Origin of the sequence: uncultured Jannaschia sp. (assembly GCF_947494055.1) — a bacterium.
GTDB lineage: Bacteria > Pseudomonadota > Alphaproteobacteria > Rhodobacterales > Rhodobacteraceae > Jannaschia.
This window is the reverse complement of the sequence record NZ_CANLTR010000025.1, coordinates 1-50245: the sequence shown is the minus strand read 5'-3', so window position 1 is coordinate 50245 and position 50245 is coordinate 1. Positions and strand designations below refer to the sequence as shown.

Genomic DNA, 50245 nt, shown 5'->3' with positions numbered 1-50245 from the left:
AATCGTCATCCTGTCCCGCCCGCCTCAGTGTACACTTTCAGTGCAAGAGCGGGCGACAACTCTCCTGACAGAGGGGGCACCCAGACCGAGACGATAAACGCGGCCGCAAAAAAGTAGCCTCGGTTCCAGACTAGGCCGACATGAAGCGCGGAGACGCGGCCGAAGCTTGCGGTCAGGACAGTCGTCGCGGTGAAGGGCGAGGTCACGCCGGCCAGTGCCCAGCCCGCCGTGATCGCCACGACCACCGTCGCGGGCGCGACGCCCAGATGGTCTGCGGGCGGGATCAGCGGCACGAGAAGCGTCGCCGCCAGGATCGGGTTCATTCCGATCTGGCCTGCGGCTGGCAGGACCCAGACCAGCGCCAGCAGCAGAAGCGGCGTGGGCACCCCCGAAAGATCGATCCGACCCGTTTCAAGGATCGGGATCATGAGCGCGGCGCCGACGGTGCCGATATAGCCGGCCATCATCAACAGCACGATCTCGCCCGCCGCGGCGGGGAGTTCGGCGAAGACGTGGTCACGCGCCCAGGCGCCGACCGCGCGCGTACCTTCGTCGTCCGCGCTCGCCCCGCCGCGAGCCTGCAGCCACGCCCAGAGGACCGCGATGGCCGGAACGACGAGCAGGACGATGCCGACGACGCGGATGCCCGTCGCCAGATGCAGCGTCGCGACGCTCGCGACGAGGACGGCAAGCAGCGTCAGCAGGGGCGACATCGACCGCCAGCTGCCCTCCGGCGGCGCCGAAACGGGGCGCGGTCCGGGGAGCTTGGGCCTGAACGCCGTGTCGAGCGCCCAGCCCGTCCCCGCCATCAGAAGGCCCGTCACCAGCCCGGGAACCGAGATCGCCCCCCAGCTCGTGCCCGGGATCAGGGCTGTCGTGATCGCGACCGCGAAGGACATCGGCGACCATGGCAGCACCGAGGTGAAGCCGCGCTGGATGGCCAGCAGCATGCGGCGGGACCGGTGGCGACGGAGGACGGGGTCGGGCTCGGTGTCGGTGCTGTGCGTGGCAAGTGCGCCGAGCAACGCGATCGCCCCGTAGTTCAGGACGAGCGCGAAGACCTGTCCGCCGAAGGTGAGGGCGATGTAACGCCGCCCCGGCGGTTGCCCCGCCAGAAAGCGACCGGCCCGTCGGATCGCAGGGGCGCGTTCGGCCACGCTGCGCAGCCCGGCGAGGGCGCAGAAGAAGAGCAGTCCGACCAGCCGGCCCAGAACACGGCGCGACCGGCGATCCTCGTTGCGGTACAGGGCGACGTAGCGCGTCTTTCTCTCGACCAGCGTCGCGACATTCGCGCCGCCGTGGCTGCGTTGGAAGATCATGAGATCGGCCTCCCAGTTTCCGAACTGCTCCCGGTTTGCGGCTTCCTCAGGCCGCCGGTGGATCGAGCGGTGCTCCAGGAACACCGCCGCACGTGGCTTGCGGCCCAGGCGGACGCGCCGCTTCCTGCGCCGGTACGGCAGAAAGCGCGCGAGCCCTCGTTCCCGTCCTTCGGAATATACCCAAGCGTAGATCGTCTCGTGGCAGACATACGCGCCGCTGCCGTCGCGTCGGAGCCGCCCGGCGATCTGCTCCGGACTCCAGCCCGCGCGCAGCCGGTCGGTGATCGAAGCGAGAAGCAGCAGCTCCCTTGCGAGCTTCCGCCGCCGGTATCTGCGCCGCGCCGCCATCGTCTGCGCCACCGAACTGTAGTAGCCGTCCAGATACGGGTTCTCTGCGTCGGCGAACCTGTTCCGCTTGAGCTCGCGGAAGATCGTCGAACGATGGCGTCCGAGCTCATCCGCAATTTCCATCACCGGCACCCGTGCGTTTCTCAGCCGCTCGATCCGCCGTCGTTCCTCGATCCCGAACTCCGGATGCGCCATCCTGTTTCCCCCCAGTCCATCAAAAGAATGGGAGACATGTCGCAAGCCAAGATAGAATAGGCCCGGCTACACTATAAATGTCTAGAAGAACAATTATGTACTGTGTCCAGTTTTCGTTGGAAAGCGGGGCACTGCCGTATGCTCGGAGACCCGGCGCATTGTCTGATGCGGCGGTTCCTCAGGCGACGCGGCGAAACGCTCGGTTCGTGTCCGGAAGAAGGCGCATCCGCGAATAGGGCCGGGCGGCGGCACCGTAGGCTCGGACGGTATCGTCGTGCGTGGTGATCGCGCCAAGCGACGGCGCGCGGATGAGCAGGTCATCGAGCGCCGTAGCGTCGAGGCTTCCGAGGGCCACGGGTCCCGGAAAGAAGCTTTCGGATGCAAGGCCGTTCGAGAAGATGACCTGGTGGTGCTCGAAGAGCAGGTGCCAATAAGTCACCTGCCGACAGCCCATACGGCGTCGGGCTTTGCCGCCCCGAAGTTCCGCGAGATGGGTGGCGCGCACGAAGAGCTCTTCCCCGTCGAGCGCGAGGAGCAGGCCGTGCTGCGGCGAGACGACGAGGCGCCGGTCGTTACCGAATGCGCCTGCGGCGATCTCGATCGGCCGGAGCCGGGGGGCAGCGGCGAGTTCGACCGGGCCGAGGCGCCGCATGGCGGACCATAGAAGCGGTTGCGGTCCGTTGTCGCGGGTAACGACCAGATCCCCCGGCCGAAGCCGCTCAATCGCCACCTCGCCCGCTGGGGTCAGGATCGCGGTGCCTTCGCCGAAGCAGACGACGCCGGTGTTCTCGGCGCTGAACGACCGTCCGTCGGCATTCGCCCCGTGGAACGTCAGGCTGTCGTCGGGCTGGAACCGGGTATTATCGGAATAGTCGACGCTACGCCCGGTCCGGCCGGTGGCGTTCGACTGGTTGAGGACGCCGTCGTCGGCATGGTCGGCCTGCAATTCCCAGATGTTGTCGTAATAGCCGGACAGGTCGATGCGGTCGTTGTTGGTCGCGTCGCCGTCCCGGAGCGTGCCGGAATTGCCGAAATTGAAGTCGGTGATCGTATCGTGCCCGTCGCCGGGGCGGTGGACGAAGAGGTCGTCGCCCTCGCCCCCGGTCAGGAGATCGTCGCCGGTTCCGCCCCGAAGCGTGTCGTCGCCTGCCCCGCCCTCCAGCGCGTCGTTGCCGGTGCCGCCGTCGAGAGTATCCTGACCAGCGCCCCCAAGCAGGGTGTCGTTTCCGCCGCCGCCCCAGAGATTGTCGTCGCCGCCGCGGCCGTCGATGCGGTCGTCCCCACCGTAGCCTAGGAGGTCGTTGTTGCCCCCGTCACCGGAGATCGTGTCGGCAAACGCGCTTCCGTAGGCGTGCTCGAACCCTTCGAACGTGGTGCTTCCGTCGGAATGGACGGCCGTCCCCCGCGCCAGATCCATGTCGACGCCGGAGGTCAGCCGGCCGGCATCGAGGATGTCGCCGTAGCTGCCGTCGCGCGTGCTCGCGCCTCCGCTGGCCGTATCGGCGCCAACGCTCAGCCAGACATAATCGTCGCTGTGATCGCTTCCGATGATCGTGTCGCCGCCGGTCCCGCCATCCGCGATGTTCCAGTCCGACGTGCTCGCCGTGAAATCGATCAGGTCGTGCCCGGCGCCGCCGGAGACGTCGCCGCCGGCGCCGTCGCCGATCCAACCGTCCAAGGCGTCGCTGCGGAAGACGTCGTCGCCGTCGCCCAGATCGACATAGGCGTAGCCCGAGGAGTTCTCGACAACGTCATTCCCGGCCCCGGCATCGACCGTGTCGACGCCCGCACCGGCCTGGATGCTGTCGTTCCCGTCGCCGCCCGAAATGCTGTCGTCGTCCGTGCCGGCGTCGATCGTGTCGTCTCCGGTGCCCCCTGTTATCGTGTCCCGTCCGCTACCGCCGACGATCATATCCGCACCCGCGCCGCCGTCGAGGCTGTCGTCGTCGGCGCCCCCGTCGATGACGTCGTCGCCCCATCCGCCGAGGATCGTGTCGTGACCCGCATCGCCGTGAATGGTGTCGGCACCGTCATCGGTCTCGAAGGACCCCGAGGCGCCGGCGTTTACGTAATCGTTGCCCGCCCCGGCATGGATGCTGTCGCTGCCGAGCCAGCCCTTGATCGTGTCGTTGCCGTCGCCGCCGCGGATGGTGTCGTTGCCGGTCCCCCCGTCGAGGCGGTCATGGCCGATGCCGCCGTCGAGGCTGTCGTCGCCGGTCCATCCGATGAGCGTATCGTCGCCCTCGCCGCCCGTGATGGCGTCGTTTCCGACATCGCCGTCGAGACGGTCGTTACCAGCGCCGCCCTCGATCCGGTCGTCGCCCGCGCCGCCCAGGATCGTGTCGTTGCCGGTGCCGCCGATGAGCGTGTCCGCGCCGTCCCCGCCATCGACGGAATCGTCTCCGTCGCCGGCATCGACCCAGTCTGCGCCACCATCGGCCCAGATCGAGTCGTTGCCGCTCCCTCCGAAGACGGTATCGTCCCCGCCCTCGGCCCGGATCGAGTCGCGGCCGGTACCCCCGTCGATGAAGCTCGCACCGTCGCCGCCGTAGATGCGGTCGTTGCCGGCCTCCCCGTAAAGGCGGGTATCGCCGATCCGGCGCTCGCCGATGTGATCGTCGATGAAGTCGTCCCCGTCGCCGCCATAGACGGTGTCATCGCCCGGACCATAGACAAGCGTATCGTTTCCGGACCCGCCAGTGACCAGATCGGTGCCGGATCCCGTGTCGACGAAGATCGGACCGGTCGAGGCCGAGCCATCGAACGTGTCGGCCTGCGCCGTCAGCAGGAGGCGCTCGAACTCCGAGAAGCTGACGCTGTCGAACCCCGAGGTGACGGTTCCCGCTTCGAAGCCGGAATAGGTCACCGTCACGGCGGTGGTGAGCGCCGAGAAATCGAGAAGATCGTCGTCGGTGCCGGTTTCGCCGCCAGTCACCATGTTGGTGCCGAAGGCGTTCTCGAAGACGATCGTGTCCGAGCCGGCCCCGCCCAGCACCGTGTCGGCCCCCGTTCCGCCCGAAAGCCGATCGTCGCCGTCGCCACCCTGAACGTAGTCGTTACCGGCCCCGCCCGACACCGTATCGTTACCCGCATCGCCACCGATGTCGTCGTTGCCGGCGCCGCCGTCGATGCTGTCGTTGCCCGCATCGCCGAAGACGTTGTCGTCACCCGTGCCGCCGAGAAGCGTATCGCCCCCCGTCCCGCCCCAGAGCGTGTCGTTACCGCCCCGCCCCTCGGCATGGACGCCGATGGAATCGTCGCCCGCGGTAAGGAAATCGGCGTGTTCGCTCAGGATCACCCGCTCGATGCCCGAGAAGGTGATCGTGTCGGCGCCGGTCATCGCATGGCCCTGACCGCTGCCGTCGTAATCCACCGTCACCGGGGCGGATAACGCGGAAAAATCGAGCGTATCAGTGCCGCCGCCACCGATGACGGTGTCGTTTCCGTCGCCCGACCTGAACAGGAACCGGTCGTCGCCTGTTCCCCCGTCGAGGAGATCGTCACCGGTGCCGCCGGTGATGCGGTCTGCGCCTGCCTCGCCGTGCAGGGTATCCTGACCGGACCCGCCGTCGATCGTGTCGTTTCCGTTTCCGGCCAGCACGCTGTCGTCGCCGGCGCCAAGCCGCAGGTCGTCGCCGTATCCGCCGCCGTGCCAGGTGCCGCTGTCGTCCTGATCGTAGAGATTGCTGTGGATGTCGGAATATTGCGGTGCGTTGGCCGCGGTGACTTCCGTCGTGGCGCTCCACAGGTAGCTCTTGCCGGGCTGCACGTAATCGCTGGCGAGATAGCCGATGCGGACGCCGCCGATCTCGATGTCCCAGACGGTGATCGTCTGCCCCGCCCCGTCCTTCAGCGTGTAGGCGACCTCGATATAGGCCTTCCCGCTGTACTTCAGGGTTCCGTCGGCCGCGTAGACATCGAGATGCTGCGTGCCGTCGATGCCGACCTCGTTGGCACCGGTGACGCCGTTATCCCCGTCGAAAGCGAGGTCGTCATCCTCGAAGACGTATCTGTAGCCGTTGCGATCGACGGAATAGTCGGGCGTCAGTTGAACCTTGCCGTCCGGTGAGAACGTGTACTGGTCCTTGTCGGCACCGTAGAAGGTATGTGGCACGGCAAACTCCGTTCAACGCTGGGCGACCGGTTAATGCTTGCGGCTCAACGGCCGGTGAATGACGGACATCGCGCGACCGGGCTTTTCTCTGCGATTTTAGAGGAATCGTCGGGTCCGGACGGCGCGTGGCTCCTCCGAGGCGTCGCCGTGACGGCATGCGCCGTCGGGTGGTCGTCCTGGTCGACGCCCCGCTGGAGCTCGCTTGAGGCGGTCGAAGTCTGCTCGGCTCCAATCGCTGCTTGCGCACGGTGGCCGCCCCGGTTCGCGTGGGCCATGCGTTCGATCACCGGAAATGAGTCGGCGTAATCGCGCCCGATCCGGTCGAAACCTCCATGCTCCAGACCGACAGAGTGAAGACCTCCGCCGATGCTCATAATGCGAGCGGCCGAGTCATGGATTTAGAAGGTTCCGACGGCGAAGCCGCGGCTTTCAATCCCGGCGGGGGCAGCCATGCTTGCGGCGTCGAGAGCCTGAAGGTCTGGTTTGCCGGGCCTCCCGCCTCGCTGAATGGGTCGATGATGCTTTCTCAGAGATGGTCACGTCGTCGGAACCGCCGAATACGGAGAATCTTGGCCGGCGTCTCACCGTAAGCGTAAGACCTCTGTTAATATTTGCTAAAAGCGTCATTCTCCTGGACGACGAAATTCATGTCCCGTTCATCCGCATGACCGAAGCCTGCCGCGACATTACCGAGGCAACCGTCATGCGCGATCAGCTGTTTGTGAACCTTCTCGGCACCGCCCCCCCGTTCGTTCTGACGGCATTGCTGGTCTGCATGGTGATGGCCGGGACGCTTGTCATGCTGTTCCGGCATGTCGAGACCGCGGCGGGCCCGGCCCGGATCGGCTGGACGGCGTTGACGGCGCTCGTCGCGGGCGTCGGTGTCTGGACGACGCATTTCGTGGCGATGCTCGGCTACCGGCCCGATCTGGCCCTCGTCTACGACGAGCCGACGACCTTTCTGTCGGCCGTGGCGGGCGTGGCATTCGTCGGCGGGCCCATCGCGGGGAGCTTCTTCGTCGACGTTCGATGGCGCGGCTTCATGGGCGGGATCGCGGGGCTCGGCGTGGGCGCCATGCACTTCACCGGCATGTCGGCGCTCCAGGGTTGCCTCGTGGCCTAGACCCTGTCTCCTCTGCCTTCGGCCTCGCCTCCGGGACGGCGCTCTTTGCCGTCGCGATGGGAAACCGCGCTGCAAGGTTCACGGCGCCGCTGCGCGCGGCCGCCATCGTGTTGGGCGTCTGCACACTGCATTTCATGGCCCTGGCCGGTGTGACGCTCGAGGTTCTTCGACCCGATCTCGAGGCCATCGACGGGACCATGCTGTCGGCCCTGATCGCAGTGACCTCCCTCGGACTGTCCTGCGCCGGTCTCGCCACCGCCGTCAGCGCCCGTCGGCTGCAACTGGAGCGGCAACGGGCGGCGACCGACGAGGCACGCCGGAACGCGGCCTTCGCTACCGCGCTGCGGCACATGTCGAACGGTCTTGTCATGGTGGATGCGGAGAGCCGGATCAGCGCGATCAACGAACGCGCGCGGACCATACTGGGGCTGGACAAGGCGACCGCGCCGGAAGGCGCGTCCCTGCGAGATTTCCTCGGCGGCATCGGTGCGCGTCAAGGCTGGGGCGCGGATCGCCTGCAGAGACTGGCCCGCGGGCATCTGGACCGGCTTGCGGCGGAGGGAAACTCCCGGACCGAGGAGGAGCTCGAAGACGGACGGATCGTCGCCGTGACCTGCCAGCGGACGCCGGACGGCGGTTTCATCCTGACCTTCGACGACCTGACCGAATATCGCACCGCCGAGGCGGAGATCGCGCATCTCGCCTTCCATGACCCCCTGACCGGCCTCGCGAACCGTCGCGGCTTCCGCGAACACATGCAGGCCGTCGTCGGGCATGGTCGCCACACCGCCCTGCTCGTGGTCGACCTCGACCGGTTCAAGCCCGTCAACGACACCCTGGGCCATCCCGTCGGGGATGCGTTGCTCGTCGCCGTGGGCGAGCGCCTGACCCGGGCCGTCGGGGAGAACGGATCGGTGTACCGTCTCGGCGGCGACGAACTGGCCGTCGTCCTGGGCGACGTCGACGAGCCCGGCGCCCTGGCGATCGCCGCGTCCCTCGTTTCCTCGATCGGCGAGACCTTCGATGTCGAAGGCCACACGATCTCGATCGGATGCAGCATCGGCATGACCTGGCTCGACGCCGGCGAGCGTCCGACCGAGGGCTTGCAGCGGGCGGAACTGGCACTTTACCGCGCGAAGGAGCGCGGCCGGGGCCGGGTCGAGGTCTACGAGACCGGTATGCTCGAACAGGCACAGGAGCGCCGGCAGATGGAGCTCGACCTGAAGCATGCGCTCGAGTCCGAGGGCTTCGAGCTGCACTACCAGCCGCTCTTCCAGCTGTCGGACCAGCGTCTTCTCGGGTTCGAGGCGCTGATCCGGTGGAAGCACCCGCAACTCGGGCTGGTCTCTCCGGCCGAGTTCATTCCGCTCGCGGAGGAGACGGGCATGATCCTCGGGATCGGCGCCTGGGTTCTCGACCGCGCGTGTCATCAGCTCCGCCGCTGGCCAGCCAATATCCATGTCGCGATCAACGTCTCCGCCGTCCAGATGCGGTCGCCCGACCTCGTGGACGAGGTGGTCGCAGCGCTAAAGCGGCATGACGTAGCGGCGGAGCGGCTCGAGATCGAACTGACGGAGACGGCCATGGTCGAGGATGGCGATGCGATCGCGGAGACGCTCCGCAGGCTGCGCAAGCTCGGGGTCCGCATCGCGATGGACGATTTCGGGACGGGGTACTCCTCGCTCGCGCATATGCGCAACTTCGAGCTCGACCGCATCAAGATCGACCGCAGCTTCATCGATACCAGCGACGACGACATCGGCGCGCGGGCCGTCATTCGCGCCGTCACCAGCATGGCGCACGACCTCTCGATCCTGACGATCGGCGAGGGTGTCGAGACGCCGGAACAGCTCGCGCGCCTGACCGAGCTCGGCTGCGACGTCGCACAGGGCTTCCTTCTGGGGCGACCCCTGGTACAGGACGCAGCCAACAACCTGGTGACGGGCCAGCAGATCGAGGACGACGCCGCGGCCGATCGGGCCGTCCTGGCGCTCGTCCGGAAGGATGCGGCCTGAAGCCCTGCAGATGAAGGTCGCCGGCAAAGCCGAGCCACTGCACATCAAGTCTGCGGACAAGTGACGAAGCGTCCTCGGAAGCAGAGTATTCAAGGGTCCGCGGTTCGTTTCTCTTCGATAGAACGGTTCAAGAACCGGTCCCACCCGTCTTCCGCCGTGGCTACGGACCTCGCGATCGACTGCGAGCAGTCGATCTGTCCGCCCGGTGACTTTCTGTTTGATTAGAGCGATGCCTCTGAACACCTGTTGGACAGCCTGCACGTTCAAGCGAGGTCGGTACAGAGGGGCGGTGCATCGCGCCGTCCGGGGGAGGACAATGATGGCTCCGTTGAGGCATCCGTCCGCGACTGTTCCCTTGGCGCCAACCTCGGCTGATCTGACGGTCGAACAGGCGCGGCTCAACCGCGGGCTGCACCGAGCCGAGATGGTGCGTGACCTCTAGGAAAAGGCCCGGCTTACTTGGAAAGAAGTGTGGCTTGAACCCGCCTGCCCAATCGGGAGAAATTCAAGAACCATTTGTCTGTACTCGATTGCGCGCGAGTTTGTGAAGGACGTCCAATAGTTCAGCCAGGTTCGGTTCCTGCTGGCCTTCGTTCCGGCGCGTCGTGCCGACGGCGCCGGAGAGATAGGGAACGTCGATGTGGAACGTCGACAGCGTGCCGCGCTTCAACTCACGGTCGATCACGCCACGCGAGATGAACCAGAGCATGTCCGATGCGGCGAGGATCTGGGAGGCCATCGCGAGCGAAACGGTCTCGATTCGGATGTCGGGCTCGGTGATCCCGAGGGACAGGAGATACTCGTCCACCGCACGTCGAATGATCGCGCCCTTCGGCGGGATCACGAGACTCGAACGGGCGATGGCGTCGCGTGGCGAGATCTCCAGAAGGGGGTGGTTGGCTCGAGCGGCGAGCACGATGTCCTCGTCGTAGAGCCAGTCGAAGCTCAGGCCCGGCATTTCGGAACTCGCGGGCATTCGACCGACCATCAGATCGATTGCGCCGGCGCGCAGGCGGTCGAGCAGGTAGGCATGGGGTCCGGTCTCGGTGCGGATGACGATGTTCGGTCGCAGCTTCGAATAGTCGAGCGCAGCCTCGGGAAAGAACCGCCCTGCCACGGTCGGCAGCACCCCGACCGAGACCCGCTCCGTCCTCCGTGGAAGGGAGATCGCGTCGGCCCCGGCGTCGAGGTGTTGCAGCGCCTGCAGAGCGTGTCTTCGAAAGCGCTCCCCTATCGGTGACAGGGTGGTCCTTCGACCGGACCGTTCGAGCAGCGTGCCGTCCAGCATCGTCTGAAGCTCGCTCAAGGTCTTGGACAAGGCAGGCTGCGACACACCGATCCTGTCCGCCGCCGCGGTGACGGAGCCGGTATCGGCCACTGTGAGAAAGGCTCGCAGATGGCGCAGCTTGATCCCGTGATGCATAACCATAGGGTTATATGGATCGGCGCGTTTCGGCATTCCTGTCAACGGTTCCCTGCGGCATGCTCGTGATATGTCGGCCGGTCTTTCGGGGGATAAGGACGTCGGCATCGCGTAGTCGATGAGAATGGATATGCGGAAACTGGTATGTTCTGCCGCGGTTTGCGCGACGGCGGGGATGGCGCATGCGGCGACGGTGCCGACCGTGGCGGATGTGAGCTATGGTCCTTACGAACCGGCTGAACGTCAGACGCTCGACTTCTACGTTCCGGACGGGGTCGACGCGCCCCCGATCGTGATGTGGATCCATGGCGGGGCCTGGTACGCCGGCGACAAGTCGAGCCCGACCGGCGTTCAGGAGTTCCTCGACGCCGGCATTGCGGTGGCGTCGATGAACTATCGCCTGACCACGTACGACGGGCCGCCATCGGCTGATACGGCGAACGGCACGACGTGGCCCGGACAGCTCGAAGACATCACCAAGGCGTTCGCCTTCGTGCGTGATAGTGGCGCGACGTACGGCTACGACGGCAGCCGGGTCGCATCGTTCGGCGCGTCGGCCGGAGCGCACCTGTCTGCCTGGGCCGGCTTGGCGCTGGCCGACGATCCGGACACGCGTCTTGCAGCCACGGTTACGTGGTATCCGCCGGCCGATCTGATCGAGATGGACGCGGACGACGACGCGTCCTCGCCTGATTTGGACTTCATCGAGCATCTGGCCTGCGACTCGCCGGAATCGCTGCTCGTCGGTGCTTGCCTCGGCGAAACGGACGGCATGGGCGATCTCGTCAACCGGGGCCTCGCTGACGCCGCCAGCCCGGCGGTTTTCGCGTCCTTCTTGCCGGAAGATACCGTTCTTCCCGCCTTCCTGATCATGCATGGCGACGGAGACCCTCTGGTCTCCTACCTGCAGTCGGTTCGCCTCTTCGATGCGATCGACGCGCAGGGCGGATCGCCTGACCTGCAGCTTCGGATCGTCGAAGGTCTCGGACACGGTGGTCCCGGTTGGGAGGAGCAGGTTCCCTACGTCGTCGATTTCATGGACGCCGCGTTCGCCGTTCAACCCGCGCCGGTTCCGGTGCCGGCTGCCTTACCCATGATGCTTGCTGGTCTGGGTATGCTGACCGCATTCGGTTGTCGGCGGAAAGCATCGACTCCGCGTCTCACCTGAAAGCGCCAACTCTCGCAGCAAGCTGACCCCGGTCCGGGGGTCAGCTCCGTCATATTCGGTGTATCGTTCCGGCGCAGTCGGCATCTGGGGGGCCAGTCCACGTGAGAACGCAAGTCGCAGTGATCGGAGGCGGTCCCGCCGGCCTCCTGCTGTCGCGCCTGCTGATGCGAGCCGGGATCGACGCGGTGGTTCTGGAACGGCGTTCGCGCGAACGCGTGCTGTCGCGCATCCGGGCGGGCGTGCTCGAAGCGGGCACCGCGGACACGCTGCGGCGCGCGGGCGTGGGGGAGCGCATGGACCGCGAGGGGCAGGTCCATTCGGGGTGCTACCTCAGCGCGGGCGAGTCGCTGATCCGCATTCCGTTCGGCGAATTATGCGGACGGAACGTCACGGTCTACGGCCAGACGGAGGTGACACGCGACCTCTACGCCGCGCAGGAGGCGGACGGCGCGGTCATCCTGCACGACGTCGAGGATGTCGCGCTGCACGATCTGGACGGCGACGCGCCCTTCGTGTCCTTCCGCCACGAGGGCGGAGAGCACCGTCTCGCCTGCGATTACGTGGCCGGATGCGACGGCTTCCACGGCCCCTCGCGGCAGGCGATCCCGGCGGAGATCCGGCGCGAGTTCGAGCGGGTCTATCCCTTCGGCTGGCTCGGCATCCTGTCGGAGACGCCGCCGGTGACGGACGAGCTGATCTACGCCAACCACGAACGCGGCTTCGCGCTCTGTTCGCTGCGCAACCCGATGCTGTCGCGCTATTACGTGCAGGTCGGCCTCGACGAGAAGATCGAGGACTGGTCCGACGACCGGTTCTGGGACGAACTCAGGGCCCGCCTCCCGCAAGGGACGGCCGATGGCCTCGTAACCGGTCCCTCCATCGAGAAATCGATCGCCCCGCTTCGCTCCTTCGTCAGCGAGCCGATGTCCTGGGGTCGGCTCTTCCTGTGCGGGGATGCCGCGCATATCGTGCCGCCGACGGGGGCCAAGGGTCTCAACCTCGCCGTGGGGGACGTGCACTACCTGTCGGAGGCGTTGATCGCGTTCTATCGCGACCGGGATCGCGGCAAGCTGGCGAGCTACAGCGAGACCGCCCTCGCCCGCGTGTGGAAAGCCGTACGCTTCTCCTGGCAGATGACGACGCTGCTCCACCGGTTCCCCGACAACACCGGCTTCGACCGGCGCATGCAGGAGGCGGAGCTGGGGCAGCTCGAGGCGTCCGAGACCGCCCGCCGCCTCGTCGCCGAGAACTACACCGGCGCGCCGTACTGACGCCCGCCGGACAAACGCGCCAATATGGGAGGACGCGCATGACCATCACCCTTCGAGCCGGATTGCTCGGCACTGCGATCGGCCTTTGCACCGCCGCCGGGGCCTGGGCCCAGGACGTGACCTTGCGGCTGCACCAGTTCCTGCCGGAACAGGCCGCCGTTCCGCGCGACGTGCTGATCCCCTGGATGGAGCGGGTCACCGAGGCCTCGGACGGGCGGATCGCCTTCGAGCACTATCCCGCCATGCAACTCGGCGGCCGCCCGCCCGAGCTGTTCGACCAGGCGGCCGACGGCGTGGCCGACGTGGTGTGGACCCTGCCCGGCTACACGCCCGGCCGCTTCCCGCGCTCCGAGGTGTTCGAGCTGCCGTTCATGGTGAGCGATGCCGAAGCCGCCTCCGCCGCGCTGTGGGGGATGTACGAGGACGGTGCGTTCGGCGACGAGTTCGACCGCGTGAAGGTGCTCGGCCTCTGGGTCCACGGGCCGGGCGTGATCCATACGTCCGAGCCGGTGGTCGAGGTGACCGACATGCAGGGCCTCGACCTGCGGACGCCGACGCGCGTGACCGGCCAGCTCATCACCGAGCTGGGCGGAAACGCGGTCGGGATGCCGGTACCGCAGGTGGCCGAGTCCCTCACCCGCGGCGTGATCGACGGCGCCATCATCCCCTGGGAGGTGACGGGCGCGATCCGCTCCTCGGAGCTGGTCTCGAACCACACGGAGTTCCCAGAGGAGGCGCTCTATGTCGCGACGTTCCTCCTGGCGATGAACCAGTCGGTCTATGACGGGCTGCCCGATGACCTGAAGGCGGTCCTCGACGAGCAGACCGGCGCGGCCTTCTCGGCGCAGGCCGGGGCCGCGACGCAGGAGGCGGATGCGGGTCCGCGGCAGGCGGCCGTGGAAATGGGCAACAACATCGTCACCCTGACGACCGCGCAGGCACAGGAATGGAAGGATGCAGCGCAGCCGGTCATCGACGCCTGGATCGCGGAGGCCGACACGGCCGGGCTCGACGGACAGGCCCTGGTGGACGGAGCCCGATCCGCCGTCGATGCCGCTTCGGACTGACACGCGCGGGTCCCGCATCGAAGGGTGCGGGCCCTCGCTCTGGGAGGTGAGATGATCGGAACGTTCATCGAGCGACTGGCGGTGCTCACCGCGCTGATCGGCGGCGCGGTACTGGCGGCGCTGATCGCGATGACCTGCATCAGCATCGCGGGACGCGCGTCGGGCCCGTTCGTCGGAACCGGCCCCGTGCCGGGGGATTTCGAGCTGATCGAGCTCGGCACGGCCTTCGTGGTCTTCGCATTCCTGCCGCTGGCGCATCTGCGTGGCGCGCATGCCGTGGTCGACCTCGCCACGTCGCACCTTCCGGACCGCCTCCGCACGGGGCTCGCGGCGTTCTGGGACGCCGCGCTGACCCTCGCCCTCGCGCTCATCCTCTGGCGGCTCGTGCTCGGGCTGGAGGAACGCCTCGACTACAACGACCAGTCCTACATGCTGCGCATTCCGCTTTGGTGGGCCTACGCGGCCTGCGTTCCGCCCGCCGCGATCGCGGTGCTGACGGGTGCGCTCGTCACCTGGCGGGGCCTGCGCGGCACACGGCGGACATCCGATGCGCCGGAGGCAGGAACATGAGCACCGTCGAGATCGGCCTCTGGTCGATCCCCGTCCTTCTTCTGATGATCTTCCTGCGGGCGCCGATCGGGCTCGCCATGCTGATCTGCGGTCTGGGCGGAAGCTGGCTGGTCACCGGATCGCCCGGCATGGCCCTGTCACGCCTCAAGACCGAGGTGTTCGGGGCTTACTCGAACTATTTCCTGTCGATCGTGCCGATGTTCCTCCTGATGGGCTACCTCGCGGGGATCGGGGGCATGAGCCGGTCGCTCTTCAAGGCGGCCGAGGCGTTCCTCGGGCACCGCAAGGGCGGCACGGCGATGGCCGCCATCGGCGCCTGCGCGGGCTTCGGGGCGATCTGCGGCTCCTCCCTCGCGACGGCGGCGACCATGGGTCAGGTCGCCTTGCCCGAGCTTCGGCGGGCGGGCTATTCGGGCGGTCTGTCCACCGCGACGCTCGCGGCCGGCGGCACGCTCGGCGTCCTGATCCCACCCTCCATCGTACTGGTGATCTATGCCTCGCTGACCGAGCAGAACATCGCCAAGCTGTTTCTCGCGGCCTTCGTGCCGGGCGTGCTGGCGGCCATCACCTACGGGCTCGTCATCGCGTTCTACGTCCGCGTCCATCCCGGCTCCGCGGGCACCGCGCCGCGCCTGCCGTGGAGCGCCCGGATGCGCGCGCTGGCCGAGGTCTGGCCCACGGCGCTGATCTTCCTCGCCGTGGTGGGCAGCATCTACGTGGGCGTCTTCACCCCCACGGAGGGCGCGGCGGTCGGCGCGCTTGGCACGGGGCTGGTGGCGCTCGGTTCGGGCAAGCTCGGCTGGGGCGCGGCGCGGGAGGCCGTCGTCGCCACGGCCGCCAGCACCGCGATGATCTTCTTCATCGTGCTGGGCGCGGGCTTCTTCAACGGCTTTTTAGCCCTTGCACGCGTGCCGCAGACCTTGTCCGCCTTCGTGGTGGAGCAGGGCTTCGGACCGTGGCTCGTGCTGGCGATCATCCTGCTGGTCTACCTCGTGCTCGGCTGCGTGATGGACAGCCTGTCGATGATCCTGCTGACGGTCCCGATCTTCTACCCGGTGATGACCACCCTCGATTTCGGTTTGACCACCGAGGAGATGGCGATCTGGTTCGGCATCCTGGTCCTCATCATCGTGGAGGTCGGACTGATTACGCCGCCCGTCGGCCTGAACTTGTTCATCATCAACGCGATGGACCCGGAAACGCCCATCGGTCAGACCTATCGGGCCGTGACGTGGTTCGTCGTGAGCGATATCCTGAGGGTGATCCTAATCGCGGCGTTCCCGGCCATCTCCCTGTTCCTGATCGCGTGACGGCCGTGCACAATGGCGAAGCAATCGCTGCCAGACCACCGGAGGAGACATCTATGACCGACAGGCGAAGCACGGGCGAGGCGGTGCGGCGCGCCGTGCTGGGCGACGCGCATGTGGACCGCTCGACCGCCGAGGGCGACGGGTTCGACGCCCCGTTCCGCGAGCTCATCACCGAGGCCGCGTGGGGCACCGTCTGGGCGTCGGACCGCCTGACCCGCCGCGAACGCTCGATGCTGACGCTGGCGCTTCTGGCAGGGCTCGGCAATATCGAGGAGTTCGCCATGCATGCCGAGGCGACCCGGCGCACCGGCGCGAGCCGCGAGGACATCGCCGAGGTGCTGCAGCATGTCGCGATCTATGCCGGCGTGCCCCGCGCGAACGCTGCGCTGAAGGCGGCCCGCGAGGTGTTTGCGAAGGAGGATGCCGCATGCGCACGATGATCAAGCGGCCGGGGGCGCAGGGCGCCCTGGTGCAGCGGGACCTCTCGATCCACCCGCCGGCCCATGCGCCCGGCTACAAGACCTCCGTCCTGCGCAGCCCGCGGCTGGCTCCGATCTCCTTCGATGCCTCGCCCACCGAGGCGACGGGACCGATCTTCGGGCCGGACGTCGTGGGACCGGGCGACGACGACCTGCTGACCAATTACGCCGCGCCGGGGGAGAGCGCGATCGGCCCGCGCATCGTCGTCATGGGCCGTCTGCTCGACGGGTCGGGACGGCCGGTGCCGCGGGCGCTGATCGAGGTGTGGCAGGCCAATGCGGGCGGTCGCTACCGTCACAAGCGCGACGGCTACCTCGCCCCGCTCGACCCCAATTTCGGCGGGTGCGGGCGGTGCATGACCGACGACGACGGCTGGTACAGCTTCCGCACGGTGCAGCCGGGCGCCTATCCCTGGCCCAACCGGGCCAATGACTGGCGGCCCGCGCATATCCACATCAGCGTCTTCGGCGAGGCTTTCGCACAGCGCCTGATCACGCAGATGTATTTCGAGGGCGATCCCCTGATCCCGCATTGCCCGATCCTGCACACGGTTCCCGATGCCGCCGCGGTCGACCGTCTGGTGGCGCGCTTCGACAAGAGCGCCACGATCCCGATGGACGCCTGCACATGGCGCTTCGACATCGTGCTGCGGGGACGGCGCCAGACGCCGTTCGAGAACCGGATGGAGGGCCTCTAGATGCAAGGAAGATCCCATCCCTGGGCCAATGCGCTTGGCTGGCTGCCCGAGACCGCCAGCCAGACCGGTGGCCCTTATGTCCATATCGGCTGCGTGCCGAGCTTCGCCGGCCTCGAAGGCATGTATGGCGGCCGCGACCTCGGCGCTTCGTGCCGGCGGGACGGTCATGTCGGGGAAGCCATCACCGTCGAGGGGCGCGTCTTCGATGGCACCGGTGCCCCGCTGCGCGACGCGCTCCTCGAGCTGTGGCAGGCGGATGCGAACGGACGGTTCGCCGGGGAGGACGGGTCGGATCCCGCGTTCGACGGCTGGAGCCGGCAGCCGACCGACGGCGAGACCGGGCTCTACCGCTTCGAGACCGTGAGGCCCGGGCGCGTGGTCTGGCCGGACGGGCGGATGCAGGCGCCGCATATCGGCCTCTGGATCGTCGCGCGCGGCATCAACGTGGGACTCTATACCCGCGTCTATTTCGAGGGTGATCCGGCCAACGAGGAGGATCCGCTGTTGGCACGGGTCGAGCACGGGGAGCGCCGCGCCACCCTGATGGCGCGGGGGGGGGAGGACGACGTCTGGCGCTTCGACATCCACCTGCAGGGTCCGAAGGAAACGGTTTTCTTCGATGTCTGACACCGTATCGACGCCCGCAATCATCTGCGTCGCCATCACCGGCTCCGTGCCGCGCAAATCCGACAATCCGGCCGTTCCGATCACCGTGGCCGAGCAGGTCGAAAGCACGCAGGCCGCCTTCGAGGCGGGCGCCGCGATCGCCCACTGCCATGTACGCAACGACGACGAGACGCCCTCTTCGGACCCCGACCGGTTCGCGGCCCTTAAGGAGGGGATCGAGCGGCATTGCCCCGGCATGATCGTCCAGCTCTCGACCGGGGGCCGGTCCGGCGCGGGGCAGGCCCGGGGCGGCTGCATCCCGCTGCGGCCCGACATGTGCAGCCTCTCGGTGGGCTCGAACAACTTCCCGACGCGGGTCTACGAGAACCCGCCGGACCTCGTGGACTGGCTGGCCTCCCAGATGGCGGCCCACAACGTCGTGCCCGAGGTCGAGTGCTTCGACCTGAGCCATCTCTACCAGGCCCATGCGATGTGGACGGACGGGCGTCTGCCGACCGCGCCGGACGGTCGCGATCCCGAGCGCCGCCCCTACGTCCAGTTCGTCATGGGCGTCCGGAACGCGATGCCCGTGGACCGCCACGCCTTCGAGGCCATGCTCGCGACCAAGCGATACCTCTTCGGCGAAGCGCCATGGTGCGCGGCCGGGATCGGCGCCGGACAGGCGAAGCTCAACGACTGGGCGGCCGAGGCCGGCGGCCACCTCCGAACCGGGCTGGAGGACAATGTGCGGATGGACCGCACGACGCTGGCGGCCTCCAACGCCGCCCTCGTGGAACGGGCCGTGGAGATCGCCGCCCGTCACGATCGCCGTCCTGCCGACCCGGCCGAAGCCCGCGCGATCCTGGGATTGCGGTCGCGATGAGTGATGTTCGCGATGGGTGATGTTCGCGATGGGTTGCGCCCGCCGGGGATACGGGTGCCTCGTCCGGGGCGCCAGTCATCGCGGTTCGACGGGAAGACCTGCATTCTCGAGCGCGGTCTCGTCGCCGATCGCTGCGTCGTGAAGGCCTCGAAGGCAGACGATACGGGTAATCTCGTGTTCCGCGAGGTCTGAGATGGTGCAGTTCGCCAGACCCCGCGACGTCGTCTTGCACTACGATCACGCCATGGGCGTGGCCGGGAATCGACCGATCGTCTTCGCCAACTCGCTCGGCACCGACCTGCGCATATGGGATGACGTCCGTCGCAAACTGGACCCGAGCGTTCCGACCCTCGCGATGGATAAACGCGGCCACGGCCTCTCGCAGACAGGGCCGATCGACATCGCGACCCTCGCATCCGACCTGGCCGACCTCATGGACCATCTCGGTCTGGAGGCGGCGTTGATCTGCGGTGTCTCGGTCGGCGGCATGATTGCGCAGGCTTTGGCGGCGATACGGCCCGATCTCGTCGCGGGGCTCATGCTGTGCAACACCGGCGCGAGGATCGGCAGTGAAGAGACGTGGGCTCCCCGTATCACGGCCGTTCGGGCGGACGGGATCGAGGCGATTGCGGATGCCGTCGTGGCGCGCTGGTTTTCGCCGTCATGGGCGGCCGCCCATCCGGTCGAACGCGCGGGCTGGCGCCAGATGCTCGCGCGAACGCCCGCCGAGGGCTATGCCCGCACGTGCGAGGCGATCTGCGTCGCCGATCTGTCAAGGACGACATCCATGTTGCACGTGCCGACGCTGTGCGTTGCCGGGTCCGCGGACGAGGCGACGCCGCCGGCAGTCGTCGAAGGGCTGGCGCGAATGATCGCCGGGTCGAGGTTCGTCTGCCTCACGGACGTGGGACATCTGCCCTGCATCGAGGCGCCGGGGCACCTGACGGCGCTGCTGACGGAATTTCACGGATCACTGTCGTGACCGGAATCTTCGACCATCCCTGGCTCGGCGGCCTGTTCGGCGACGACGAGATGGCGGATCTCTGGTCCCCCGACGCGCAGATGCGGCACATGCTGGCCTTCGAGGCCGCCTGGACCCGCGCGTTGGGCCGGGTCGGCCGGATCGATCCGGACGTGGCAGATACGACAGCCCGCGCCATCCTCGCCACGTCGCCGGACATCGCGTCGCTGCGGGAGGGAACCGCGCGCGACGGGCTGCCCGTCCCTGCCCTCGTCGAGCGGTTGCGGCAGGGCGCGTTCGATCCCGTAATGATCCACACCGGATCGACGTCGCAGGACGTCCTAGATACGGCGCTCGTCCTGACCCTGCGGGCGACCTCGAACCTGCTCGATACACGCCTCCATGCCCTGTCGGCGACCTTGTCCCGGTTGGTGGAGACATTCGGCGAGGACCGGCTCATGGGACGTACGCGGATGCAGGCCGCGCTACCGATCACCGTGGCCGACAGGATTCGGAGCTGGATGCTGCCTCTCGAAGACCATCGCGCCCGGATTTCGAGGCTTCGGCCGATCGTCGAGCGGGCCCAGATCGGCGGAGCGGTCGGCGACCGATCCGAACTCGGCACCGACGCGGAGGCCATCGTGGCCTCTGTCGCGGCAGAGCTGCATCTCGCGGCTGTGCCGGTCTCCTGGCATGCCATGCGGGACGGCATCGCCGAGTATGCCGGTTGCCTGTCGCTGATCTCGGGCACGCTGGGCAAGATGGGGCAGGACATCTGCCTCATGGCCCAGCAGGGTGTCGACGAGATCGTCCTGACCGGCGGGGGCGGCTCCTCGGCAATGAAGCACAAGCAGAACCCCATACTGGCCGAACTGCTCGTGACGCTGGCGCGGTTCAATGCCGTGCAAGTCTCGGCCATGCATCAGGCTCTGATCCACGAACAGGAGCGGTCGGGCGCGGCTTGGGCGCTGGAATGGATGGTCCTGCCGCAGATGGCACGCACGACGGGCCGCTCCCTGACGGCTGCCGATGCCTTGTGCCGGCGGATCGACCGTATCGGACGTTCCGCGCCCAGCCCTGCCTGAGCGATCGGTGCCATTTGTCCGACCGGCCGCAGATGCGGGCAGGCCCGACCGAGATCGACGACTTTTCCGAGTAGTGTAATTTGCCTCCGCAGGTCGGGTACGCGGCTCCTATGAACTCTGAGCCTTGCGGGTTCTCATCGCCCGTTCTCGCATTTGCTTGGCCGCGCCAACGCCTGCGTCGCGCCGCATTCGGGATCGTGCCGCGCTCCGTCCCTACGGCGACTGACGCACGAACTCGCGGTAGAGCTTGGGATCGGGGCGGCGCGTCACGATGGTTCCGGCGCCCGGACGAGCCCCCTAAGACGCTGCCGAACGCAACGCACGATGCCGAGCCTATGCATCTTACTCAATGCCCTGCAGCTGCGGCACCAATCGTCCGGTCAGGTCGCGCTCTTGGATAGGATCAGCGTGCGCCGCGATTATCGGCTCGACGCGATCATGAACGTGCATGTCTTTACCTGCCGGGACACTGCGAGGAAACGATAGCGAAACCGTTTGGTGCGGTTCATCGGTCGAAGCCAAGCCAAAGTAATCCGGGTTCTGGCGTCTAAGCAATATCTGATCGACGTCTGACGATCCGCAGGAACTGTCCGGGGCAGTCCGGTGGGGCGATGAGGATGCTGCGTAGGGTTACTGCCGCGCCGCTGCGATGCTGGAACGACGCGTCGGCCTCGCACCTGCCGTCGCGGCGGGCTGCCGACATCTCGCTCCACGGACGGCCTGCCGCCAGATCGGCTGGCGTGAACAAACGCTCGATCGACTGGCCCATGATCTCGTGTTCGGCCCAGCCCAGTACGGAAGCCGCGCTCTCCGGCCACTGAAGCACGATACCATCACCGTCATAGGCGAAGGTCGCCCAGCCGGGCAGTTCGCCAAGCAGGTGTCGAAGGCCCGCCCGCTGGAGGCGTCCCTGTGTCTCCAGCCGCTCCATCTCGCCGAGGTTGCTGAACAGGACGCCGATGCCGCCGGTCGGGACGGGAAGCGGAAAGGCCCGGGCATGGATGCGCCGGCCCTTGTGAACGACCGAGGCCCATTCGAAGGACACCTCCTCGCCGTGATGCATGGCGCGGCGAAGCTGCGTTTCGGCGTGGGTCCCCTTGATCGACGGAAAGGCGTCCGACCAGACGCGACCGATGAGCTCTTCCCGCGATTGGCCAAGGAACAACTCTGCGACCCGGTTTATCGTGACATACCGCCATTCCGGATCGAGCGAGATGTAGCCTTCCGAAATGCTGTCGAGGATCAGAAGCAGTTTGCGGCGTTGAGCGGAATCGTCCTGATGCTGCGGCTGTCCGCAGAGCTTTGCGTAGTCCTCCATGCTCAGGATCGTCAGCTTGTCGCGCCCGTGATGCGTGACGATGACCGGTGATTGCGCGGCAAGCTCGCGGAGGCGGCCGAAGTTGCGGGTGGCTTCTGCCGCCGTCAGACGCTGCTTGGGATGGTCATCCATACCTGCCTGTCCAGTTTCCGATCGCGAATATGTACGGAATTGTACGAAGAAAAAATCCGTGTAAAATGTTCCGGTGCGAGGGTTCGTTTTGCGAATTATACATAAAATCCCGTCCGGCACGAGATGCGATGCTCGGGTTTCTAGAGGGAAGGTTCGATGGATCAAGATCGGGATGCTCTCGTCCCCGTGGGCGTGCCTGGGCTGGACGACGTCCTTCGTGGCGGGCTTCCGCCCCGTGGGCTTTACTTCGTCGGTGGGGCGCCGGGCACCGGGAAGACGACCCTCGGACTGCAATTCCTGTTGGAAGGACAGCGCCGTGGCGAGCGGACGCTGTTCGTCACGATGTTGGAGAATCGGTCCGATCTCGAGCGAATTGCCGCGTCGCATGGTTTCGATCTGGACGGGATCGCGATCGAGGAGATCTCGGCCGTGAACCTCGCGCCCGGCCTCGGGGACCGGCAGACGGTTATCGACACGTCCGATGCGGAACTCTCCGAGGCCGGGCACAAGCTCGAGACGCTGCTCTCGAAATCGGGTGCCGAACGGGTCGTCATCGACTCGCTCTTCGAGATGCGCCTGTTGGCGCAGGATCCGTTGAGCTATCGCCGGGAACTGCTGCTGTTGCGCGATACGGTCGCGCGTCTCGGCGCCACGGCGCTCGCCCTGGACTATTCCGACGAGACGCTGGGGGACCGCCAGCTCGAAGGGATCGTGAATGGCACGATCTTCCTCGAGTTGGAGAACCCCGCCTACGGGGCGACCATGCGGCAGGTCCACGTGGGAAAGATGCGCGGTCAGGTCTTCACCGAGGGGAATCACAGCCTCACGATCCGGACGGGCGGGTTGTCCGTGTTTCCGCGCGTCATCCCGCGGGACGCCGAGGACATCCTGTCGGACGAGGAGATCCTCTGCGGAATCGACGGGATCGACGAGATGCTGGGCGGCGGTCTGCTTCTTGGAACGACATGCCTGATCGCTGGTCATTCCGGGACGGGAAAGTCGACCCTGTGCACGGCCTATACCAACGCCGCGGCCCAGGACGACCGCGTCGCGGCGATGTTCCTGTTCGAGGAACGGCCGGCGATCTTCCGTCGCAGGTCCGAGGATCTCGGGTTCCAGCTGGAGCAGCAGCAGGCCGACGGCAAGCTGATCCTCCGCCATTTCGGGCCGGCTGAGATGTCGCCGGGCGAGTTCATCCAGACGGTCGTCGACACGGTCGAGGAGAAGGGGGCGGAGATCGTCGTCATCGACTCCCTGAGCGGGTTCCTCGGCGCCCATCCGAACGGGGCCGACCTCATCGCGCAATTGCATACGCTCCTGACTTACCTCTCGCGTCGCAACGTGTTGACCTTTCTTACGGTAACACAGCATGGCCTCCTGAAAGGGAACAACCACAGCGACCTCGACATCAGCTATTTTGCGGACGTCGCCCTGTTGCTGCGGAACGACGAGGCCGGTGACGACCTGCGGCGGACGGTCACCTGCCTGAAGAAACGGCAGGGGGACCATGAGAAGCGGGTCCGGGAACTGATCATAGGGGATCGGAGCGTCGATGTCGTGCCTTCGCGGAAGGCTTCGCGCCCCTACCTCGCCGTGGTGTAGGGCATGATCGCCGTCGAGGAGCGACCGTCGGCGACGGCGCCCCGTGCCGAAGGGTCGAACGTCCTTATCTATGCGCCGCTCGGTCGGGACGCCGATATTCTGGCCGGAATCGCGCGGGAGGCAGGGGCCAATCCCGTCGTAGTCGCCGGGGTCGACGGGCTTGCCGCGGAGATATCGAAGGATTGCGTCTCGCTGATCGTAACGGAAGAAGCGCTCGATCGGGCCATGGGCGAGGCCCTGTTGCGGCATCTCGAAGGCCAGCCCTCGTGGTCGGCGCTGCCGATCCTGGCGCTCGTCGCCAATGCGGGGCGAACGCCGCCGGGGCTGCGGCTTCCGGAACGGGCGCTGGAACGCACTGAGCTCATCGTCCTGCAGCGGCCCACCCGAACCCAGACCCTCCGGACCGCGCTCGTCACGCTGATCGGGTCACGGAGGCGGCAACTCAAGGTTCGCGACCAGATCGAAGATCTGGGCCATAAGGAGCGGCACCAGAGCTTTCTGCTCTCCGAGCTCGACCACCGGGTAAAGAATCTGCTTGCGAAAATCCTGAGCATCCTGAGCCTGACCCGGCGCGAGGCGAACGATCTGGAGACGTTCGCGAACGCGTTCGAGGCGCGGACCCGTGCTCTGGCCGAGGCGCATCAGATGCTTAACGGGCATGCCGAGCATCCTGGGACCCTGCGGGCTCTGGTCGAGAACGTGATGGCGCCCTACCGGACCCTCGCCGGCTCGAACCTGCGGATTGACGGGCCCGAGCTGCACCTGTGGTCGAAGGCCGGGTTGGCCCTGGCCATGGCGTTGCACGAACTCGCGACGAACGCCTCCAAATACGGCGCGCTGTCCCGCGACGAGGGCGTCGTCACGATCCGGTGGCATCTCGCGGACGGAACGCTGACGTTCGAATGGGAGGAACGGGGCGGGCCGCCCGTGGGGACGCCGACGCGAAACAGCTTCGGGACGCGACTCCTGCGCTCCTACACCTCGATGGAGATCGGAGGGGCCGCGGAGCTGGAGTTCCGCGCCGAGGGACTTCGTTGGGTCCTCAAGGCGCCAGTCGCGCAAAGCTAGGTCCTTTGATTGCGCAGCTGCCTCGTCATGGTCGGGAGCCCTCCCCCACTTCAGCTTGCTTCACCGAACGAACGGATGCCAGTCGCGGTCGTTTTCATCGCGGACACACTGCACCCTGTTTGAGTCCTGGATTCGAACCACCAATACGATCCAACTTTGACAGCGAAGTAGTTATCGTCGTGAATGCCGCGGATGCTGAGGACTTGCTAGAATTTGCAAGATGCTCTTCGTCGGATCGATGCTCTCAAAGCGTCCGTCTGTGTACCATAGCGTCATTGAATGAGGCGTTCGGCGTTCAGTCGCCACCCGCCGGGGACGGATTGCGCCGCGCCCTGGTGAGAAGCCTCTCGGCGTTTCGCACGACAGGGCGCTCGATCATCTTGCCGTCGAGCAAGGCAACGCCCCCGCCTGCCCGCTCGAAACTCTCGAGCAGCCGTTCGGCCCACGCGACATCGGCGGCACTGGGGGTGAACGCATCGTGGATGGCCGGAAGCTGGGTGGGATGGATCGCCATCTTGGCGGTGAACCCAAGGGCCTGCGCCCGCGCCGCCTCCGCCCCGCATTCCTCCAGGTTCGACACGTCCGGGAACGGCATGTCGAGCGCAGGCAGCTTGGCTTCCGCCGCGGCATAGGCCACTGCGAGCCGGGCCTGAAGCAGCGCTTCCCACCCGGGCGGAACCCCCAGTTCACCCGCGAGATCGAGCCCGCCGAACATGATGGCGCAGACGCGCGGGCATGCGGCGGCAATCGCCGCGGCATTGCGGACGCCCTGCAAGGTCTCGATTTGCGCGACGATATCCAGGTCTTCCGGAACATGGTCCAGTAGTAGGTCGACCTCTTCCGCCGAGCCGACCTTCGGCACGGCGACGAGGCCCGAGCGCAGGCCGGCCTCGTTCAGTGCGAGGATGTCCCTCAACCCGTCCAGTGTGCGGAGGGAATTGATCCGAACGACGCGGTCAGGCCCCCTTTCTTTTGCGGCCAGAAACGAAATTGCCGCCGCACGGGCTGCGTCCTTCTCGCCGGGCGCGACCGCATCCTCCAGATCGACACAGACCGCATCCGCGCCGCTCGCAAGCGCTTTGGAGAACCTGTCCGGCCGCGTCGCAGGAACGAAGAGCAGGCTTCGCCAGGATGAGGGGGCGGCATGGGTCATTCGAATGTACTTTCGCGGGTTGGAAGCTCTGGCGGCGCCGGATTGTACAGTGTGTAGCCGGCCATCGTGTGGCGAACGCTTTGCAGGTGCTTGAACATCGCTCCTGCCGCGGCTGCGGGATCCCGTGCCACCAGCGCCTGAAGGATGGCGAGATGCTCGCCCTGGTACTGCCTGTGGAGGTCCGGACCGAACGAAGCGCGCTTGAGCCGATCCCATTCCGGCGTGCTCCGCATCCCGCGCATGTTCGCCATCAACGCGACGAACACCGCATTCTGCGTCGCGTGGGCGACCGCGTCGTGAAAGGCCATGTCCCATTCCTCGAACTCCGCGAAGGCGTCCGCCGCTTCGGCGCGCTCGATACAGGTCCGGAGCTTCCGGAGATCGTCCTCCCGCGCCCTCAAGGCCGCCTCGCGCGTCAGAACAGGTTCCAGAAGTTGCCGGGCATCCATGAGTTCGAGCGGAGACGCCCCCGCCAGAGGCGCCTTCGCGTCACTGGAGATGCCGACGAACGTGCCACTTCCGACCTTGCGGACGATCGCGCCCTCAAGCTCGAGCCGGTCGAGCGCCTTGCGCAATGTGGCACGGCTCACGGCCAGCCGTTCGGACAGGACGCGCTCCGTCGGCAACCGGGTTCCCGGCGTGAACACCTCCTCTTCGAGCATCCGGCGCAACTCCGCCAAGGCGCGATCGGACGGCGATATAGGATTCCCGGGAGGATTAATTGGTTGACGCATTGCAGATCAGATCATACCTTTGGTTTCAAAATGGTCAACCTTTACGGTGACCGAAAAAGGCTTTTGCCACCCAAGGGAGAAGAAAATGTCAGTCTGCACAAAGATGCCATACCGGAAGAAGCTCGTTGCCAAGACGTCGTGCGCGGCGGCCATGTTGCTGGGCGCCCTGTCCCTCGGGATCAGTCCCTCCTTCGCGCAGGACTTCCCCGAGGGCAATATCAGCGTGACGATCCCGACTGGCGAAGGCGGCGGCGCCGATCGTGATGCACGGAGCTTCGCGCAGGTCTGGAACAAGTACCTGCCACGCAATGTCGAGTTCAGCTATTACCCGGGCGCCGCGGGCCAGGTCGGTTACGAATTCTACATGCGGGGCGATGCGTCGCCGAGCAACCTTCTGTTCTCGAACATCGGTCCGGAAGTCATCATGCTCGAACTGCAGGACGTACCGGTCGAGATTGGTGAGGACATTGTCTACATTCAGAAGACCAGTACCGAACCAATGGCGATCTGGGTTGGCGCCAATTCTCCCTTCGAGACATTGGAACAGCTGATCGAGGAGGCCAAGACGCGTCCGGTCACCATATCGGTGAGCCGGCTTCCGCATCCTGCCACGATCGGGATGCTGGCGCTTGGCGAGGCGACGGGCGCAGAGTTCAACCTGATCCCGTTCGGCGGTGGAAATCCCACGGCGATGGCGGCGATCACGGGTGAGGTTGACGCCTCCGCGTTACCGCTCGCAAATCCCATCACGTTCGGCGAGGAGGCTCGCGTTCTCGGGATCTTCGCCGACGAGAACCCCGTGCCGGACCAGACGAACGACGCGCCGACGGTCAACGAAGTGGCAGGCACGGACCTGCCTCCGCTGACCAGTTCGCGCGCCTGGGCGGTCCAGGCCGACGCGATCGCGGAGAACCCGGAGCTTATCGAGATCCTCAAGCAGACCATGCGCCAGACGCTGGAGGATCCGGAATACATCGAGGCGGTCCGGGCATCCGGCGTCCCCGCCGAGTTCATCGACCCGGGCAACCAGGAAGAGGCCATGCAGGAAGCCGCCGAGACGCGCGAACTCGCGATCCAGTATCGCGACCTTCTGACCGGCGAATAGTCCATTCCCCTGGCTCGCGCGCCGATGCGTCGCGCGGGCCGCAGACCGGCCAACCCCGCACGGGCGGGGCGCGCTGATACCAAGCGGCGGGAGTGTCATGTCAGAGAAAGATCGTCCTAAGAAGCCTGTCGGTGCGGATCTCATCCTTCCGGCCTGCGCGGCAGCCTACGCCCTCTACTACGTGTGGTCGGTTCACGAATTCCCGCTGGAAGCGCAGCTGAGCGGGGCCATCCTCGCCGGCATGCTCCTCCTGCTCGTGGCGATCTATTTCGTCCGCGTCGCTCTGGGATTTCTTGCCGGCAGATACAGTCTCGGCCTGGGGGACTTCGTCGGTCCACCCGCTTCGCTCATAGGACGCGGCATCTTCTTCCTGCTCATGCTCGGCACCCTCGCCGTGGTGCCCTGGCTCGGGTTCACACTGACGACCTTCGCTTTCCTCTCGGTCTCGTTTCTCGTGCTCGGGGTGCGTCCTGTCTCGCGAGCACTGGCCGTCGCGGGAACAGGGGCGCTCACCGGCTGGCTCTTCTTCATCGTCCTTCTCGACACGAACTTCCCCGAAGGCCCCTTCGAGCGGCTCGTGCAGGCGGTGTTCTGATGCTCTACGAACTCGACACCCTCGCCGGTCTCATCGGCCACGCCTTCAGCCTCTGGTGGATCATGATCCCGGCCATCGCGGTCGGCCTCGTCGCCGGCGCCGTTCCGGGCTTCGCCGCGCACAACACCATCATCATCCTGCTGCCGCTGACGCTCGCCCTCGACGTCGAAGTGGCGCTCGTCTTCATGGTTGCGCTCTACTGCGCATCGCATCTCGGCGGGGGCGTTCCCGCCATTCTCGTCAACATTCCGGGCACCGGGGGGGCCGCCGCGACGACCCTCGACGGCTATCCGATGACGAAGAAGGGGCAAGCGGTGCGTGCGCTCGCCCTGTGCTTCGTCGCATCGGTCCTCGGCGGCCTGATCAGCGCCATCGTGACGCTCTTCGCCCTGCCGGTGCTGTCGCAGGTCGGCTACTACATCCACAGCGTCGAACTGGTCGTGGTGATGCTGTTCGGCCTGGCTCTGATCGCGTCTATTGCCGCCAAGGACATGCTGAAGGGTCTGATCGCGGGAGCCTTCGGCCTGATGCTCGGCGCCATGGGCGCGGACCACATCTACGCCACACCGCGCGGGACGTTCGGGTTCCTGGAGCTTTTCGACGGCGTCCCGCTGGTGCCGGCGCTCATCGGTCTCTTCGCCATCTCCGAGGCGTTCGTCATGCTGGAGCAGAAAACGGTCGTCAGCGACAGCGACCGGCCCACCGCTCCGCCGTCTTGGGGCGAGAGCAGCCGGGAGATCTTCAACGCCTTCCGTCATTGGTGGCAGATCACTTGGACTGCGATCCTGGGTCTGGTCATCGGCGTACTGCCCGGAGCCGGTGCAAGCATCGCGTCCTTCGTTGCCTACCAACAGAGCCAGTTCTTCTCCAAGACGCCCGAGCTCTTCGGAACCGGACATCCTCAAGGCGTCATCGCGCCGGAATCCGCCAATAACGGAGTCACGACGGGAACGCTGGTGCCCTTGCTCGCCATCGGGGTGCCCGGCGGCAGCACGGCCGCCGTCATGATGATCGTTCTGCAGTTCCACGGCGTGCCCTTCGGACCGCGGCTCTTCGTCGAGCAGCCGGAGCTTGCCTACGGCGTGATCGCGGCGATGGCGGTCTCGTACATCCTGATGATCCCGTTCATGTTCCCGATGGTCCGGTACATGTCGCGCGTCACCGTCATCTCGACGGTCTACCTCGCCCCGTTCATCGTGGCCTTCACGCTCGTGGGCGCCTTCGTTCCGCGGGGGTTCCTCTTCGACATGAGCGTCGCTGTCGCGTTCGGGATCATCGGCTACGTCGCGCGCAAAACCGGCTACCACGTCGCGGCCATTCTGATCGGCGTCATCCTCGGTCCGCTGATCGAGCGGTCGTTCCTGCTCGCGATGCGGATCTCGAACAACGACCCGATGGTGTTGTTCTCCTCGAACATCGGCAACCTGCTCTGGGTGCTGCTGGTGCTCAGCCTCGCGTTGCCCCCGGCCACGAGCTGGTGGCGCAGGCGCGGCGAGCGGACCAACGAGATCCAGAAGGGGTTCGGCGATGAGCCACGCTGAACCTCGTCTCGCCCGAGGGGTGCGCCAGGTGGGCGTGCTCGACATCGCCGGCGGCGGGCAGGTCGTCGTGGACGGCGATCACGTCTTCATCGGTCACATGAAGCCGCCCTTCGGCACCACCATCGTCGACGTCACGGATCGAAGCCGCCCGAAGATCGCCGCGGAGATCCGGCTCGACGGCGATGCATCGCATACGCACAAGGTCCGCGTCACGGGCGACCTGATGATCACCAACGTCGAGCAGAACGACCGGCACGCCAAGCGCCGCGCCAAGTCCCTTCCGAGCGCGGAGGCGGCGCTCGCCACCGAGCTGGGCCGTCCGCCGAGCGCCGCTGAGCTCGCGTCACGCATCGGCGTGGAGGAGGGCGACCTGCCCCGCCTCAGGCAGATGGCGAACGAGGCCTATGGCGAGGGCGGATTCAGGGTCTGGGACATCGCGGACCGTTCCCGCCCCCGTCTTCTGACGCATCACAGGACCGGCGGCGTCGGCGTGCACCGCTTCGACGCCGATGCGCGCCACGCCTACATCTCGACCGAGATGGAAGGGTATGTCGGCAACATTCTCGTCGTCTACGACCTTGCCGATCCTTCGCGTCCCGAGGAAGTCTCGCGTTGGTGGATGCCCGGCCAGCACGTCGCGGGCGGCGAGCGTCCCAACTGGCCCGGCGTCCGTCACCGGCTCCATCACGCGATGCGCTGCGGGGACGAACTCTGGGCCTCCGTCTGGCACGCGGGCATCCGGGTGATCGATGCCAGCGACCTGACGAAGCTGCGGACCGTCGGCAGCTACGACTACCATCCCGCGATCCCGGAGCCGACCCATACGGTGATGCCCTTCGAGGCGCCGATCGGCGGCCGCCGGATCGCCGCCGCAATCGACGAGGAGCACGACCATCTGCACGGCCGCCTGCACGGCTTTCTCTGGTTCTTCGACGTCACGGATCGGAGCAATCTCAAGCCGCTCTCCATCTTCAATCTCAGCGAGTCCGACTCGCCATTCAGCCGCGCCCCCGGTCGCTTCGGCGCCCACCAGTTTCACGAGCGCCTCGATACGACACTGATCTACGCGGCCTGGTTCTCCGGGGGCCTGCGGATCGTCGATGCCAGGGACCCGGAGCTTCCCGAAGAAGTCGGCTTTTTCATCCCGGAGCCCATGGGCGGCGAGCCGAGCCCGCAATCGAACGACGTCGCCGTGGGCGACGACGGCCTCATCTACCTGCTCGACCGCAATCGCGGGCTGCACATCCTCGAATTCGACCGCGCATGACGTCGCTTCGAGAACGCGCGTTCCGCTTTGCGTCCCACCGAGCCGAGCCCCTCGGCTCAGGGCCCAGCCAATGACATCCCCAGGAGAGTCAAAGATGCAGACGCGCAGCCTTGGCAGGTCTGGCCTGACAGTTTCGGCGGTCGGGCTCGGCTGCATGTCGATGACCGACATCTACGGCCCGGCCGATCCCGCGGAAGCGGAGGAGACGATCCGCCACGCGCTCGACCGCAGCATCACCTTCATCGACACCGCCGACATGTACGCCAACGGCAAGAACGAGGAGTTGGTTGGTCGCGCTCTGGCCGGTCGGCGCTCGGAGGCGGTGCTCGCCACCAAGTTCGGCAATCTCCGGCTTCCCGACGGCTCGACCGGCGTCAACGGCCGCCCCGACTACGTGCCGCAAGCCTGCGAGGCCAGCCTGAAGCGTCTCGGCGTGGACGTGATCGATCTCTACTACCTGCACCGCGTCGATCCGAATGTTCCCATCGAGGAGACGGTCGGCGCCATGGCGCGGCTCGTCGAAGCGGGCAAGGTCCGGTATCTCGGCCTGTCGGAGGCGGGTGCCGCGACCATCCGGCGCGCGAACGACGTGCATCCGATCACCGCCCTGCAATCGGAATATTCTCTCTGGTCGCGCGATCTCGAAGCCGAGATCCTGCCCGCCTGCCGCGCGCTCGGCATCGGCGTGGTCCCCTATTCTCCTCTCGGCCGCGGCTTCCTCGCCGGACAGATCCGCTCGGATGCCGACCTTGCGGAGAAGGACCGACGCCGCGACATGCCCCGCTTCCGCGACGACAATCTCGTACGCAACAGCGCACTGCTCGACGGCCTCCGAAGCATCGCGGAGACGCATGGCGCGACGTCGGCGCAGATCGCGCTTGCCTGGCTGCTGTCGCGGGGCGAGGACGTCGTTCCGATTCCCGGCACCAAGCGCCCTGCCCGACTGACCGAGAACGCGGCCTCGCTCGAGGTCGCGCTCACCGGCGACGATCTGACAACGCTCGATGCCGCTTTTCCGCCCGGCGCCGCGGCCGGGCTCCGCTACCCCGAGGCGCAGATGAAGCGCCTCGGCCTCTGAACCGCGACACACGATCCATCCGCGACGAACGATAGGACATCATATGACGGACGACATGCGCCACACGATCAGGACCGAGGGGCGCGCGCATCGCACCACCTCCCAGGGCGAGGAGATCTTCCTCTGGGAAAAGCCGAGCTCCGCCGATGGCCCGACCCGCGGCACGATCCTGTTCATCCATGGCTCGTCCATGGCGAGCCAGCCTACCTTCGACCTCCAAGTCGAGGGGATGCCCGAAGCCTCGGCCATGGACTGGTTCGCCACGCGCGGCTTCCATACCTGGTGCTTCGACTGCCGGGGCTACGGCCGTTCCTACAAGGGTGATGACGTGTGGGCGACCATCGCAGACGGCGCCGCCGACGCCGCCGCCGCGTCCGACCATATCCGCGAACACACCCCCGGACCGCTGCTCGTCTACGGGATCTCCTCGGGCGCGCTCCGCGCCGCGGCCTTCGCCCAGAACCATCCCGACCGCGTCTCGCGCCTCGCGCTCGACGCCATGGTCTGGACCGGAGACGGCAGCCCGACGCTCACGGAGCGCCGCAAGAAGCTCGACCAGTGGCGCGGCACCACCCGGCGGCCGACGAACGAGACGTTCATGTGGTCGATCTTCGAACGCGACCATCCCGGAACCGTCCACGAGCGCTTCGCCCAGCCCTTCATCGACCAGGTGCTGGCACTGGACGATTCCATGCCGAACGGCACCTACATCGACATGTGCGCGAACCTGCCGCTGGTCGATCCCGAAAAGCTGCCGATGGCGACCGCGATCCTGCGGGGCGAATACGACGGCATCGCCGGGATGGACGACCTGCTCGCGTTCTTCAAGCTACTGCCGAACGCCGACAAGGAGTTCACGGTGATGCCCGGCATCGCCCATGCCTCCTTCGCCCAGAAGAACTTCCTTCTGGTCTATCAGATTCTCCATTCGTTCTACAGCCGGCCCGCGCCGGAATACCGCGGTGAGGCAAGCTGATCCGAAGGACAGGAAGGGATTTCCGATGAAACTGGTTCGCTACAGCAAGAACGGTGAGACCCGGATCGGCCGCGTCGAGGACGGCGCGGTGCGTGCGCTCGATCCGGCGCAGACGGACATGGTGCGTCTGATCGAGGATTTCGACAATCTCCGCGACCGTCTTCGTCCCGCAGGCGACCCGATACCGCTCGAGAACGTCACCATCGAGGCGCCGCTGCCCAATCCGCCCCGCAACCTCTTCTGCGTGGGAAAGAACTATCGCGAACATGCGCGCGAGTTCTCCGGCAGCGGCTACGAAGCGGGCGCGGTGAAGGGCGCGGAGGTCGACGAGTATCCCGCCGTCTTCACCAAGCCCGCGACATCCATCGTCGGCCCGGGCGCGGACGTGCTCCTCCACCCCGAAATCACGAGCGAGGTGGATTACGAGATCGAGCTTGCGCTGATCATCGGCAAGCCCGGCCGCAACATCCCGCGGGAGCGCGCCTACGAGCACATCTGGGGCTACACGATCGTCAACGACGTGACGGCCCGTGATCGCCAGAAGCGTCACAAGCAATGGTTCATGGGCAAGGCGCTCGACACGTTCTGCCCGATGGGTCCCTGGATCGCGACCGCCGACGAGATCGACCCCGAGAACCTCGACCTCGAGACACGGGTCAACGGGGAAGTCCGGCAGCGTTCGAACACGCGCGACCTGATCTTCGACATCCCGAGCCTCGTGGAGACGATCTCGTCGGGGCTGACGCTGGTTCCGGGCGACGTCATCGTCACCGGAACGCCGGCCGGCGTCGGCATCGGGTTCGATCCGCCACGGTTCCTCAAGCAGGGTGATGTCGTCAGCATGACCATCACCGGCCTCGGCACGCTCGAAAACACGTTCCGCTGAACAGTGTTCGCAGGGCCCGTCACGCTTGCCGTTCTCGGGGTCCTCATCGTCGGGACCTCGTTCCTCAGCGGGGTCTTCGGGATCGCCGGCGGCATGATCCTGATGGGCGGGCTCATCTTTCTGATGCCCGTCCCGTCCGCGATGATCGTCCACGGCGTGACGCAGCTCGCGGCCAATGGCTGGCGGGCCGTGCTCTGGTGGCGCTACGTCAATCTGGGCGTCGTGCTGCGCTTCGCCGCCGGTTCGGCCGCTTCGCTCCTGTTGTTCTCGCTACTTCTCTTCGTGCCGAACCGGGCCACGGTGCTGATCTGTCTCGGTCTGGTGCCGTTCCTGGCATTCGCCCTGCCCGAGCGGTACGCGCCTCACGCGCTGCAGCCCGGCGCGGCCGAGATCGCGGGCTTCGTCGGGACCGGCCTGCAGTTCGTCTCGGGCGTGTCGGGGCCGCTTCTCGACGTGATCCTGATCCGGATGCCCGTCGACCGCAGGGTCATCGTCGCGAGCAAGTCCGCGTGCCAGGTCGTCGCGCACAGCATGAAGCTGGTCTATTTCGGCGGCATCGTCATGGCTGGACAGAGCACCGCGCCGGTATGGCTTCTGGCCGCGTGTGCCTGCCTTGCAGTTGCCGGAACGACACTGGCGCGGCAGGTCCTCGACAGGATCACGGACAGGCAGTTCCGCACCTGGACCAAGCGGATTGTGCTGACCATCGGAGCTGTCTACCTGCTGCAAGGACTCCTGCTGGCGCTGACCGGACCGGGACTCGCGCAATAAGTGAGTCCTGTTCGTGCGACCGCCCCAGGAAATCGTCTCGATCTGATCCACAGATGAGACGCGCCGACATCCATATAGCTTTTACAAGGCTGGCCCAGCCATCGTCTGCATGAACCGGATCAGACGATTCTGTCAGGCGCTCTCAGGCATTCATCGTCCTCTGAGAGAACCAACCTTCAGAGGGCAAACGACAGCGTCAGACGGAGAAAGTTGATTTTCACCGCCAGTCAGTTTGCCCGATAGAGCGTATGGCTTTAAGAGCCGATTGCTGAATTCCTGCACACAAGACGCATCTCGGCGATCGAACAGGTCCGTACTGATCTTATCTGATCGGCAGTGTGAAGCTGACGATGGAGCCGCGGGGTCGGTTCGCATCTGCCCAGATCTGGCCACCATGCGCTTCGACGATCGACTGGCTGAACATCAGTCCCATGCCCATGCCGTTGGGCTTCGTCGTGTAGAATGGCTCGAAGATACTTTGTCTCGTTTCCGGGTCCATGCCGATCCCGGTATCCGACACGGAGATCACGACGAAGTCCCGGCCTTCCGGCTCGGCCCTGATCCGAATGGTTCGCAGTGAATCGGGAGGGCCGAGCGTGATCGCGTCGATGGCGTTTGCGACAAGGTTGCAGATCACCTGCGATATCTGGATCCGATTGCCCCTCGCGAAACGTGCCTCTTCGGAGGCCCGGCATTCGATGGCGATCGCCGACCGACATGCGGCATCCTGAGATTGTGTCACGGAATCGGAGAGCACCGACCCCAGATCGAACGCGACATGCTCCCGCGCGCTTTTCTTGAACATCGTCCGGATTCCAGTCACCACGTCGCCCGCCCGTTTGCCTTCGGCGATGATGTGCGACAGGGCATCCCGGGCTTCCGTGAGGTCGGGTTCGCTTCGGTCGAGCCAGCGCAACCCCGCCGCGGCATTCGTCGAAATGCTGGTCAGAGGTTGATTGATCTCGTGGGCGAGCGTGGCCGACATGGCTTCCATCGCACGCAGCCGTGACTCGCGCACGCGCCGCTCCTCCGCGGCCGAACGGGCGAGCCTCGCGTAGAGGGTCGTCGTCTCCGCCAGGAGGGCAACCAGCACCACGCTGGACGAGACCAGACCGCAGGACCGGCCGATCCACCACCCGAGGCTGAACCGCGTCCCGCCTGTCGCGTAGAACAACAGGATGACTTCCAGCGTCAGGGAACACGTGACGACGACCAACCAGAGATCGAGGACGGATCGCCTTCGACGCAGGAGCGAAGCGATCAGAAGAGCGTAGATCACCAGCGCCGAGGCCGGGACGTAGCGCCACAGAGCGTTGACCTCCGTCTCGCTCATCATGAGTTGCGGAAGGGCGGAGTTGTGTTCGAAGGTGATCCAGGCGGACAGGGCCACGGCGATCGTGGAGCCGACGAGGGTCGCGGCGATGCGGATCCAGACGCGGCCGGATCGATCCGCGCCCCGGCCGCGATCCTTCGACAGGGCGTAGGCCAGCAGAAGGAGCGGGAAGACGAGCCGGCGTAGCGCGGCAAGGAAGGCCGTCCCCTGTGGCCCTGGATCGAGACCCAGGGGGGTGGCGAAATCCGGAAAGCTCATCATCCAGACGAAGATCATCAGGCCGGAGAACGTGTAGGCCGCGCCCGGGAGAAGCAGGGAGGGCGACGGCTGGACCGCGAACTGCGCAAGCAGCATGACGGCGGTGATCAATTCGACCACCAGGACCGCCATCGCGTAGGCGGGCAGGATGAAGGCCGTGTTCGACGTCATCGTATTTGCGAACGGCAGGACGGTCATCAGAACGAGAAGCAGTACGACGACGACCCCGACGGCCGTTCGTACCTGGGCCGAACCGGGGCGGGCCGTCAGCAGGAAGACGCCAGGCGATGTCTCGATTTGCCGTTTCATGTCCGCCGACCTCTCGGTCACGTGCGATGCCCGCGCGTCGATGCGCCGGCTGGGGATGACCTTTGCCAGTCTGCCCGACTTACCGTAACCTGTCGCCAACATACGTGTCCCCAAAATCGCGGCCATGCCGCAGGTTTCGCGCGCCCACAGGTTGCGGGGCGATGGTCCGGTCCGGGCACGGGGAATGGCGGCGGAGAAAGTGGGATTGCCTGAAACGGAAAAATTCACCGTCGCCGTGGTCGAGGACGACGCCGCGGTCTCGCAGGCCCTGGACAGCCTCCTGCGATCGGTCGGATACGACGTTCGGACCTACGGCGCCCCCCGGGAAATCCTCGCCGACCCGCACCTGAAGCTCGTCGATTGCCTGATCCTCGACGTTCGGATGCCCATGAGCAGCGGGTTCGACCTGCAAGCGGAGCTTGCGCGCGCCGAGGTCCGGGTCCCGATCATCTTCATGACCGGATACGGCGACGTTCCGATGAGCGTCCGGGCGATGAAGGCCGGTGCCGTCGATTTCCTGCAGAAGCCGTTCCGCGATCAGGACATGCTCGACGCCGTCGCCAGCGCCATCCGCGGCGATCGGGACCGGCGCGAAGCCTCCCGGATGCTCTCGGACCATGCTGCCCTGTTCGCATCCCTGACGCAGAGGGAGCGCGAGGTCATGGCCCTGGCCACGGAAGGCATGATGAACAAGCAGATCGCCTATGAACTGGGCCTGAGCGAGATCACGGTGAAAATCCATCGTGGCAAGGTCATGCGCAAGATGGGAGCGAAGACATTCGCCGACCTCGTCCGCCTCGCGTCGGACCTCAAGCTGGGCAATTTACGCCCTTAAACCTTGGTATGGTTATACGGCACCGCGGGGCGGTCTAGACGTTTCCGACACCGGTGAGCGAGTTCGCGCCATGCCTGCCCCTGTCCTGCGCAATCCGGCCACGATCGCCGTGGTGGATGACGATGCGGCCGTCCGGCAGGCAATCGACAGCCTCGTGCGCGCGCTTGGATACAACGCGCTGACCTTCGGGTCCGCCGAGGCATTCCTGCTCGCCCGGATCACCGGCCTCGCCTGTCTCATCTGCGACGTGCAGCTGCCGGGGATCAGTGGCATCGACCTTCTGGCGCGGATGTCGAGCGAAGCGGACATCGTTCCTGTGATCCTGATCACGGCCTTTCCAGATGCCTCCACGGAGCGGCTTGCGCGCTTGGGCATCCCCGTCCTCATCAAACCCTTCATCTCCGAGACGCTTGCGCTTGCGCTCGCAAGGACAGTCGTCCCACCGGCCTGACCTTCGCCCTGCATCGGGCCCAAACCTAGGTATGACTAGCCTGTCAGCCGCGACGGCGCAAATCTCCGACGAGAAAAGCAGGGTTCAGCCGCCCGACGACAGCTTTCTTCCGCAAGATCAGATGCAGCCCTACCGCGCCGTCCGGCAACCTCCGGACGCTATCAGAAGGTGCGACCAATGTCCCAAGCTTCCCCGATTCCCGGCCGCGGCCTGTTGACCCCGCAGGACCACACGATCCTGATGATCGACTTCCAGTCGCAGATGGCTTTCGCCACGCGGTCGATCGACGCGATCACGTTGCGCACGAACGCCGCACTGGTGGCCGGCGCGGCCGCCGGATTCGAGGTGCCGACGATCCTGACCACGGTCGCGGCCGCCGCGTTCTCCGGCCCGATGTTCGACGAGGTGACCGAACCCTTTCCCGGCCAGTCCCTCCTCGATCGGACGTCGATGAACTGCTGGGAGGACGAGGCCGTCATCGAGGCCGTGAACGCGGCCGTGAACGAGCGCGTGGTGCTCTGCGGCCTCTGGACGTCGGTCTGCATCGTCGGGCCGGCGCTCTCGGCGCTCGACCAGGGCTTCGAGGTTCTGGTCATCGCCGATGCCTGCGGCGACGTCTCGGACGAGGCGCACGACCGGGCGATGGACCGGATGGTGCAGGCAGGTGTCCGCCCGATGACCTCGGTCCAGTACCTGCTGGAGCTGCAGCGCGACTGGGCGCGCGGCGAGACCTACGCGATGACCACGGATCTCGCACGGAAATTCGCCGGCGGCTACGGGCTCGGCATCACCTACGCCCGGCAGATGTTCGACGCCTCCGAAGGGCAGACCGTCGGCGAAGCGGCCGAATAGGGTCTGATCCCCCGGAGCCGCCATGAAACCGTATCTCTATTCGCTCGGCGCCGGCCTCATCGTCGGCGTGGTCTACAGCCTGATGGGCGTGCGCTCTCCGGCGCCGCCCGCCATCGCTCTGATCGGGCTTCTCGGCATCCTGCTCGGGGAGCAGATCGCGCCGCTGGCCCGTCACGTGACCCAGAGCACGGCGGTCCACTACCTCAGGACCGCCTGCAGGGAGCATGTCTTCGGCCGCCTCCCCGGCGACCGGGACCACACGACGCAGAGCGACACCAAACCCTCCTAGCCTGTTCCCGCAACCGGAGCCGCCGCCATGACCGACCTCGTCCTCGTCAATGCCAGGATCACGACGCTCGACCGCGAGCAGCCCGAAGCCGAGTCCGTGGCCATCCGGGACGGCCGGTTCCTCGCGACCGGTTCCGAGCGGGAGGTCCGCGCGGCCGCCCGACCGGATGCTCGGGTGATCGACGCCGGCGGGCGTCGCGCGATCCCCGGCCTGATCGACAGCCATACGCATCTCATTCGAGGCGGTCTCAGCTACACGATGGAACTTCGATGGGACGGCCTGACCTCGCTCGCGGAGGCGATGCGCCGTCTCAAGGCCCAGGCGGAGCGCACGCCCCCACCGCAATGGGTGCGGGTCGTCGGCGGGTTCACCTGGGCCCAGTTCGCCGAGAAGCGCCTGCCGACGCTCGAGGAAATCAACGCCGCCGCGCCGGACACGCCGGTCTTCATCCTGCACCTCTACGACCGGGCGCTGCTGAACGCCGCCGCCCTGCGGGCCGTGGGCTACGACAAGGATACGCCGAACCCGCCGGGGGGCGAGATCCAGCGCGACGCGCGCGGCAACCCGACCGGCCTGCTGCTCGCCCGGCCGAACGCATCGATCCTCTACGCGACGCTGGCCAAGGGTCCGAAACTGCCGCAGGACTACCAGAAGACGTCCACCCGCCATTTCATGCGGGAACTGAATCGCCTCGGCGTCACCAGCGTGATCGACGCAGGTGGCGGAGCGCAAAGCTATCCCGACGATTACAAGGTGGTCGACGACCTGCACGCGGATGGGCTGCTGACGGTTCGCATCGCCTACAATCTCTTCACCCAGACGCCGAAGGAGGAACTGGCCGACTTCCGGCGCTGGACGGCCGCGACGGAGCCGGGGCGGGGCGACGACAGCTACCAGGTGAACGGCGCGGGCGAGATGCTGGTCTACAGCGCCGCGGATTTCGAGGATTTCCGCTTCCCGCGCCCCGACATGGCCGACACGATGGAGGCGGATCTGGAGCCGGTGGTCCGCCACCTCGCCGAGGCCAGGTGGCCGTGGCGCCTGCACGCCACCTACGACGAGACGATCACCCGCGCGCTCGACGTCTTCGAGTCCGTCGCGCGGGACGTGCCGTTCGACGGACTCCACTGGATCATCGATCACGCCGAGACAATTTCCGACCGTAACATCGACCGCATCGCGGCGCTCGGGGGCGGAATCGCGGTGCAGCACCGCATGGCCTTCCAGGGTGAGGATTTCGTCGAGCGATACGGCGCCGCGGCGGCCGAGGCGACCCCGCCGATCCGCCGCATGCTGGAGGCGGGCGTCCCGGTCGGGGCGGGGACGGACGCGACCCGCGTGGCCTCTTACAATCCCTGGGTCGCCTTGGCCTGGCTGGTGACCGGGCGCACGATAGGCGGCACATCCCTCTATCCTGCGCGCAACCGGCTCGACCGGACCGAGGCGCTCCGGCTCTGGACCGAGGCCAATACCTGGTTCTCGACCGAGACCGGCAAGAAGGGTCAGATCAAGGCCGGACAACTCGCCGACCTCGTCCTTCTTTCCGACGACTACTTCACGGTGCCGGATGCGGAGATCGCCGGGATCACCTCGGTTCTCACCTTTCTCGGCGGCGCGGCCGTCCACGCGACCCAGGACTTCGACGGCATGGCACCGCCCCTGCCGCCCGCGATGCCGGACTGGTCGCCCGTCCGGCACTACGCCGCCCCTGCCCCGGCGCCACTCGAGACCGCTCGGATCGCGAAAGGGTGCGGCTGCGGCAGCGCCTGCAATGTGCATGGTCACGCACATGCCGGTGCCTGGACGGCAGGCGTTCCCACCACCGACCGGGGCGCCTTCTGGGGCGCACTCGGCTGCTCCTGCTGGGCGTTCTGACGTGGCATTCGATTCCTGCCCCCCCGCGCCCGGCCCGATCCGCACCATCCTCGGCACCGACTGGATCGAGCCGGCAATCCGCATCGCGCTCGCTGCGCCGTTCCTGCAGAGTGGGATTGCCAAGAGCCTCGACTTCCCCGGCGCCACAGCCGAGGTTTCGGGTTTCGGCCTCCCCGCGCCGGCGCTCGTCGCGTGTGCGGTGATCGCGACGCAGCTTGTCGGCTCGATCCTTCTGATGACCCGGCGCTGGTGCTGGCTGGGCGCAGGAATGCTCGCCGTCTTTACCGTGCTGGCGACGCTTCTCGCCCACGGCTTCTGGCAATACGACGGCATGGAACGCGCCCGTCAGGCGGCGACCTTCTTCGAGCATGTCGCGATCATCGGCGGATTGGCGGCCGCGACCCTCCTAGTCGAGCGCAGGGCACGCCGATGAGCACGGCCGAAGCCACCGCCGCCCCCACGCCCGTCCAGACCCCCGGTGCCTTCGCGCCGCTCGGCCAGACCCTCTTCCGGGTGCTCTGGATCGCCACCGTCGTCGGCAATGTCGGCTCCTTCATGCGCGACGTGGCGATGTCCCGGACCGGGATAGACGCGCCGCGTGACCTCGGCGCCGAGGCGACGCAGCAGCACCGCGCTCTCGTCGAACCGCGTCAGGGGAATGTGTGGATCGCGCTCGTGGCAGCTCATGTCCACCGCGAGGCCTTCGAGCCGTGGCGCGTAGTCGAAGCGCTTGGGCGCATGGCCGAAGAGATCGTCGCGCGGTCCGCCCGGCGCGTCGCTGGTCCCGACCAGCGCACCGGAGAACCCGAAAACGCCCGCGAGCCCCGCGCCCTCCCGCGCCGCGTATTCGAGCGCGAGGCAGGCCCCCTGGCTGAAGCCGCAAAGGCTGATCGCGGCACGCGGCAGGCCCTCGGCCTCCAGTGCCGCGATGGCCGCGCCGACCGCGTCCAGCCCCCTGTCGAGCCAAGGCGCGAGACCGGACATCGGCGCGAGGAAGCTCGTCGGCCACCAGGAACGTCCCGGCGCTTCGGGCGCGATCGCGGCGATATCGGGCAAGGCCAGCGCGTCCGCCAGTCCGATCATCTCCTCCGCCGCGGCGCCGCGGCCGTGAAGCAGGATCACGCCGGCATGGGCCCGCGTGGCAGATGCCCCGCCCCGGATCACGAGGCTCGCCGCAACCGGGGATCCAGAGGCGGCAGCATCCTTTCGATCCTCGCACGGGCCGCCTCGTATTTCGGCGGCAGCATCAGCGCGGACCCCATCTCGTCCTGCGTCTCGTCAGTGGCGAAGCCGGGCGGATCGGTGGCGATCTCGAAGAGGACGCCGCCCGGCTCGCGGAAGTAGATCGCGTTGAAGTACTGCCGGTCGATCACCGGCGTGACGTCGAACCCCGCCGTGGCGAGCCGCTCGTGCCACGCGCGCTGGACCTCGTCGTTCTCGGCCCGGAAGGCGACGTGGTGGATCGTGCCGGCGCCGCTGCGCGCGATCGTGGGCGCGTCGGAGCGGATGATGTCCAGCGTCGAACCCCGTCCGCCGCCGGGCGTCGCGAAGCGCAGGCGTTCCACGCCGCCGTCTGTCTCGCGGCCCGTCTCGGCATAGCCGAAATGATCGACGAGGAGGCGGGCCGTCCGGTCGGGATCACGCTCCCAGAGCGTGACGGAATGGAAGCCGTCGAGCCCGTCGCCCGTCGCCGCATCGCTCTCGACGAGTTCCACCGGCGCACGGTCGGGGTCGCTCAGGACGAGCACGCGCTGGCCGAACCGCTCGACCGGACCGTCGAAGTCCACCGCATCGAGGGCGAGCTTCTCCATCCACCCTTCGAACGCGACCTCCGGCACCGCGTAGGCCACGGCGCTCGCCATGCCGGGCCCGGCGCGACCCGGCCCGGCATCGACGAAGGGGAAGAAGGTCATGATCGTCCCGGGCGCACCCGCCTCGTCGCCGTAATAGAGGTGGTAGGTGTCCGGTGCGTCGAAGTTGACCGTCTTCTTGACCAGCCGCTGACCGAGGCAGCCGCTGTAGAAATCAAGGTTCGCCTGCGGCGCTCCGCAGATGGCGGTAACGTGGTGCAGGCCTGGAATGGCGCCGATGGGCATGTGCGGTCTCCGGGATTGGTGTTCGGGTCAGTGTATTCGGGGAACGGTGCCGAACCCAGCAAACCTTGGTATGATCGGGGCCCGGACTTCGAATGCCGCCGCGAGGTGGCCCGGATGTCCGAAAGGATATTCGTCGTCCGGGTCGGCATCAACTCGGAGACGATCGGGTGGATCGCCGTCACGCGCGGCCACCCGGTCAAGCTCCGAAATCGTGGTGCCGCTCCGCCAGGTCATCCCTGCCGGACCTGATTGGATGCCGCGATGACGGACGGACCGGCTGATTGGTCTTTCAGGAAGGTATGGAGCGCCGCCACGGCTTGCGCCCCCTCCCCCACGGCCGCGGCGACGCGCTTGGTGGAACCCGAGCGGACGTCGCCGATCGCGAAGACGCCGCCGCGGCTGGTTTGCAGGGGGGGCATGGCCGGTCGGAGATCGCCGCCAGTCATCACGAAGCCCTTCGCGTCCATGCGGATGCCGGACGTCGCGAGCCATTCGGTTCGCGGCTCCGCCCCGATGAAGAGAAAGACGTGCCGCGTGGAATACCGCGTCTCCGCGTCCATATCGGTCTCGTGCCAGCGAACGGCGTCCAGCGCGTCGCCTGTCCCTTCGAGCGCGGTGAGCCGGGACCCGGGCCGCACTTCGACATTCGGCAGGGCCGCGATGCGCTCGACGAGATAGCTCGACATGCCGGCCGAGAGATCCCTTCCGCGAACGAGGACCACGACCCGCGCCGCATGGGCGGCGAGATAGACGATCGCCTGGCCCGCGGAATTGCCGCCGCCGACCAGCACGACATTCTCGTCCTTGCACAACGTCGCTTCCAGGGGCGACGCCCAGTAATGGATGCTGGTCTCCTCGAAACGGTCCATCTCCGGCAGATCGAGGCGCCTGTACCGGGCCCCCGTCGCGACGATCACGGCCCGGGACCGGACCCGGTGGCCGCCCGCGAGGAGAAGGCTCAACTCCTCGGCCGGATCGGCCCCGGACGCCAGCACGACCGCCTCTTCCGGAATCGCGGACTCCACGCCGAACTTCTCGGACTGGTTCTTGGCCCGGGCCATCAACGCCATGCCGCTGATCCCCGTGGGGAAGCCGAGATAGTTCTCGATCCGCGCGGAGGCACCGGCCTGGCCACCGAAGGACCGGCAATCCAGCATCAGCACCGACAATCCCTCGGAGGCGGCATAGACCGAGGCGGCCAGTCCGGCCGGTCCGGCCCCGACGATCACGACGTCGTAGGTCCGGGTCTCGTCGATCGTCCCGCCGATCCCGAGGCAGCGGGCCAGTTCCGTCTCGGTCGGGTTGCGCAGGATCTGTCCGCCCGGACAGATGACGATGGGGAGTTCCCCCTCGCAGAGCTCGAACCGTTCGATCAGCGCAGCCGCGCCCGAGTCGTCCGCGGGATCGAGGCGCTGATGCGGATGCCCGTTGCGCGCGAGAAACCCCTCGAGCCGCAATATGCGGCCATCCCCGGCGGTTCCGAGGATGATCGGACCGCCGATGCTGGACCGCAGGAGGTTCACCCGTCGCAGGATCAGGGCGCGCATGATGCGCTCGCCGATCTCCGCCTCCGCGATCAGCAGGGCCCTGAGGCGATCGGGCGCGATGACGAGGGCCTGCACGTCGTCATCGGCGGTGGCATCCACCAGCGATGGCCGCCCCGAAATCTGCGCGATCTCGCCGAGGAAGGTGCCGACCGTCTGGCTGGCGATCTGTGTCCTGACGCCGGACGGATCGGCGTGGGAAATGGTCACGCTGCCCCGCTGGAGGATCACCAGGCCATGCCCGGTCTCGCCGGCCCGGTACAGGGCTTCCCCGGCGCCGAACGTCTGCGTCGCGCCGAACCGGGCCAGGCGCATGATCTCATCGGCGGTGAGGGTCGGGAAGGCCTGGGCCTGCCGGCCCCCGAATGCGTCCGCCGCGTCGGAACCGGCCTCGTGCTGCATCTCGTCCATCGTCACCACGATCCGTTCCCTGGTTTGCGCTTTGGCGAGGGCCGGCAGATCGGCGCGGGTTCGGACCCTGCCGCGCTTCCAGGCTCAAGGGTAGAAGACGCCGCCCGTCGCGCGTTTCGGCTTGCCGATGCTTTGCGGCAGCGGAATGAAGTCGGCCTCGTCGCCCGGCACCGTGTCGAAGCGCCCGCGGGCCCATTCTTCCTTCGCCGCCTCGATCCGCTCGCGGCGGGACGAGACGAAGTTCCACCAGATGTAACGCGGCCCCCCCATCGGCGCGCCGCCGAAGAGCATGAAGCGGGCATTGTTCGTCGCCCGGACCGTGATCGGGTCGCCGGGGCGCAGCACCAGAAGTTGCGCCGGACCGAAGCGGTCGCCGCCGATCTCGATTTCGCCCGAGATCGTGTAGAGGGCGCGCTCCTCGTAATCCGGGTCGATCGGCATCGTCCGGCCGGCGGCGAGCCCGACATCGGCGTAAAGGGTCTCCGACGCCGTCACCAGTGGCGACGTCTCCCCGAAGGCGCGCCCGGCGATCAGCCGTGCGGTCACTCCGTCGACATCCACGTTCGGCAAGGCCTCGGCACCGTGATGCAGGAAGGCCGGGTCGTCCTCCTCCTGATCCTCCGGCAGCGCCATCCAGGTCTGTATCCCGAAGAGCCGCTGGCCGTCGCGCCTTCGCGTCGCGCTCGTCCGTTCGGAATGGACGATCCCGCGGCCCGCCCGCATCCAGTTGACGGCGCCCGGCTGGATCGCCTGTTCGGTGCCGAGACTGTCGCGATGCAGGATCTCGCCTTCGAACAGATAGGTCAGCGTCGCGAGGTTGATATGCGGGTGCGGCCGCACGTCGATCCCCTGATCCGTCAGGAACTCCGCCGGCCCCATCTGGTCGAAGAAGATGAAGGGACCGACCATCTGCCGCTTCGTCGAGGGCAGGGCACGGCGCACCGTCATCTCTCCCAGATCGACGGCGCGCGGGACGATCAGGATGTCCACCGCATCGACATCCGCGCGGCTCCCGAGCTTGGGGTCGGGGCATGGGCTCCAGCTCATTCTCGCTCCTCTTTCGCATCGCGTCCGAACCGACCGCCCCTCTGTGCCGTCGAGGGCGTCTCGGGGCGTTGGCTTCACATCGTTCGCGGCAAGCCTAGAACCATTCGTGGGCGGCAAGCCATCATATCGAAGTATGATCGGCGGGTCGGCTGAGGTTCCCTTCCGAAACGTCTGTCGCGCACGATTCGCCGTCGCGGGCGGCGAAGGCTCGACCCCGCGGGGCCCCGACCCACGGGTCGGGTTCGGAAACCCCGGGCCGAGGCCACGTCTCGGGGCGCCGTCGGCCGAGTGTCGAAAGCCGTGCCGCGACTGGCCCGCCATATCAAAGTATGCCGACGTTTCGGTCCGTGTCCTGCAGGAGATCCGTGGAAAGACGCCGAGGTCCGGCCCCGCCGGCGCCGAAGCCGTATACCTTGGTTCGCTGGGGCGCGCCGGAGTTTGCCGTTACCTCTTTGACCGACCGTCGAGCCCACAGGGCGGAACGGTCCAGACGCTGCGCCCGCACGCCGTAACCGCAACGGGCCGCACCCAAGCCCGGCTCCGATGCCCACACATTCGATGGAGGGTTCGCCCATGTCCGCGAACGAAGTCCCGCGCAACACCAGCTTCCTGCCGAACCGCCGCGATTTCATCGAACTCGGGCTCGCCATGGGCACGTTCGCCGCGATGCCCGGACTGGCGGGAGCCGCCACACACCTGGAAACGGAAGGACCTTTCACCATGGCCTATGTCACGACCGAAGACGGCACCGAAATCTTCTACAAGGATTGGGGTCCGAAGGAAGCCCAGCCGATCATGTTCCATCACGGCTGGCCGCTTTCCAGCGACGACTGGGACGCGCAAATGCTGTTCTTCCTGCATAACGGCTTCCGCGTTATCGCTCACGACCGGCGCGGCCACGGCCGGTCCGCCCAGGTGAGCGAGGGGCACGACATGGACCATTACGCGTCCGATGCCTTCGCGGTCGTCGAGCATCTGGACCTTCGCGACGCGGTGCATATTGGCCATTCGACCGGGGGCGGCGAAGTCGCGCGCTACGTCGCCCGTCACGGCGAGCCGGCCGGACGGGTCGCCAAGGCGATCCTCGTCAGCGCCGTCCCGCCCATCATGCTGAAGACCGAAGCCTATCCCGGCGGGTTGCCGATCGAGACCTTCGACGGGTTCCGCGAGGGTGTCGCCGGAAACCGCGCGCAACTGTACCTCGATGTCGCTTCGGGCCCATTCTACGGCTTCAACCGGGACGGCGCGACCATCTATCCCGGCGTGATCCAGAACTGGTGGCGCCAGGGCATGGTGGGCAGCGCGAAAGCCCATTACGACGGCATCGAGGCCTTCTCCGAAACCGATCAGACCGAGGATCTGAAAGCGATCTCGGTCCCGACGCTCGTGATGCACGGCGACGACGACCAGATCGTTCCGATCGGCAACTCGGCGATGTTGTCCTCGGAATTGCTGCCGAACGGCACGCTGAAGGTCTACGAGGGCTATCCACACGGAATGCTCACGACCCATGCCGAGGTCATCAACCCCGACCTGCTGGCCTTCGTAAGGGATGGCGCATAGCCTCGCCAGGCAGGCAGCATATGCAAGTCTGGTAACCTGGCCCGATACCTCAGGAGAGGCATCGGGCCTGTCGCACTCAATTGCCCGCCAGAACATCGCGCCAGCGACCATTGCACTCGATGTGCTTGAAGCGAACGCCTCCGCGCGCTGACCCCCTCGAACGGGAACGGTCAGGTGAGAAGGGTCTCGTTCAGGACGAAGTTGTTCTCGGCGAGGTCGCTCACGCGGATATCCGCCAGGACAAGGGATTCCGATGGGCCTTGTTGCGCAAAGCCTGCCTGGGATTCACATCGCGAGTCCGGCGACATAGCTGAGCGGCATGTCCAAACCTGCGCCCACCCGCTATCGCACCCTGAACTGGTCCAGCTACGACGCATCGCTACGAGCGCGGGGGTCGCTGACCGTCCGCTGACCGACAGTGCATTGCGCAGCAATGTCACGAAAGGTTGGTTCGACCCGGACATGGACTGGCATGCGGCACCGTCGGGCAAGCGCGGCCGTCAGCAGACTTTCTCGGACGCGGCGATCCAGGCGTGCCTGACGATCAAGGTCCTATTTGGGCTCCCGCTGCGCCAGACGACGGGCTTCGTGGCGAGCCTGCTGCGGCTTGCGGGCCTCGATTGGCCGGTGCCCTTCGTCGGGCGATCCTTCCACTGGAAGGCTCGCTGATCCTCCTCAGTCTCGACGCTGTGCCGGCGCTAGAAGACCCTGGCCGTGCAACTGCCCTACCGGGGATCGGGTGGGCCGCTGCATCTCCTGATCGACAGCACCGGTATCAAGGTCCGGGGCGAAGGGTGCGCAGGGACCGTGGCCCCATACGGGGCCGCGTAAGCCCGCAGCACGGCATGCACGCAAGCATGGCGGGGCCAAGCGCCGCGTGTGGCGCAAGGTGCACTTGGCGGTGGACGAGGCGACGCTGGAAGTCCGAGCCGTCGAGATCACCGGGAACGGCGTCGGCGACGCGCCGATGCTGCCCGGTCTGCTGTCGCAGATCCCCACGGGCGAGCCGATCGCGTCGGTGACCGCCGACGGCGCCTATGATGGCCGCGCCTGCCGCGACGCCATCGCGTCCCAGGCCGCCGAGGCGATCATCCCGCCGCGTCGCGACGCGAAGCCCTGGAAGAAAGACAGCCCCGGAGCTGCACCGAGGAACGAGGCCCTGCGCGCCATCAAGCGCTTCGGCAGGACGCTTGGCGCCGATGGAGTGGCTACCACCGCCGCAGCCGCATCCGCATCCGCATCCGCATCCGCATCCGCATCCGCATCGAGACCAAGCCTTTCGGGACATTGCTTCGCAATGCCCTGCCGGCCAATGGATGAACTGCATGAAGCTTCTCGGCCAAAGGCTCGCCGCCCGAGACTTCGACCGCCAGACCGCCGAGCTCCAAGTCCGCATCGCCAGCCTCAACCGCTTCACCTCACTCGGCATCCCCGCCACGCAGCCTGTCGGCTGACGTTAAACGGGGGAAGGGGAAGTCCGCCCGTCAGGAGATTTGCGCAACAGAGCCATCATGAACCTTGCATCGCGTGGAGGTCCGATTTCAGCCCTTATTGATCGATGAAGCGCAACGGACGAATGGCGGCTGTGGTGCCTGCATGTCTCTGGACCTGAACTATCGGGCTTTCAGCAAGCGGTCGAAGAACGAAATCATCTCTCTCCAACCCCGCTCGGCCGCCGCTTCGTCGTAGCTGGGGAAGTCCGGCTTCATCCATCCGTGGCCGGCCGAATAGGTTTCGTGCGTGTAGGTCACGCCCGCCGCGTGCAAGGCGGACTGGAAGTTGTCAGCCATGGCGGGCGGATAGAACTCGTCGGCCTCGGCTGCCGCGATATAGAGTTCTGCATGCAGTTTCGAGGCGCAGAGGTGCGGGCTATCTGGTGCGTCGGATGCCAGGCCGCCCCCGTGGAAGCTCGCAGCCGCGGCGACCCTGTCAGGGTAGGTTCCTGCCGTTGCAATGGCCATCCCGCCTCCCATGCAGAAACCGATCGTGCCGATCTTCGTCCCACGCACGTCGGATCGCGCGTCGGCGCAGGACAGGATAGGTGCGGTATCCTCAGCCGCGATGGCGTTGCCGGTCGATGCCATGAGTGGGCCGAGGATCGCGGCGACATCGCCGGCCAAGACCTCCGCCGGAACCAATGGACCATAGGCACCATGGCGATAGAATAGATCCGGGACGAAAACGACGTAGCCCGCGTCTGCGAGCCGTTGGGCCATGTCGATGACAACCGGACGAATGCCGCCTGCGTCGAAGTAGAACAGGATAGCGGGCCCGCCTTTGCCGTCCTTGGCGGTAAGGACGTGCGTCGTGCAGTTGCCGTCGCGTGCGTGGACCGTGATCTGCTCGTGCGCCATCGTTTGGCCTCCGGAGGGTCCGGTTGAGGGGCGGCCTCGATGCCCGGCATTGACCCGTATATACATACGAACGTATGCAAGTCGCAGAAGTGGTTTGCAAGGCAGTAGCTATGACGAACAGAAAGGTGCTCTCGACGCCCGGCCACCTGATGAGCGTTGCGGCGCGC

The 50245-nt window shown here is 66.7% G+C and carries 41 protein-coding genes and 4 pseudogenes; 33 read left to right on the top strand and 12 right to left on the bottom strand.

Going from position 1 to position 50245, the window contains the following annotated elements; genetic code table 11:
• Positions 1 to 5: 5 nt before the first annotated feature.
• Together Q1A87_RS16325 and Q1A87_RS16320 are read right to left on the bottom strand one after the other, a co-directional pair.
• Positions 6 to 1862 (bottom strand): IS30 family transposase, encoded by a 1857-nt coding sequence (locus Q1A87_RS16325; RefSeq protein ID WP_299653499.1) that lies wholly within the window; start codon positions 1860 to 1862, stop codon positions 6 to 8.
• Positions 1863 to 2040: 178 nt separating this feature from the next.
• On the bottom strand, positions 2041 to 5976 hold the full coding sequence (locus Q1A87_RS16320; RefSeq protein ID WP_299653496.1) for a Hint domain-containing protein: 3936 nt from the start codon (positions 5974 to 5976) through the stop codon (positions 2041 to 2043).
• Positions 5977 to 6679: 703 nt separating this feature from the next.
• Here Q1A87_RS16320 and Q1A87_RS16315 point away from each other — a divergent pair.
• Together Q1A87_RS16315 and Q1A87_RS16310 are read left to right on the top strand one after the other, a co-directional pair.
• A complete protein-coding gene (locus Q1A87_RS16315) occupies positions 6680 to 7099 on the top strand; it encodes an MHYT domain-containing protein (protein ID WP_299653494.1) in 420 nt (139 codons plus the stop codon).
• A complete protein-coding gene (locus Q1A87_RS16310) occupies positions 7084 to 9114 on the top strand; it encodes an EAL domain-containing protein (RefSeq protein WP_299653492.1) in 2031 nt (676 codons plus the stop codon). Before Q1A87_RS16315 ends, Q1A87_RS16310 begins: the two co-directional genes overlap by 16 nt.
• Before the next feature lie 505 nt (positions 9115 to 9619).
• Here the strand turns inward: Q1A87_RS16310 and Q1A87_RS16305 are convergent.
• The gene (locus Q1A87_RS16305; protein WP_299653490.1) at positions 9620 to 10543 is read right to left on the bottom strand and encodes a LysR substrate-binding domain-containing protein; all 924 of its coding nucleotides are present in this window, start codon (positions 10541 to 10543) and stop codon (positions 9620 to 9622) included.
• Between the two features lie 169 nt (positions 10544 to 10712).
• Here Q1A87_RS16305 and Q1A87_RS16300 point away from each other — a divergent pair, with 169 nt between their 5' ends.
• The 12 genes and pseudogenes from Q1A87_RS16300 (at position 10713) to Q1A87_RS16245 (ending at position 20635) form a co-directional block, all read left to right on the top strand.
• Positions 10713 to 11705, top strand: a complete 993-nt coding sequence (locus Q1A87_RS16300) for an alpha/beta hydrolase fold domain-containing protein (protein ID WP_299653488.1) — start codon at positions 10713 to 10715, stop codon at positions 11703 to 11705.
• A 101-nt stretch (positions 11706 to 11806) separates the two neighbouring features.
• Positions 11807 to 12976, top strand: coding sequence for a 4-hydroxybenzoate 3-monooxygenase (gene pobA / locus Q1A87_RS16295; RefSeq protein WP_299653486.1), 1170 nt, complete (start codon positions 11807 to 11809; stop codon positions 12974 to 12976).
• 38 nt (positions 12977 to 13014) lie between these two features.
• The gene (locus Q1A87_RS16290) at positions 13015 to 14043 is read left to right on the top strand and encodes a TRAP transporter substrate-binding protein (RefSeq protein WP_299653484.1); all 1029 of its coding nucleotides are present in this window, start codon (positions 13015 to 13017) and stop codon (positions 14041 to 14043) included.
• A gap of 51 nt (positions 14044 to 14094) precedes the next feature.
• Positions 14095 to 14613: a TRAP transporter small permease subunit gene (locus tag Q1A87_RS16285; protein WP_299653482.1), complete on the top strand. Its 519-nt coding sequence runs from the start codon at positions 14095 to 14097 to the stop codon at positions 14611 to 14613.
• Positions 14610 to 15923 carry a TRAP transporter large permease gene (locus Q1A87_RS16280; RefSeq protein ID WP_299653480.1) on the top strand — a complete coding sequence of 438 codons (1314 nt, stop codon included), beginning with the start codon at positions 14610 to 14612 and terminating at the stop codon, positions 15921 to 15923. The genes Q1A87_RS16285 and Q1A87_RS16280 overlap by 4 nt, the downstream gene beginning before the upstream one ends.
• A 53-nt stretch (positions 15924 to 15976) precedes the next feature.
• Positions 15977 to 16363 (top strand): 4-carboxymuconolactone decarboxylase, encoded by a 387-nt coding sequence (pcaC, locus tag Q1A87_RS16275; RefSeq protein ID WP_299653478.1) that lies wholly within the window; start codon positions 15977 to 15979, stop codon positions 16361 to 16363.
• A complete protein-coding gene (gene pcaH, locus Q1A87_RS16270) occupies positions 16360 to 17100 on the top strand; it encodes a protocatechuate 3,4-dioxygenase subunit beta (protein ID WP_299653505.1) in 741 nt (246 codons plus the stop codon). The genes pcaC and pcaH overlap by 4 nt, the downstream gene beginning before the upstream one ends.
• Entirely contained in the window at positions 17101 to 17727 is a 627-nt protein-coding gene (gene pcaG / locus Q1A87_RS16265) for a protocatechuate 3,4-dioxygenase subunit alpha (protein ID WP_299653476.1), read from the top strand. It begins immediately after the preceding gene.
• The gene (locus tag Q1A87_RS16260; RefSeq protein WP_299653474.1) at positions 17720 to 18589 is read left to right on the top strand and encodes a 3-keto-5-aminohexanoate cleavage protein; all 870 of its coding nucleotides are present in this window, start codon (positions 17720 to 17722) and stop codon (positions 18587 to 18589) included. Before pcaG ends, Q1A87_RS16260 begins: the two co-directional genes overlap by 8 nt.
• Before the next feature lie 66 nt (positions 18590 to 18655).
• Positions 18656 to 18775, top strand: a pseudogene (locus tag Q1A87_RS16255) (succinyl-CoA--3-ketoacid-CoA transferase); the annotation flags it as partial.
• Between the two features lie 7 nt (positions 18776 to 18782).
• On the top strand, positions 18783 to 19571 hold the full coding sequence (gene pcaD / locus Q1A87_RS16250; RefSeq protein ID WP_299653472.1) for a 3-oxoadipate enol-lactonase: 789 nt from the start codon (positions 18783 to 18785) through the stop codon (positions 19569 to 19571).
• Complete coding sequence (locus Q1A87_RS16245) at positions 19568 to 20635, top strand: 3-carboxy-cis,cis-muconate cycloisomerase (RefSeq protein ID WP_299653470.1); 1068 nt, start codon at positions 19568 to 19570, stop codon at positions 20633 to 20635. Before pcaD ends, Q1A87_RS16245 begins: the two co-directional genes overlap by 4 nt.
• Before the next feature lie 547 nt (positions 20636 to 21182).
• Here Q1A87_RS16245 and Q1A87_RS16240 read toward each other — a convergent pair.
• Complete coding sequence (locus Q1A87_RS16240; protein ID WP_299653502.1) at positions 21183 to 21953, bottom strand: PAS domain-containing protein; 771 nt, start codon at positions 21951 to 21953, stop codon at positions 21183 to 21185.
• Positions 21954 to 22241: 288 nt separating this feature from the next.
• Between Q1A87_RS16240 and Q1A87_RS16235 the strand changes: the two genes are divergently transcribed.
• Positions 22242 to 23687 carry an ATPase domain-containing protein gene (locus tag Q1A87_RS16235; RefSeq protein WP_299653468.1) on the top strand — a complete coding sequence of 482 codons (1446 nt, stop codon included), beginning with the start codon at positions 22242 to 22244 and terminating at the stop codon, positions 23685 to 23687.
• Between the two features lie 3 nt (positions 23688 to 23690).
• Complete coding sequence (locus Q1A87_RS16230; protein ID WP_299653466.1) at positions 23691 to 24755, top strand: HWE histidine kinase domain-containing protein; 1065 nt, start codon at positions 23691 to 23693, stop codon at positions 24753 to 24755.
• 295 nt (positions 24756 to 25050) lie between these two features.
• Here Q1A87_RS16230 and Q1A87_RS16225 read toward each other — a convergent pair whose 3' ends face one another.
• Positions 25051 to 25908, bottom strand: coding sequence for a CoA ester lyase (locus Q1A87_RS16225; RefSeq protein ID WP_299653464.1), 858 nt, complete (start codon positions 25906 to 25908; stop codon positions 25051 to 25053).
• Positions 25905 to 26588 (bottom strand): FCD domain-containing protein, encoded by a 684-nt coding sequence (locus Q1A87_RS16220; RefSeq protein ID WP_299653462.1) that lies wholly within the window; start codon positions 26586 to 26588, stop codon positions 25905 to 25907. The genes Q1A87_RS16225 and Q1A87_RS16220 overlap by 4 nt, the downstream gene beginning before the upstream one ends.
• A gap of 139 nt (positions 26589 to 26727) precedes the next feature.
• On the opposite strand from Q1A87_RS16220, the gene Q1A87_RS16215 reads away from it, so the two are divergent.
• The 8 genes from Q1A87_RS16215 (at position 26728) to Q1A87_RS16180 (ending at position 34861) form a co-directional block, all read left to right on the top strand.
• Complete coding sequence (locus Q1A87_RS16215) at positions 26728 to 27747, top strand: tripartite tricarboxylate transporter substrate-binding protein (RefSeq protein WP_299653460.1); 1020 nt, start codon at positions 26728 to 26730, stop codon at positions 27745 to 27747.
• 97 nt (positions 27748 to 27844) lie between these two features.
• Positions 27845 to 28342, top strand: a complete 498-nt coding sequence (locus tag Q1A87_RS16210) for a hypothetical protein (RefSeq protein WP_299653459.1) — start codon at positions 27845 to 27847, stop codon at positions 28340 to 28342.
• A complete protein-coding gene (locus Q1A87_RS16205; RefSeq protein ID WP_299653458.1) occupies positions 28342 to 29883 on the top strand; it encodes a tripartite tricarboxylate transporter permease in 1542 nt (513 codons plus the stop codon). The genes Q1A87_RS16210 and Q1A87_RS16205 overlap by 1 nt, the downstream gene beginning before the upstream one ends.
• Positions 29870 to 31150, top strand: a complete 1281-nt coding sequence (locus tag Q1A87_RS16200; protein WP_299653457.1) for a hypothetical protein — start codon at positions 29870 to 29872, stop codon at positions 31148 to 31150. The genes Q1A87_RS16205 and Q1A87_RS16200 overlap by 14 nt, the downstream gene beginning before the upstream one ends.
• 94 nt (positions 31151 to 31244) lie before the next feature.
• Complete coding sequence (locus Q1A87_RS16195; RefSeq protein ID WP_299653456.1) at positions 31245 to 32228, top strand: aldo/keto reductase; 984 nt, start codon at positions 31245 to 31247, stop codon at positions 32226 to 32228.
• 43 nt (positions 32229 to 32271) lie between these two features.
• The gene (locus Q1A87_RS16190; protein ID WP_299653455.1) at positions 32272 to 33204 is read left to right on the top strand and encodes an alpha/beta hydrolase; all 933 of its coding nucleotides are present in this window, start codon (positions 32272 to 32274) and stop codon (positions 33202 to 33204) included.
• Positions 33205 to 33229: 25 nt separating this feature from the next.
• Complete coding sequence (locus tag Q1A87_RS16185; RefSeq protein WP_299653454.1) at positions 33230 to 34090, top strand: fumarylacetoacetate hydrolase family protein; 861 nt, start codon at positions 33230 to 33232, stop codon at positions 34088 to 34090.
• Between the two features lie 3 nt (positions 34091 to 34093).
• Positions 34094 to 34861, top strand: coding sequence for a TSUP family transporter (locus tag Q1A87_RS16180; protein WP_299653453.1), 768 nt, complete (start codon positions 34094 to 34096; stop codon positions 34859 to 34861).
• Between the two features lie 322 nt (positions 34862 to 35183).
• On the opposite strand, the gene Q1A87_RS16175 is transcribed toward Q1A87_RS16180, so the two are convergent.
• Positions 35184 to 36761: an ATP-binding protein gene (locus Q1A87_RS16175; RefSeq protein WP_299653452.1), complete on the bottom strand. Its 1578-nt coding sequence runs from the start codon at positions 36759 to 36761 to the stop codon at positions 35184 to 35186.
• Positions 36762 to 36966: 205 nt separating this feature from the next.
• On the opposite strand from Q1A87_RS16175, the gene Q1A87_RS16170 reads away from it, so the two are divergent.
• The 7 genes and pseudogenes from Q1A87_RS16170 to Q1A87_RS24225 all read left to right on the top strand — a co-directional run.
• Positions 36967 to 37596 carry a response regulator gene (locus tag Q1A87_RS16170; protein ID WP_299653451.1) on the top strand — a complete coding sequence of 210 codons (630 nt, stop codon included), beginning with the start codon at positions 36967 to 36969 and terminating at the stop codon, positions 37594 to 37596.
• A gap of 70 nt (positions 37597 to 37666) precedes the next feature.
• On the top strand, positions 37667 to 38047 hold the full coding sequence (locus Q1A87_RS16165) for a response regulator (protein ID WP_299653450.1): 381 nt from the start codon (positions 37667 to 37669) through the stop codon (positions 38045 to 38047).
• 177 nt (positions 38048 to 38224) lie between these two features.
• Positions 38225 to 38899: a hydrolase gene (locus Q1A87_RS16160; RefSeq protein WP_299653449.1), complete on the top strand. Its 675-nt coding sequence runs from the start codon at positions 38225 to 38227 to the stop codon at positions 38897 to 38899.
• Positions 38900 to 38921: 22 nt separating this feature from the next.
• Positions 38922 to 39188, top strand: coding sequence for a DUF1427 family protein (locus Q1A87_RS16155; RefSeq protein WP_299653448.1), 267 nt, complete (start codon positions 38922 to 38924; stop codon positions 39186 to 39188).
• Between the two features lie 27 nt (positions 39189 to 39215).
• Positions 39216 to 41063 carry an amidohydrolase gene (locus Q1A87_RS16150; RefSeq protein WP_299653447.1) on the top strand — a complete coding sequence of 616 codons (1848 nt, stop codon included), beginning with the start codon at positions 39216 to 39218 and terminating at the stop codon, positions 41061 to 41063.
• 1 nt (position 41064) lies between these two features.
• Positions 41065 to 41496: a DoxX family protein gene (locus Q1A87_RS16145; RefSeq protein ID WP_299653444.1), complete on the top strand. Its 432-nt coding sequence runs from the start codon at positions 41065 to 41067 to the stop codon at positions 41494 to 41496.
• Positions 41493 to 41594 (top strand): annotated as a pseudogene (locus Q1A87_RS24225) (hypothetical protein); the annotation flags it as partial. The gene Q1A87_RS16145 and the pseudogene Q1A87_RS24225, both read left to right, overlap by 4 nt.
• 255 nt (positions 41595 to 41849) lie before the next feature.
• Here Q1A87_RS24225 and Q1A87_RS24220 read toward each other — a convergent pair.
• From Q1A87_RS24220 to Q1A87_RS16125, 4 genes and pseudogenes are all read right to left on the bottom strand, one after another.
• Positions 41850 to 42227: pseudogene (locus tag Q1A87_RS24220) on the bottom strand (phospholipase); the annotation flags it as partial.
• Complete coding sequence (locus Q1A87_RS16135; RefSeq protein WP_299653438.1) at positions 42224 to 43159, bottom strand: ring-cleaving dioxygenase; 936 nt, start codon at positions 43157 to 43159, stop codon at positions 42224 to 42226. The gene Q1A87_RS16135 and the pseudogene Q1A87_RS24220, both read right to left, overlap by 4 nt.
• A 230-nt stretch (positions 43160 to 43389) precedes the next feature.
• Positions 43390 to 45114, bottom strand: a complete 1725-nt coding sequence (locus Q1A87_RS16130) for an FAD-dependent oxidoreductase (protein WP_299653435.1) — start codon at positions 45112 to 45114, stop codon at positions 43390 to 43392.
• An 84-nt stretch (positions 45115 to 45198) separates the two neighbouring features.
• Positions 45199 to 46161, bottom strand: a complete 963-nt coding sequence (locus tag Q1A87_RS16125; RefSeq protein WP_299653432.1) for a pirin family protein — start codon at positions 46159 to 46161, stop codon at positions 45199 to 45201.
• A 720-nt stretch (positions 46162 to 46881) separates the two neighbouring features.
• On the opposite strand from Q1A87_RS16125, the gene Q1A87_RS16120 reads away from it, so the two are divergent.
• Both Q1A87_RS16120 and Q1A87_RS16115 read left to right on the top strand, forming a co-directional pair.
• Positions 46882 to 47724, top strand: a complete 843-nt coding sequence (locus Q1A87_RS16120) for an alpha/beta hydrolase (RefSeq protein ID WP_363323010.1) — start codon at positions 46882 to 46884, stop codon at positions 47722 to 47724.
• A 319-nt stretch (positions 47725 to 48043) separates the two neighbouring features.
• Positions 48044 to 49178 (top strand): annotated as a pseudogene (locus Q1A87_RS16115) (IS5 family transposase).
• 159 nt (positions 49179 to 49337) lie between these two features.
• Here the strand turns inward: Q1A87_RS16115 and Q1A87_RS16110 are convergent.
• Complete coding sequence (locus tag Q1A87_RS16110; protein ID WP_299653426.1) at positions 49338 to 50078, bottom strand: dienelactone hydrolase family protein; 741 nt, start codon at positions 50076 to 50078, stop codon at positions 49338 to 49340.
• Positions 50079 to 50245: the final 167 nt, after the last annotated feature.

Bases quoted from the DNA above. Each gene is read 5' to 3' on its own strand.
- Q1A87_RS16110 (WP_299653426.1), bottom strand. From the start codon at position 50,078: ATGGCGCACGAGCAGATCACGGTCCACGCACGCGACGGCAACTGCACG.
- Q1A87_RS16240 (WP_299653502.1), bottom strand. From the start codon at position 21,953: ATGGAGGACTACGCAAAGCTCTGCGGACAGCCGCAGCATCAGGACGAT.
- Q1A87_RS16215 (WP_299653460.1), top strand. From the start codon at position 26,728: ATGTCAGTCTGCACAAAGATGCCATACCGGAAGAAGCTCGTTGCCAAG.
- pcaD (WP_299653472.1), top strand. From the start codon at position 18,783: ATGGTGCAGTTCGCCAGACCCCGCGACGTCGTCTTGCACTACGATCAC.
- Q1A87_RS16190 (WP_299653455.1), top strand. From the start codon at position 32,272: ATGACGGACGACATGCGCCACACGATCAGGACCGAGGGGCGCGCGCAT.
- Q1A87_RS16210 (WP_299653459.1), top strand. From the start codon at position 27,845: ATGTCAGAGAAAGATCGTCCTAAGAAGCCTGTCGGTGCGGATCTCATC.
- Q1A87_RS16165 (WP_299653450.1), top strand. From the start codon at position 37,667: ATGCCTGCCCCTGTCCTGCGCAATCCGGCCACGATCGCCGTGGTGGAT.
- pcaH (WP_299653505.1), top strand. From the start codon at position 16,360: ATGATCAAGCGGCCGGGGGCGCAGGGCGCCCTGGTGCAGCGGGACCTC.
- Q1A87_RS16305 (WP_299653490.1), bottom strand. From the start codon at position 10,543: ATGGTTATGCATCACGGGATCAAGCTGCGCCATCTGCGAGCCTTTCTC.
- Q1A87_RS16225 (WP_299653464.1), bottom strand. From the start codon at position 25,908: ATGACCCATGCCGCCCCCTCATCCTGGCGAAGCCTGCTCTTCGTTCCT.
- Q1A87_RS16285 (WP_299653482.1), top strand. From the start codon at position 14,095: ATGATCGGAACGTTCATCGAGCGACTGGCGGTGCTCACCGCGCTGATC.
- Q1A87_RS16135 (WP_299653438.1), bottom strand. From the start codon at position 43,159: ATGCCCATCGGCGCCATTCCAGGCCTGCACCACGTTACCGCCATCTGC.
- Q1A87_RS16160 (WP_299653449.1), top strand. From the start codon at position 38,225: ATGTCCCAAGCTTCCCCGATTCCCGGCCGCGGCCTGTTGACCCCGCAG.
- Q1A87_RS16130 (WP_299653435.1), bottom strand. From the start codon at position 45,114: ATGGACGAGATGCAGCACGAGGCCGGTTCCGACGCGGCGGACGCATTC.
- pcaC (WP_299653478.1), top strand. From the start codon at position 15,977: ATGACCGACAGGCGAAGCACGGGCGAGGCGGTGCGGCGCGCCGTGCTG.
- Q1A87_RS16200 (WP_299653457.1), top strand. From the start codon at position 29,870: ATGAGCCACGCTGAACCTCGTCTCGCCCGAGGGGTGCGCCAGGTGGGC.
- Q1A87_RS16195 (WP_299653456.1), top strand. From the start codon at position 31,245: ATGCAGACGCGCAGCCTTGGCAGGTCTGGCCTGACAGTTTCGGCGGTC.
- Q1A87_RS16315 (WP_299653494.1), top strand. From the start codon at position 6,680: ATGCGCGATCAGCTGTTTGTGAACCTTCTCGGCACCGCCCCCCCGTTC.
- Q1A87_RS16260 (WP_299653474.1), top strand. From the start codon at position 17,720: ATGTCTGACACCGTATCGACGCCCGCAATCATCTGCGTCGCCATCACC.
- Q1A87_RS16175 (WP_299653452.1), bottom strand. From the start codon at position 36,761: ATGAAACGGCAAATCGAGACATCGCCTGGCGTCTTCCTGCTGACGGCC.
- Q1A87_RS16280 (WP_299653480.1), top strand. From the start codon at position 14,610: ATGAGCACCGTCGAGATCGGCCTCTGGTCGATCCCCGTCCTTCTTCTG.
- Q1A87_RS16150 (WP_299653447.1), top strand. From the start codon at position 39,216: ATGACCGACCTCGTCCTCGTCAATGCCAGGATCACGACGCTCGACCGC.
- Q1A87_RS16230 (WP_299653466.1), top strand. From the start codon at position 23,691: ATGATCGCCGTCGAGGAGCGACCGTCGGCGACGGCGCCCCGTGCCGAA.
- pcaG (WP_299653476.1), top strand. From the start codon at position 17,101: ATGCAAGGAAGATCCCATCCCTGGGCCAATGCGCTTGGCTGGCTGCCC.
- Q1A87_RS16300 (WP_299653488.1), top strand. From the start codon at position 10,713: ATGGCGCATGCGGCGACGGTGCCGACCGTGGCGGATGTGAGCTATGGT.
- Q1A87_RS16290 (WP_299653484.1), top strand. From the start codon at position 13,015: ATGACCATCACCCTTCGAGCCGGATTGCTCGGCACTGCGATCGGCCTT.
- Q1A87_RS16125 (WP_299653432.1), bottom strand. From the start codon at position 46,161: ATGAGCTGGAGCCCATGCCCCGACCCCAAGCTCGGGAGCCGCGCGGAT.
- Q1A87_RS16185 (WP_299653454.1), top strand. From the start codon at position 33,230: ATGAAACTGGTTCGCTACAGCAAGAACGGTGAGACCCGGATCGGCCGC.
- Q1A87_RS16155 (WP_299653448.1), top strand. From the start codon at position 38,922: ATGAAACCGTATCTCTATTCGCTCGGCGCCGGCCTCATCGTCGGCGTG.
- Q1A87_RS16205 (WP_299653458.1), top strand. From the start codon at position 28,342: ATGCTCTACGAACTCGACACCCTCGCCGGTCTCATCGGCCACGCCTTC.
- Q1A87_RS16325 (WP_299653499.1), bottom strand. From the start codon at position 1,862: ATGGCGCATCCGGAGTTCGGGATCGAGGAACGACGGCGGATCGAGCGG.
- Q1A87_RS16120 (WP_363323010.1), top strand. From the start codon at position 46,882: ATGGCCTATGTCACGACCGAAGACGGCACCGAAATCTTCTACAAGGAT.
- Q1A87_RS16235 (WP_299653468.1), top strand. From the start codon at position 22,242: ATGGATCAAGATCGGGATGCTCTCGTCCCCGTGGGCGTGCCTGGGCTG.